Source organism: Mucilaginibacter gossypiicola (assembly GCF_900110105.1).
GTDB lineage: Bacteria > Bacteroidota > Bacteroidia > Sphingobacteriales > Sphingobacteriaceae > Mucilaginibacter > Mucilaginibacter gossypiicola.
In genome coordinates this window covers 1-57,671 of sequence record NZ_FOCL01000015.1, presented here as the reverse complement: position 1 = coordinate 57,671, position 57,671 = coordinate 1, and the positions used below count along the sequence as shown (strand labels likewise).

Annotated in this window: 49 protein-coding genes and 1 rRNA gene (1 of these 50 running past the window's edge); 12 read left to right on the top strand and 38 right to left on the bottom strand. The window is 42.7% G+C overall.

From position 1 onward, the window contains the following. The 6 genes from BMX50_RS30055 to BMX50_RS30030 form a co-directional block, all read right to left on the bottom strand. Positions 1 to 1,592 carry the 5' portion of an Ig-like domain-containing protein gene (locus BMX50_RS30055; RefSeq protein ID WP_091220032.1) on the bottom strand. Its footprint begins 445 nt before the window's first position, so 1,592 of the gene's 2,037 nt are visible here — the first part of the coding sequence; its start codon is at positions 1,590 to 1,592; the stop codon falls past the left edge of the window. 314 nt (positions 1,593 to 1,906) lie between these two features. Beyond that, complete coding sequence (locus BMX50_RS30050; RefSeq protein WP_091220029.1) at positions 1,907 to 3,391, bottom strand: oligosaccharide flippase family protein; 1,485 nt, start codon at positions 3,389 to 3,391, stop codon at positions 1,907 to 1,909. Beyond that, a complete protein-coding gene (locus BMX50_RS30045) occupies positions 3,392 to 4,519 on the bottom strand; it encodes a glycosyltransferase (protein ID WP_091220026.1) in 1,128 nt (375 codons plus the stop codon). It abuts the gene before it with no gap. Beyond that, positions 4,519 to 5,124, bottom strand: a complete 606-nt coding sequence (locus BMX50_RS30040; RefSeq protein WP_167668146.1) for a class I SAM-dependent methyltransferase — start codon at positions 5,122 to 5,124, stop codon at positions 4,519 to 4,521. The genes BMX50_RS30045 and BMX50_RS30040 overlap by 1 nt, the downstream gene beginning before the upstream one ends. Before the next feature lie 209 nt (positions 5,125 to 5,333). Beyond that, positions 5,334 to 7,337 carry a M56 family metallopeptidase gene (locus BMX50_RS30035; RefSeq protein ID WP_091220020.1) on the bottom strand — a complete coding sequence of 668 codons (2,004 nt, stop codon included), beginning with the start codon at positions 7,335 to 7,337 and terminating at the stop codon, positions 5,334 to 5,336. Between the two features lie 2 nt (positions 7,338 to 7,339). After that, a complete protein-coding gene (locus tag BMX50_RS30030; RefSeq protein WP_090534685.1) occupies positions 7,340 to 7,711 on the bottom strand; it encodes a BlaI/MecI/CopY family transcriptional regulator in 372 nt (123 codons plus the stop codon). A 155-nt stretch (positions 7,712 to 7,866) separates the two neighbouring features. On the opposite strand from BMX50_RS30030, the gene BMX50_RS30025 reads away from it, so the two are divergent. Further along, positions 7,867 to 9,270: an MBL fold metallo-hydrolase RNA specificity domain-containing protein gene (locus BMX50_RS30025; RefSeq protein ID WP_091220016.1), complete on the top strand. Its 1,404-nt coding sequence runs from the start codon at positions 7,867 to 7,869 to the stop codon at positions 9,268 to 9,270. Between the two features lie 219 nt (positions 9,271 to 9,489). Here the strand turns inward: BMX50_RS30025 and BMX50_RS30020 are convergent, their stop codons facing one another. The 13 genes from BMX50_RS30020 to BMX50_RS29960 form a co-directional block, all read right to left on the bottom strand. Beyond that, positions 9,490 to 10,347, bottom strand: a complete 858-nt coding sequence (locus tag BMX50_RS30020; protein ID WP_091220012.1) for an NAD(P)-dependent oxidoreductase — start codon at positions 10,345 to 10,347, stop codon at positions 9,490 to 9,492. An 81-nt stretch (positions 10,348 to 10,428) separates the two neighbouring features. Then, positions 10,429 to 11,001 carry a Crp/Fnr family transcriptional regulator gene (locus tag BMX50_RS30015; RefSeq protein WP_091220008.1) on the bottom strand — a complete coding sequence of 191 codons (573 nt, stop codon included), beginning with the start codon at positions 10,999 to 11,001 and terminating at the stop codon, positions 10,429 to 10,431. Between the two features lie 428 nt (positions 11,002 to 11,429). After that, entirely contained in the window at positions 11,430 to 11,858 is a 429-nt protein-coding gene (locus BMX50_RS30010) for a hypothetical protein (protein ID WP_244281142.1), read from the bottom strand. A gap of 109 nt (positions 11,859 to 11,967) precedes the next feature. Next, positions 11,968 to 12,720 (bottom strand): SDR family oxidoreductase, encoded by a 753-nt coding sequence (locus BMX50_RS30005; protein ID WP_091220004.1) that lies wholly within the window; start codon positions 12,718 to 12,720, stop codon positions 11,968 to 11,970. Positions 12,721 to 12,817: 97 nt separating this feature from the next. Continuing rightward, the gene (locus BMX50_RS30000; protein WP_091220000.1) at positions 12,818 to 13,558 is read right to left on the bottom strand and encodes an SDR family oxidoreductase; all 741 of its coding nucleotides are present in this window, start codon (positions 13,556 to 13,558) and stop codon (positions 12,818 to 12,820) included. Positions 13,559 to 14,405: 847 nt separating this feature from the next. Further along, positions 14,406 to 15,338, bottom strand: a complete 933-nt coding sequence (locus tag BMX50_RS29995) for a helix-turn-helix domain-containing protein (RefSeq protein WP_091219997.1) — start codon at positions 15,336 to 15,338, stop codon at positions 14,406 to 14,408. A gap of 109 nt (positions 15,339 to 15,447) precedes the next feature. Further along, complete coding sequence (locus BMX50_RS29990; protein ID WP_091219993.1) at positions 15,448 to 15,876, bottom strand: TolB-like translocation protein; 429 nt, start codon at positions 15,874 to 15,876, stop codon at positions 15,448 to 15,450. A 198-nt stretch (positions 15,877 to 16,074) separates the two neighbouring features. Continuing rightward, positions 16,075 to 17,535, bottom strand: coding sequence for a DUF4097 family beta strand repeat-containing protein (locus tag BMX50_RS29985; RefSeq protein ID WP_091219989.1), 1,461 nt, complete (start codon positions 17,533 to 17,535; stop codon positions 16,075 to 16,077). Then, the gene (locus BMX50_RS29980) at positions 17,516 to 18,091 is read right to left on the bottom strand and encodes a hypothetical protein (RefSeq protein ID WP_091219984.1); all 576 of its coding nucleotides are present in this window, start codon (positions 18,089 to 18,091) and stop codon (positions 17,516 to 17,518) included. Before BMX50_RS29980 ends, BMX50_RS29985 begins: the two co-directional genes overlap by 20 nt. Further along, on the bottom strand, positions 18,088 to 18,648 hold the full coding sequence (locus tag BMX50_RS29975) for an RNA polymerase sigma factor (RefSeq protein ID WP_091219979.1): 561 nt from the start codon (positions 18,646 to 18,648) through the stop codon (positions 18,088 to 18,090). The genes BMX50_RS29980 and BMX50_RS29975 overlap by 4 nt, the downstream gene beginning before the upstream one ends. Before the next feature lie 258 nt (positions 18,649 to 18,906). Beyond that, positions 18,907 to 19,443 (bottom strand): AAA family ATPase, encoded by a 537-nt coding sequence (locus BMX50_RS29970; RefSeq protein WP_091219975.1) that lies wholly within the window; start codon positions 19,441 to 19,443, stop codon positions 18,907 to 18,909. 115 nt (positions 19,444 to 19,558) lie between these two features. Then, entirely contained in the window at positions 19,559 to 20,866 is a 1,308-nt protein-coding gene (locus tag BMX50_RS29965; RefSeq protein WP_091219972.1) for a M28 family metallopeptidase, read from the bottom strand. A gap of 2 nt (positions 20,867 to 20,868) precedes the next feature. Further along, positions 20,869 to 22,743, bottom strand: coding sequence for a M61 family metallopeptidase (locus BMX50_RS29960; protein WP_167668145.1), 1,875 nt, complete (start codon positions 22,741 to 22,743; stop codon positions 20,869 to 20,871). A gap of 151 nt (positions 22,744 to 22,894) precedes the next feature. On the opposite strand from BMX50_RS29960, the gene BMX50_RS29955 reads away from it, so the two are divergent. After that, a complete protein-coding gene (locus tag BMX50_RS29955) occupies positions 22,895 to 23,176 on the top strand; it encodes a hypothetical protein (RefSeq protein WP_091219969.1) in 282 nt (93 codons plus the stop codon). A gap of 107 nt (positions 23,177 to 23,283) precedes the next feature. Here BMX50_RS29955 and radA read toward each other — a convergent pair whose 3' ends face one another. From radA to BMX50_RS29935, 4 genes are all read right to left on the bottom strand, one after another. Further along, positions 23,284 to 24,696 carry a DNA repair protein RadA gene (gene radA, locus BMX50_RS29950; protein WP_091219965.1) on the bottom strand — a complete coding sequence of 471 codons (1,413 nt, stop codon included), beginning with the start codon at positions 24,694 to 24,696 and terminating at the stop codon, positions 23,284 to 23,286. An 86-nt stretch (positions 24,697 to 24,782) separates the two neighbouring features. Continuing rightward, positions 24,783 to 25,085 carry a colicin immunity domain-containing protein gene (locus BMX50_RS29945; protein WP_091219961.1) on the bottom strand — a complete coding sequence of 101 codons (303 nt, stop codon included), beginning with the start codon at positions 25,083 to 25,085 and terminating at the stop codon, positions 24,783 to 24,785. An 85-nt stretch (positions 25,086 to 25,170) separates the two neighbouring features. Next, a complete protein-coding gene (locus BMX50_RS29940; RefSeq protein ID WP_143065297.1) occupies positions 25,171 to 27,456 on the bottom strand; it encodes a hypothetical protein in 2,286 nt (761 codons plus the stop codon). Continuing rightward, positions 27,386 to 28,411, bottom strand: a complete 1,026-nt coding sequence (locus BMX50_RS29935; protein WP_091219953.1) for a hypothetical protein — start codon at positions 28,409 to 28,411, stop codon at positions 27,386 to 27,388. The genes BMX50_RS29940 and BMX50_RS29935 overlap by 71 nt, the downstream gene beginning before the upstream one ends. A 176-nt stretch (positions 28,412 to 28,587) precedes the next feature. Between BMX50_RS29935 and BMX50_RS29930 the strand changes: the two genes are divergently transcribed. After that, positions 28,588 to 28,935 carry a hypothetical protein gene (locus tag BMX50_RS29930; RefSeq protein ID WP_091219949.1) on the top strand — a complete coding sequence of 116 codons (348 nt, stop codon included), beginning with the start codon at positions 28,588 to 28,590 and terminating at the stop codon, positions 28,933 to 28,935. A gap of 197 nt (positions 28,936 to 29,132) precedes the next feature. On the opposite strand, the gene BMX50_RS29925 is transcribed toward BMX50_RS29930, so the two are convergent. The 5 genes from BMX50_RS29925 to BMX50_RS29905 form a co-directional block, all read right to left on the bottom strand. Then, a complete protein-coding gene (locus tag BMX50_RS29925) occupies positions 29,133 to 29,372 on the bottom strand; it encodes a hypothetical protein (RefSeq protein ID WP_091219946.1) in 240 nt (79 codons plus the stop codon). Between the two features lie 66 nt (positions 29,373 to 29,438). Next, a complete protein-coding gene (locus tag BMX50_RS29920; RefSeq protein ID WP_091219942.1) occupies positions 29,439 to 30,122 on the bottom strand; it encodes an SAM-dependent methyltransferase in 684 nt (227 codons plus the stop codon). 356 nt (positions 30,123 to 30,478) lie between these two features. Continuing rightward, the gene (locus BMX50_RS29915; protein ID WP_091219937.1) at positions 30,479 to 32,029 is read right to left on the bottom strand and encodes an Rne/Rng family ribonuclease; all 1,551 of its coding nucleotides are present in this window, start codon (positions 32,027 to 32,029) and stop codon (positions 30,479 to 30,481) included. A gap of 234 nt (positions 32,030 to 32,263) precedes the next feature. Next, positions 32,264 to 33,118, bottom strand: a complete 855-nt coding sequence (locus BMX50_RS29910; RefSeq protein WP_091219932.1) for a tetratricopeptide repeat protein — start codon at positions 33,116 to 33,118, stop codon at positions 32,264 to 32,266. A 12-nt stretch (positions 33,119 to 33,130) separates the two neighbouring features. Next, positions 33,131 to 33,427, bottom strand: a complete 297-nt coding sequence (locus BMX50_RS29905; protein WP_090534644.1) for an HU family DNA-binding protein — start codon at positions 33,425 to 33,427, stop codon at positions 33,131 to 33,133. A gap of 424 nt (positions 33,428 to 33,851) precedes the next feature. Here BMX50_RS29905 and mutY point away from each other — a divergent pair, with 424 nt between their 5' ends. Both mutY and BMX50_RS29895 read left to right on the top strand, forming a co-directional pair. Next, positions 33,852 to 34,898 carry an A/G-specific adenine glycosylase gene (gene mutY / locus BMX50_RS29900; protein ID WP_091219929.1) on the top strand — a complete coding sequence of 349 codons (1,047 nt, stop codon included), beginning with the start codon at positions 33,852 to 33,854 and terminating at the stop codon, positions 34,896 to 34,898. Between the two features lie 24 nt (positions 34,899 to 34,922). Next, complete coding sequence (locus BMX50_RS29895; protein WP_091219924.1) at positions 34,923 to 35,333, top strand: single-stranded DNA-binding protein; 411 nt, start codon at positions 34,923 to 34,925, stop codon at positions 35,331 to 35,333. Between the two features lie 83 nt (positions 35,334 to 35,416). Here the strand turns inward: BMX50_RS29895 and BMX50_RS29890 are convergent, their stop codons facing one another. Continuing rightward, positions 35,417 to 35,911: a hypothetical protein gene (locus tag BMX50_RS29890; protein ID WP_091219920.1), complete on the bottom strand. Its 495-nt coding sequence runs from the start codon at positions 35,909 to 35,911 to the stop codon at positions 35,417 to 35,419. 113 nt (positions 35,912 to 36,024) lie between these two features. Further along, positions 36,025 to 38,214, bottom strand: coding sequence for a S9 family peptidase (locus BMX50_RS29885; protein WP_091219918.1), 2,190 nt, complete (start codon positions 38,212 to 38,214; stop codon positions 36,025 to 36,027). Positions 38,215 to 38,316: 102 nt separating this feature from the next. On the opposite strand from BMX50_RS29885, the gene BMX50_RS29880 reads away from it, so the two are divergent. Further along, positions 38,317 to 39,849: a serine hydrolase gene (locus tag BMX50_RS29880; protein WP_091219914.1), complete on the top strand. Its 1,533-nt coding sequence runs from the start codon at positions 38,317 to 38,319 to the stop codon at positions 39,847 to 39,849. Between the two features lie 325 nt (positions 39,850 to 40,174). Here the strand turns inward: BMX50_RS29880 and BMX50_RS29875 are convergent, their stop codons facing one another. Further along, entirely contained in the window at positions 40,175 to 41,542 is a 1,368-nt protein-coding gene (locus BMX50_RS29875) for an NHL domain-containing protein (protein WP_091219910.1), read from the bottom strand. Positions 41,543 to 41,760: 218 nt separating this feature from the next. On the opposite strand from BMX50_RS29875, the gene BMX50_RS29870 reads away from it, so the two are divergent. Next, entirely contained in the window at positions 41,761 to 42,225 is a 465-nt protein-coding gene (locus BMX50_RS29870; protein WP_091219907.1) for a DUF4920 domain-containing protein, read from the top strand. A 2-nt stretch (positions 42,226 to 42,227) separates the two neighbouring features. Here BMX50_RS29870 and BMX50_RS29865 read toward each other — a convergent pair whose 3' ends face one another. The 3 genes from BMX50_RS29865 to carB all read right to left on the bottom strand — a co-directional run bounded on the left by BMX50_RS29865 (position 42,228) and on the right by carB (position 46,312). Further along, positions 42,228 to 42,689 (bottom strand): hypothetical protein, encoded by a 462-nt coding sequence (locus BMX50_RS29865; RefSeq protein WP_091219903.1) that lies wholly within the window; start codon positions 42,687 to 42,689, stop codon positions 42,228 to 42,230. Between the two features lie 59 nt (positions 42,690 to 42,748). Then, complete coding sequence (locus BMX50_RS29860) at positions 42,749 to 43,396, bottom strand: hypothetical protein (RefSeq protein ID WP_091219901.1); 648 nt, start codon at positions 43,394 to 43,396, stop codon at positions 42,749 to 42,751. 99 nt (positions 43,397 to 43,495) lie between these two features. Continuing rightward, the gene (gene carB, locus BMX50_RS29855; RefSeq protein WP_091219898.1) at positions 43,496 to 46,312 is read right to left on the bottom strand and encodes a carbamoyl-phosphate synthase large subunit; all 2,817 of its coding nucleotides are present in this window, start codon (positions 46,310 to 46,312) and stop codon (positions 43,496 to 43,498) included. A 335-nt stretch (positions 46,313 to 46,647) separates the two neighbouring features. On the opposite strand from carB, the gene BMX50_RS29850 reads away from it, so the two are divergent. Beyond that, positions 46,648 to 47,175 carry a hypothetical protein gene (locus BMX50_RS29850; RefSeq protein WP_091219896.1) on the top strand — a complete coding sequence of 176 codons (528 nt, stop codon included), beginning with the start codon at positions 46,648 to 46,650 and terminating at the stop codon, positions 47,173 to 47,175. 25 nt (positions 47,176 to 47,200) lie between these two features. Here the strand turns inward: BMX50_RS29850 and panD are convergent, their stop codons facing one another. Together panD and panC are read right to left on the bottom strand one after the other, a co-directional pair. Further along, positions 47,201 to 47,551 carry an aspartate 1-decarboxylase gene (gene panD / locus BMX50_RS29845; RefSeq protein WP_091219893.1) on the bottom strand — a complete coding sequence of 117 codons (351 nt, stop codon included), beginning with the start codon at positions 47,549 to 47,551 and terminating at the stop codon, positions 47,201 to 47,203. A 161-nt stretch (positions 47,552 to 47,712) separates the two neighbouring features. Continuing rightward, positions 47,713 to 48,543 carry a pantoate--beta-alanine ligase gene (gene panC / locus BMX50_RS29840; RefSeq protein WP_091220283.1) on the bottom strand — a complete coding sequence of 277 codons (831 nt, stop codon included), beginning with the start codon at positions 48,541 to 48,543 and terminating at the stop codon, positions 47,713 to 47,715. A 153-nt stretch (positions 48,544 to 48,696) separates the two neighbouring features. On the opposite strand from panC, the gene BMX50_RS29835 reads away from it, so the two are divergent. The 4 genes from BMX50_RS29835 (at position 48,697) to BMX50_RS29820 (ending at position 53,824) form a co-directional block, all read left to right on the top strand. Beyond that, a complete protein-coding gene (locus BMX50_RS29835; protein ID WP_091219890.1) occupies positions 48,697 to 49,521 on the top strand; it encodes a glycogen/starch synthase in 825 nt (274 codons plus the stop codon). Between the two features lie 15 nt (positions 49,522 to 49,536). Beyond that, the gene (locus BMX50_RS29830) at positions 49,537 to 50,940 is read left to right on the top strand and encodes a DUF4270 family protein (protein WP_091219883.1); all 1,404 of its coding nucleotides are present in this window, start codon (positions 49,537 to 49,539) and stop codon (positions 50,938 to 50,940) included. A gap of 189 nt (positions 50,941 to 51,129) precedes the next feature. Beyond that, positions 51,130 to 52,965 (top strand): glutamine--fructose-6-phosphate transaminase (isomerizing), encoded by a 1,836-nt coding sequence (gene glmS, locus BMX50_RS29825; RefSeq protein ID WP_091219880.1) that lies wholly within the window; start codon positions 51,130 to 51,132, stop codon positions 52,963 to 52,965. An 88-nt stretch (positions 52,966 to 53,053) separates the two neighbouring features. Continuing rightward, complete coding sequence (locus BMX50_RS29820; RefSeq protein ID WP_091219876.1) at positions 53,054 to 53,824, top strand: TerC family protein; 771 nt, start codon at positions 53,054 to 53,056, stop codon at positions 53,822 to 53,824. A gap of 399 nt (positions 53,825 to 54,223) precedes the next feature. On the opposite strand, the gene BMX50_RS29815 is transcribed toward BMX50_RS29820, so the two are convergent. Next, complete coding sequence (locus tag BMX50_RS29815) at positions 54,224 to 56,554, bottom strand: glycoside hydrolase family 31 protein (protein ID WP_167668143.1); 2,331 nt, start codon at positions 56,552 to 56,554, stop codon at positions 54,224 to 54,226. Positions 56,555 to 57,332: 778 nt separating this feature from the next. Beyond that, positions 57,333 to 57,444, bottom strand: a 5S ribosomal RNA gene (gene rrf / locus BMX50_RS29810). Positions 57,445 to 57,671 lie beyond the last annotated feature (227 nt).

The window sequence follows — 57,671 nt, the reverse complement described above, 5'->3', positions numbered from 1 at the left end:
TCGGTGCTTACCAGGTAGCTTGTTGCACCGCTTACCGCGCTCCACTCAAAAGTTATACTTGATGATGTAACTTCCCCAACAGTTACTACAGGAGGATCAAGCGGTTTAGTCATTTGCACCTGTACCGTAACCCTTCCGTTACTGTTACATCCGGTGGCGTTTGTGGCTTCTACATAATAATTTTTGGCCGAGGTTAAATTACCTGTAGTGTACGTATTGCCTTTAGCAAGCAGGTTTCCGCCTGTAGGTGCGTCATACCATGATATGACTGCAGCTGCATCTGACGATGAGGCGGATAAGGTAGTACTTGTACCCGGACAAATAGAAGTACCCGAACTGCTTACGGTAACCACCGGCAAGGTAACCACAGATAAACTCACCGTACCCCGCGCAGAAGAACTACAACCGGTAGTACTTACCGCCTGCACATAATAAGACACCGCACCTGTTACATTGCTGATTGTATAACTGGTTCCGGTGTGTAAAATATTGGCGTCGGTTGCGCTGCTGTACCAGTTGTAAACAACGCCGCTTTGTGCATTTTGTATAGTAATTGTTGTTGTGGAACCGGAACAAACGCTAACCGTGCTTTGTGCAAATTGCGGTACCGCGGGTAATGGCACAACTGTTACTGCTATTGTTGTTGGTGTACTGCCGCAGGTGCCATTTGATGCCTCAACATAATAACTCCGGCTTGCGTTTAAAACAGGAGTAGTGAAAGACGTCCCTGTGGCAAGTACCGTAGTTTTAGCCGGCGAGTCATACCAGTTATATATTAATCCGGCCGTTGGTGAGCTCACGGTTAGCACAGCCGATGTTCCCTGGCAAATTGCTACGTTAGATGTAACTGGTGATGGAGGAGGGGGTGGAGGTGAAACCTGGAAAGTAATCTCATTACTGACAGAGGCTGTTGTACATGCGCCCGATGTTACCACCCGGCGGTAATAAGTATACTTATTTAAAACAGGTGGATCATAATCTTTTGATGTAGCTCCTGCAATATCAGTAAAGGTTACATCATCTGTTGATGATTGCCATTGATATGAAAAAGTACCATCTCCGCCGGTAGCTGTGCTGCCCGTAATATTAGTAGGATTACCTGCACTGCAAAATTGAGTAACAGCAGGTGTATTAATAAAATTATTGCTAACTGCCCTGATTGGCCTAACTGTAACATCATAAAATGAATCATAGGCAATAACACCGCCGGTAGTGGTTTGTCTGCGCAAACTGTATACTACGCTTCCTGTGGCATTGTTTACCAACGATGATGTTATATAATCTTTCATCGTATTTGCAGATGGTGCGCTTACCCAGTTACCGTTACTGTTTATCTGCCAGAGGTAACTATTAGGAGTTGGCGTTTTTACATCGCCGTTAAGTACTGCTGCTGCTGCCGAGCAAATAGTAATTGCCTGCAGGGGCGCAGCAGTTAAAGCATGTGGGGTAAATGATGTTTCAACAAATCTTGAGTTGGTACCAATGGACAATGGGGTTTCAAACGCCCGGCTAAAGCCAGCGCATGGGAAGAAAAACAGGCAAAATATCGCCCATAAAAACGTTTTATGCAAACGTGCAGGTTCAGGGTGCATAGCTTAAATTAACGGATAATGATAATAATTATCTTTCATATTATTAAATTTTCAGAATATTTTAACCGGGAACAAAAAACATTTTAAAGCAAATCAAAATTAATTTAACTCAATCGGAGGCTGATAAAATATTTTATTGTTAATCCAGGTTTAAGGATAACGTTACATTGCAACGGTATCCTGCCCTCTTGTACGATGCAAGCAATTATAATGTTCTCATTATCAAAAAACTTTTAAACCGTACAAATGTACTCTGCGGATTTAAGGCATGATAGATGACTGGATGGGATATTTAGCACCTGACGTGCCCTGATTTATGCTTTTTTCAGGATACGATCGAATACAAGATTAATATCTTCTGAAATTTTTAAAACGTAGGCAAAAAACACGTACACAACGCCGATAATACCCGAACGGTAAACCATATCCAGGTATACATTTTTTAACGGCGGGAGGTAAAGCCCAATTAGCAGGCAAACCGTAAAAATCATTAAAATATAAAGGTGGGCCTTTGCAAAGGGTTGCAGGTTAAACTTAATTTTAATGAATAACCAGTATGCAAAGTTCAGCGCAAACATGGTGATGAGATATGACAAGGCAGCCCCCATCATGCCCATCTGCGGTATCAGGATCAAATTTGATAATACACACAGCGCTACTGCCGATACAATAAAAACAGTGGTAAGCCTGTAGTATTTAGATGCATTCATGATATAACCATTCAAACCGCCGGTCATATCAACTAAAAATGCCACACCTACTACTATAAACACATTAAAATAGCTTGCATAGTCGTGTTTATGCAGCAACATGATAATAAATTGCTTATTGATAGCCAAACCTATAAAAAACAGACAACCTATAAGCATCTGTACTACTGATGTTTTGTAATAGATTTTACCAATTTTTGCAAGGTCATTAGTAACCCACGACTGGGATATGATCTGCAACGAAGTACGGCTCAATGCTTTGGCCGGCAAACTAATAACTACCGCAATAGCGAAAAACGTACCGTAAATACCCACATAACTGAACGATTGCTTAGTAAGCAGGCTCAGCATCAGGGTATCAAGATTTTGTATCATTACAAAGGAACTGCCGCTCAATACAGTAAAAATGCCATAACTAAGAAATGTTTTTCTTTCGCTCAACAATTGCGTGCCGACTGCCGAAAACTTAAAATGTTTGCCTTTGCCAATATAGGCAAGCAACACCAGCACAGCTACCAGGTTTGCCGTTATATATATCAGCAAAAAACCACGATAGTCAATTAGCTTAATGGCTATCAATAAAACACTGGCAGTTGTAAACAAACGCAACCCTACTTCACGCAAAAAGGAAGATAAAACATTTTTAAAAACAGTAAGCGCCATATTTTCCAGCACGGAAAACACCAGGGTAAAAAACGATAATGGAATGAGATAATAGAAATACTTGATTAGCAGCGAAGCACCATTTTTATTCTTATAATATTCAATGATATTATCTTTAAAAACAACAAAAAGTATCGTAAATATCACAAAACCAATCAAGCTCCAAACAGTCACAAAAGATACAAATCCGCCATGCCTTTTATCTTCACTGCGATAGTAAGGGAAATATTTGAGGATGATATTGCCAATACCTAAGCCCGCAAACTGCGCGTAAAGCAGGGATATAGTACCCATTAAAATAAAAAAACCTATTTCCTCAGTAGTAAGTACCCGCTGAAAAAGAATGATGAGGTTAAAGAAACCCAACGCTACCCCGGCATACAATATGAGGCTATTAAAAAATCCTTGTTTTTGTAATAGGTTCATTTAATTTTTATTGGTGATGCTGCTTTGGATAATACTATCAAGTAAAGCAATACGCATGTGAATATCATAATTAGCAATCATATGGCTGCGTGCCGCTTTACCCATTTGCACCGCTAACTCAACAGAACCGGCCAGGGAGGTCATCCGTTCGGCCATTCCTTCTATATCGTACTCATCAACTAAAAAGCCCGTTTGTTTGTCAATAACAGCCTCTTTAATTCCTGAATGCCGGGTTGAAACTACCGGCAGACCCGACGATGATGCTTCGAGCACAGTTACGGGAGTTCCTTCTTTATCGCCATTGGCAGCAGTAACTGAATGCTGTACAAACGCCCGCATGCGCTTCATTAATTCCCTGATTTCTTCCGGCTTTAATACACCGGTAAGTGTAATTTGTTCATTAAGCCCAAGTTCAGCAATCAGTTCCTGGGTTTCGTCAAACAAAGGGCCTCCACCAGCCATCCAAAGCCGGGCATCAGTATGTTGCTCAAACATCATCTTGAATGCCTTAACTAATGATTGAGGGGATTTTTTTTCGACAAAACGCCCCACAAATAAAAAATCTTTAGCCGAGGATGATATATCAAGCAAAGGAAAAGCCGCAGTATCTACACCGCAGGAGGCTGTAAATACCTTATTGGCCGGTGCCCCCATTTCTTTTAGCGTCGCGGCCATATCAACTGATACGGCAATAAAAGCACTGGCGTATTTAAATGCATCCTGGTAAAGGCCTGCATATGCAGCCACAGTATCACGATGATAAACGTCGGCCCCATGAAAGTGTATAATCAACGGAACGGCAGCCATTTTGCAGGCTTCAGTAACCGATGCGCCAACCATGCCGTATTCGGCAAATACAACATCTATTTTATGCTCTTTGAAATATTTATACAAGGCACGGGTACGCACCTTGATATTTTTCTTCTTGAAAATTCGTTTTTGGATAAGATAACTAAGCAACCCCAGCTTCGAGCGGATCAGCGTTTTGCCCTCATGATCATAAACAGGAAAAGCGCCGCCATATAGTACTTTCTTGTTACCGGCCAGGCCATCAATGTGCGCTTGTATAAAAGTTTCGGAAAAAGCGTCTTTATTAGGCTTTATGATGCAAAGGTTATATTGCTCCATTACACAGATTCGACATTTTTTTGCGCGATGACCACATATAGCGAAGCATCGCGGTCACGTTGCTGCTGTGAGTGGATCTTATCAAACAAGCGGATAAAGCTTTGCATCACAAACGCAAACGGAGGAGCCAGAAATTTAGGTAGCTTTAGCAATATGGCATCCTGAAAAAGCTGGATCCCGCTTGCGGCAAGCCCCATAATACCGTGAAATGAGGTAACTTTAAACCCCTCGGCTTCGATAGTTTTTCGTAAACCGGCACTTGTCCATCTCCAGTAATCGTAAGGGGTTGGATGATAATACCAATAACCATGTGTTGTACATATAATACTGCCTCCCGGTTTTAAAATGCGCAAAGCCTCCGAAAGATAACTATGAGGCGAGTCAACATGTTCCAATACCTGGTTAGAAAGAATGATGTCGCAAAAATTATCGGGCAATGTTGTTTTACTATCGTAATCAATGTGATAGTCTGCCAGGGGGTTAATATCCAGGTCTACCCCCAGGTATTTACCAACCATGGGTTCAATAACCGATTTATATGGCATATCACCGCAGCCAAAATCAACAAGGATAAGGCCTTTATCAACAGCTGTTAAATCCTGCATTACTTTTAAAGTTGCATTACGCAGCTTTGTTAAATGTACATATCGCGTTGAAAAAAGAGTTGGGTTTAGCCGGCTGTTGCGAGTCATATCCAACAAAAATACATGTTTTTTGCCGATTGTTAAAAATACTTGCCTGCTTTGCTTCTATACGCTCATCATAATAAAAGCCGTGGTTAAACGGCTTTACATTTAAATAAATAGATGTTAATTTAATTGACAGTTTTCATCTGACTACCCAAAGCAGCTTTTTTCTTCGCCGCTGTTTTTGTAGTAACCAGCACAACACCATTTACGGCCCTATCGCCATAAATAGCAACAGCAGTATTATCTTTTAACACACTTATGCGTTCGATATCGTTCGGGTTAATTTTATTTAACGATGTCCCCTGGGCCAGGGCGACTCCATCAATAATAATTAAGGGCGCTGATTTACCACTATACTTATCACTAACTATTACATGCTGCTTCGCAGTATCAACAACCAATCCGCCATATATTGGCCTGTCTTCGCCTGACGGGTTTACAACATCCCCGGTTTTATTTTCGCCGGGTTTTGCCGATTTATCATCGGCCAGAGTGAAGCTTATCGGCACAGAATACTGTACTTTCACCGGCTTTCCATTCTGAATTCCCGGTTTCCAGGCAGGTGACATACTTAGCACCCTTACGGCTTCTTCGTCGCAACCTGAACCTATCCCTCTTATAACCTTCATGTTTGATAGAGACCCGTCTTTTTCAACAATGAAAGTGATAATCACCCTTCCCTGAACATTATTATCACGGGCAGCCTTCGGATACCTAAGGTTAGTCATCAAAAACTTACTAAAGGCTTCCAAACCTCCGCTAAACTCCGGCACCTGCTCAACAGATGTGAATACAGCGTCTGAACCTGGCTGGACCGATGCTATTGAAAATCTTGCCGGAGCAGTTGTCTTTGTAGTATCATCGCTGGGAGCAAGTGTAAAACTGATAGGCACTGAATATTGTGTCCTTACCGGACGATTTCCCTGCATACCAGGCTTCCAGTTAGGCGATAGTTTTATCACCCTTAACGCTTCGTTGTTCAGATCATCTGTAATACCTCTTACAATCCTTTCACTTGAAAGCGAGCCGTCCTTTTCAACAATAAAGGTTATGATCACCCTACCCTGGATCCTCTGTTCACGGGCCGCTGCAGGGTATTTTATATTAGTAGACAAAAATTTACCAAAGGCCTCCAGCCCGCCCGGAAACTCGGGCAAACGGGCAACCGCTGTATAAACAGGCGAGGTATCAAGCGCGGCAACCGGCCTCTCAGGTTTAGGAGGCTCATCAATAGTAATCTCTGTTACTTTACTGGCCGGGGTCGAGAAAACTTTATCTGCTTTAGTGTTGATAACCGTAATGGTATCACTGTTATTGATTGTAGCTGATGACAGCACCATCATCAAAATAAACAATGGAGCCGACAGTCCGTACTTAACGAGCGCCGTGCGGTGCGATTTATTTTTTTGCAACATGATGATACGTTCTTTCAACAGGCTTTTGTTAAAAAATGAATTAACCAAGCCATGTGTTGGCGTATTAAATGTCTGGCTTAAAAGCAGCATGGCATAATCGGCCTTATCGGTTCCTGCTTCAACTGCGTGCCTGTCGGCAATAAATTCATGGATGTGTTTTATAGCCCTGCGATAGAAATATACTATCGGATTAAACCAGTTAATGATCATCACCAGTTCAACCAACAGCACATCGGCCGAATGCCATTGTTTGGCGTGTACATCCTCGTGCGTGGCTATTGCTTTATTAGCCTCGCCATCGGCATTTAACTTCACGGTTTTGAAAAAAGAATAAGATACCGGTGAATCTGGCTGACTGATTACTTTTTTCAGCTTAAACAGCTGCCAAATTAACCTGCCCGATAAAAAAACAATACCTGCAAAATATATAATGAACAATACCTCCCCTATACTAATGGGCGATTCTTCTACAGGTTTAAAGTGATAAACCAATACAGGACTACTGTAAAGCGTGTACTTTACTTGCTGGGTAATAAACAGGTTTTGGACCCAATCGGCCTGGATAACGGGTATCATAAATGATAACAAAGCGGCACTTACCAGGTAAAGCCTGTTAAGCTGAAAAAAGGTTTCTTTACGAAGCAAAAGCACATAAAACCCGTAAAACAGCAACAGGTATATGTTTACCAGTAATAAATATTGCCACCAGTTCATAACTATTTTTCTTTTAATTTTTCAATCAGTTTCATGATCTCGTCGGCCTCCTTCAGGTCGATCTTTTCTTTCTTTACAAAAAATGAAAGCATGCGGTTAACGGAGTTGTCAAAATAACCGCTCAGTAATTTATCGGCAGCAAAATTCTGGTATTGCTCCTTGCTGATCACCGGGTGATACTCATGGCTTTTGCCAAACGCTTCATGCCCAACAAAACCTTTTGTTTCCAGGATCCGGATAATTGTCGATACGGTATTGTAAGCGGGCTTAGGCTCAGGTAACTGCTCGATAACGTCTTTAACATACCCTTTTTTTAACTGCCAGAGCACTTGCATGATCTGCTCTTCGGCGCGGGTTAACTCTTTAATTTCCATGTGCGTACTTTTAAATTAATACCTCGTGTATTAATATATTCAATTGGTTTAACTAAGGTAAGAGATGTAACTTTAATTTGCAACTAAATTTTTAGTTATTAATTTCTTAAACTTTAAATCATCATATTCGTTGCGTTGTTCACACTCAATTATAAATGAATATAACCTTCCATGGTGCTGCCCGTAACGTAACCGGCAGCAAGCATTTACTCCGTTTAAACAACGGTACCAGCATATTATTAGACTGCGGCATGTTTCAGGGCCTGGGCGAACAAACCGAGGAAATGAACGAACATTTCGGCTTTAACCCCAAAGGTGTAACGCACATGATCTTGTCGCACGCCCATATTGACCATTGCGGTTTGATCCCGCGATTGGTTGCCGAAGGTTTCGACGGGAATATTTACTGCACTTCGGCCACGATGGACCTAACCCGCATCCTGCTGCTCGATTCGGCAAAAATCCAGGCACAGGACACTGAATATGATAATAAGCACCGTGCCCGTAAAGGCCTGCCCCTGCTTACTCCTTTATATACCGAAGACGATGTAATGGAAGCACTCCGCTTATTCAAAATTGTTGAATACGGCGAGGAATTTGCAATTACTCCTGAAGTAAAATTCAACTTTACCGATGCCGGGCACATTTTAGGCAGCGCCGCGGTACACCTTACCGTTACCGAAAATGGCAAGGATACGCACATCACTTTTAGCGGCGATGTTGGGCGTTACGGCGATCTGCTGCTGAAAAGTCCGCAAACTTTTGAGCAGGCCGATTATATCCTGCTCGAATCAACTTATGGCGATTCGTTGCATAAAGAGCTTGGACCAATTGAAGAGTCATTATTAGAGATCATCAAACAAACCTGCGAAGTAAAAAAAGGCAAGGTGATTATCCCGGCATTCAGCGTTGGCCGCACACAGGAATTGTTGTATGCTTTAAACAGCCTGGAATTAAAAGGTACACTGCCGGATGTTCCTTACTATGTAGATAGCCCCCTATCCGAAAAGGCAACACAGGTGCTGATGAACCATCCTGAAGTTTACAATAAAAATGTGCAGGAAGTTTTAAAAACCGATGCCAACCCTTTTGGCTTTAAAGGTTTGCGTTTTATTGAAAGCGTGGAGGAATCAAAGGCCCTGAATGATGACCCGCGACCATGCGTTATCATATCCTCATCGGGCATGGCCGAAGCCGGAAGAGTGAAACACCACATAAAAAACAATATCAACAGCCAAAAGAATACCATTTTAATGGTTGGCTACGCAGAGCCCAATTCATTAGGCGGCCGGCTGTTAAGAGGCGATCATGAAGTACATATTTTTGGCGAAATGTATGAGGTTAAGGCCGAGGTACGCTCCATCAAATCAATGAGTGCCCATGGCGATTATGATGACCTGCTCCATTTTCTGGCCTGTCAGGATCCCGCACTGGTAAGAACCATATTTCTGGTTCACGGCGAGTACGATGTACAACAACATTTTGCCGGGAAACTAAAGGAACATGGTTTCAAACATATTGAAATTCCGTATCAGCATCAGAAGATAGTTTTGGAGTAAGGACAATCATCCCTCCCGAGGTACATATAAACGAACAACTAAACCATGTCATTGCGAGGAGGAACGACGAAGCAATCTCGTAGCAATGCAAATCGAACATGCATTAGCTACGAGATTGCCACGCTGCGCTCGCAATGACATGGTTTTTATTTGTTTTTTCAGGCAACTTTCATCTTACCAACACCTGAGTTCTCAAGGGAAGGAGTGAAAATTATACACTTACACTTTCCCTACCTGCTTAATCACCGCTATAATATCCTCTTCTCCAAAAGCGGCTTCGGCATCCTGATAAGTTTGATAGGCGGTTTCACCCAGTGGGGTAGCGAGGCCAAGATCTTTGGCCAGACGCAGATCTTTGGCGATATGCTTTAATGCGAAAGCTGCATTATAGTTATTGTTAACAATTGCGTCACCTTTAATTTTGATGAACGGACTTCCTAATGCACTATTGCTTATCAATGTTGTAAGTGCTTCTGCATTAATACCATTTTGCTGTGCAAGCGTTACCGTTTCGGCAAATCCCTGTGCAACAATACCAAGCAGGGTGTTAATGGCCAGCTTGGCCACATTGCCCGAACCTGTATTTCCCACAAGCATCACCAGTTTACCCATTTTTTCGAGGATTGGTTTTGCCTGTTCAAACGCACCGGCCTCACCTCCAACCATGATCACCAGCATGGCATCTTCAGCCTGCTTTACACTGCCGGATACCGGGGCATCCAGGTAATAGTTACCCTGAGCCTTACATGCAGCTGCCATCTCTTTACTAATGGAGGGCGATACGGTGCTCATATTGATAATTATCTTACCACTCGCTTTTGCAGTCAGCAAACCCTCATCTCCATTAAAAATATCGTTGATGGCCTTGTCATCTGATACCATCACAAAAACAACGTCGGCGTTATTTAATAGTAAAGCCGGAGATGCAGCAGTACCGATTCCCTGTGATTTAAATCCTTCTTCTTTATCCTTACTGCGGTTATAAACATTTAGCGGATATCCGGCTTTGATCAACTGCTGCGACATCGGCACGCCCATTTTGCCTAAGCCAATCCATCCTATTTTCACTGTATTCATAGTAGCTATTTTATTTTTGTTTTATATAGATTTTATTGATGTCGATTTTCCGGGTCGTCTAACAGATGACGAGAAACATAATTAACGGATATTTTTGCGGATCCTGCTCAAGGACTGGGGCGTTACACCCAAATAAGATGCAATATCTGCAAGTGGTACCCTCCCGGCCACTTCGGGCTGCCGCTCCAAAAATAAGCGGTACCTTTCTGATGAGTTGTAACCAAGATAGGTATTCCGGGTTTTTATTTTTTCTAAAAGAGTGTTCTGCGAGATCTGATCTATTATTTCCTTTAGGTAGGGTAGCTTATCATATAAAGCCAGCAAATTATTTTTGCTGATGGCCAGCAATTCCGTATCGCAAGCAGCCTGAACACTTTCATCAGCAATGAGGTTGTTATTAAAGCTGTACAGGATGGTGCAAAATTGGTTCTCTTTTAAAAAGAAATAGGTCACTTCATTTCCCTTATCACTTTGAGCCATAATGCGCAGTACGCCATTGGTGATGAAAAACAATTGCCTTGCCACCTGCCCGAGCGGTAAAAGCACATCCCCTTCCTTAAACTTCATGGGCACAAAGGCGCTTGCTATAAGCTCCTGATCGTTAACCGGGATAGGTTTTAACTGCTGTAAGCGGGCAATGAGTTGCTGTTGCATAGTACAAATATCAGGTAAAGAGAATTCAAAATTGCCATAAAAGCGTCATTGCGAGCCACTCCAGGGAAGCCCTGGAAAAAGCCGTGATGAAGTACAAATTATGTTTTAGAGATGCTGTGCGGGGGCCGCGTTAGGGATTGCAGTGAAAAGCCCACAGTGCGGGTTGGCCTTGTGGGCAGGCAAGGTGAGGACTTGTAACGGAAAGCCCGGGCCGCAGGCAACGCCCAAATTACCCAAAAAACAACCCCTAAAATACACCTAATAATCAACAACTTACAACCACGCCATTATAAGACACGAAGCAATTCCCAATAGACAGAGCGGCTATGCAAGTTCATCTGTACAGTTCGCGATTGCTTCGTACCTCGCAATGACGTGATGTAGAAAAAGTCGGTTTATTTCAATGCCCCATCACAGTTTGGGAGAGCTTAATAATTCGCCTGCCCTATTTCCAGTTTGCTGATCTTACCATCGGCATTAACCGTAAACTTAAAGTAGGTTTTAAAATCGCCCCACTGGTCGCTGTGAAATTTACCGTAAATATGCAAGCCGTTTTGTTCCACTTTGTCGATACTGGTAAAACGTTCATGACCCAAAGCTTTTTCGAAAAAGCTTTTGAAGTTCATTTTGTTACCGTCATCAAAAAGCAGGGCATCGCTGTCGACCAAAGCAAACCAGGCTTTTTTATCCCCACTTTGCAGGGCATCAATAGCTTGTTTTACTACCGGGTTAGTTAGCTTTTCGGTATTCATGGTATTGATATTTTGTATAGTTAAGGCAGGTGTTTTTGCTGCCTGAGCATTTACTGATGAAGTAATTAATGTACCGTATATGATATAATGATTAAGCGTTTTCATGGCATGGTAGATGTATAAACCAAATAGTACTATTTTAAAACCTGTTAAATACAAGCAACAGGTTATAGCTAAGACTACAACCTGTTACCCTATGTTACTAAACTGATAATTAATTTGTTGCGCCGCCGTTTACCAGCAGATGCTGACCGTTTACGAATGATGAAAGATCGCTGGCGAAAAACTCGGCCACATTGGCCACATCTTCAACTTCGGCCAGGCGGCCCATCGGACAACTGTCAAGCAATTGTTTCCTTAATGCGGGGTAGCTATCAGCTTCGGCAAAGATACCTGAATGATCAACAGCAAATGGTATAATGGAGTTAACTGTTACACCACGGTGACCAATCTCCTTTGAAAGGATATCAACCAGGTACCTTGGGGTGGTTTTGCTGCCGCCATACACAGCCATTCCGGGTACAGGGAACGAAGTGGTACTTGAGGCGATGTATATGATCCGGCCATTATCTTCTACATGCTTAGCAGCTTGCTGCATGGTGAAGTAAGTACCTTTAGTATTGATACCGAACACGCGGTCAAACTGTTCTTCAGTAAAATCAGTTACCGGGGTTTCAACCAGTTCGATCCCTGCATTGGCTACTACAATATCAATTTTACCAAAGGCATCTTTTGCTTCTTTAAACAGCCTTTCAATATCGGCCACTTTACTTACATCGGCCTGTACAGCTATTACGTTTGCACCCATTGCTTTAATGTTGCTTACCACTTCATCGGCAGATGCTTTATCGCGTGAATAGTTGATTACGATGTTTGCGCCTAATGCTGCATAACGTTCTGCAATTGCTTTACCTAAACCACGGGCCGAGCCGGTTATTACTGCTACTTTATTATTTAATGAGTTCATGATTTTGTTTTTTTGATTGTGATGATTTTATTGATTACACTGATTTTCCCTTATTTCTTGGCTCTTGCTTCCTGATTCTTGCTGTCTTGACTCTCAATTACGCCATTGCACCATTTGCCCCGATATTTTGTGCCGAGATCCATTTGGCATCGTCGCTTGCCAGGAAGGTTACTATTTTGGCGATATCTTCGGGTTCGCCGATGCGGTTAAAGGCTGATAATGATGCCAGGCGATCAATGAGCTCCTGTGGTTTGCCTTTGGTAAACAGTTCGGTATTTGTTGGGCCGGGAGATACTGTATTTACGTTGATGCCCCTTGCGCCAACTTCTTTGGCAAATACGCGGGTTAATTGTTCAACCGCACCTTTGGTTGCTACATAGGTAGCGTAAGTTGGCATCATAACGCGGGTAGTAGTTGATGAAAAGTTGATGATGCTACCACCATTGGCCAGCTTAGTTGCGGCTTCACGCATGGTGTTAAATGTTCCGCGAACGTTGATATCAAACTGGCGGGTAAAATCCTCGTCGGTAGTATCTTTTATTAATTTGGTGATCATGATGCCGGCGTTGTTCACCAGTACATCTATTTTGCCGTAATGGGCAATGGCTGCATCAAACATGGCTGCCACTTCACCGGCCTTGCTTACGTCGGCCTGCAGGGCAATGGCATCGCCGCCTTGTTGTTTGATGGAATTTACGGTTTGGTCGGCAGCTTCTTTACCGCCTGCGTAGTTGATAATTACTTTAGCGCCTTCGGCTGCTAATTTGTGGGCTACTGCTGCACCGATACCTCTTGAAGCGCCGGTTACTAATACTACTTTTGATGCTAATGTGTTCATGGTTTCCTTTGTTATATTGTTTATGTTTTGTTGTCGTTGATTGACAATACAAAGGTGGCAAGAGGAAGGCCCCTGAATGATACACATATCAAAGCATTACTTACGAATATCTAAGATTGGGGATTTTGCAATTGGGCGAAGGCGTGTTTATGGATTAATTTAGACTCGCAGAGGGTTTTTCAATTCACCGAATACATGGCGTAGACATCAGGGCCCTCTGCGAGTTTAAGTTAACCCACGAAATTCACTAACTTGAAATTTCAATAGGAGGCACCTACGGAGCCAAAAAACATCCTCTTTTAATGCTATAAACACGTGGCCCCGCTGGGGCCGGCAAGGTTTTACAACATAATCAGGTATTAATTGAGATGCTTAAGGACAGATACACCAGAGGTGCAAAAGGTTTGTAGCATAAAAAGTATAGAAATACCCTTTGCCCCAGAGGGGCAAAACAAAACGCCTGGTTGATTAAACGGCAAAGCAATTTTGTGGGTTAACTTAAATCTATGAGAGACCCTGATGGGATACAAAATAAAAACCGCGTCATTGCGAGGTACGAAGCAATCCCCTACTTACAGAGCGGCTAAGCAAATCCCCCTATACAGTTCGCGATTGCTTCGTACCTCGCAATGACGCGGTGGTTAGGGGGCGCAAAAGCAATAAATTAAAATTTACAGTATCTTGAAACAGCAGAATATATGAATCAACGTGAGCATTAAGGCAATTGAAGAACTTAGTTTAACGCCTGGCTTAATGTCGGTTTCCTCATTGTGGTCGGTTAAAACCGACGGAATACTAAGGTACAAATGTGGCTTTAGCCCAAAATCCAACTTGACTGAAACGTTGACTACACTACCCTCGCATGTTCTTTCCTGAACAATACAGGCGAAGTATCAGTATGCTTTTTAAAATAATTACTGAAATGGGTTGCTTCGGTAAAGCCCAAACGATACGCGATCTCTTTGATTGATAGTTTTGAATTTTGTAAAAGTGCCTTGGCCTCGGATATGGTTTTTTCGGCAATCCAGGTACTGATGGTTTTGCCTGTTTTTATTTTGATAACGTTACTCAGGTAATTGGGATGAAGACTTTGCGCATCGGCATAATCCTGCACACGGAAAGCCTGTTCGGCCATGCCGCTACTCAGGTCGCGGTAATGTTTTTCGAGCAGGCGTTTAAAGTTCTTTACAATTTCGGAGCTCCGGTTACCTTCATATATTGGGTTATAATCTTTCCAGAAATATTCTTTGAATTTTAACAGCACCACCACAAACAGGTTGCCAATAATCCGGTAACGGTATGGACTATCTGAATTGTACTCTTTCAGGATCTGGTGATATAAAATATCAAACTCCTCAAAAACTTCGGGAGTAAGTACACGGGCCGGAAATGTTTCGGCCAGCAAAAAGGGAAATTCATCAAAAATATTGGCATGCACGTTTTCTTTCAAAAACGATTCGCTGAGCGTAAACAGGTATACATCGCCAATGCGCTCCCAGTTAAACGAACGAAAATGCCCCGGATTGGTGAAGTAAATGGCACGGGGCTGCAGCTTATGATTTTGTTCATCAATGGTATAATCGCCGCTCCCATCTTTAATAAAGGCAAAAACAAAAAAATTAAGCCTGCTCAATGGCGACCTAAACGGCATTGGCTGGTTAATATCCTTCAGGTTAAAAACAGTAAAATCGGTATGCTTTATGAGTTCAAGCGGCAAGCCCAGGTGCTTATATTGATCATAAAGCGTATTAAAAATCTGCTTTTCATTATCCTGGTGCATGGCTAAAATTGATTTTCAAAGCTAATTACACAAGTCGGTATTTACAACGAAGTAAAAACAAAAAGGAGCAGTTTAATGCTCCTTTTTGTTGCCATAAATATATTATGAATTAATAGGCTACATTCGCTTCAAAACTCTCGTTCTGCGTTCCTGATACTATTTCATGAGGATTGCTTCCATCGATATTACATGCATAAAGGGCTGATTTTGTAATAACTCCTGATTTAAAAGTATAAGCACCAAAAAACAGTGTTTTATGATCAGGGGAAAGCTTAGCATCACCAGAAATAGAAACACCGGCAGGTAAGGTTATTGAAATCTTTTGCTGGTTTGTTCCATCGTAATTAGCCGACCATAATTCAAAGTATGAATTACCAGTTGCCGGGGCAATAAGTTTTGAATAAATCAATTTTCCGACTTGTGTAGTTGTCGTTTGATCAGAGGCAGCTACGGCGACTTTTTTACAGCTTAATTGAAAGAGAATTAAAGAGCATGAAAATGCTGTCAGAATGATTGTACTAAGTAGTACTTTTTTCATAATTGAGTGATTTTGGGGTTTAAGTTCTATTATTTAAAATCCGGGCAATTATAAAAATATTATTTGATTAGAGGATAAATATTGACGGGGAACTACGCTTATATTTTTAATTGTCACCTACCGAAAATCTAACAAACCAAAACGGCGTATTGTTGATCTATAACAATACGCCGTTTCATTTTTTTTATCTATAAGCTTTTAATCAAAGCTTACACTACCATAACTGGTGCTGATGGTAATGGTTTTATCGCTGCCACCTTTACCTAAATGTCCCTTGTAGGTTTTTGTCGGACTATAGCCACGTTCACCGTCGGCAGGGGTTTTACTGGTGATGTTAACGTCGTGACCGCCATAATTAAAGCTGCCATAATGTACTGTGATGTCGAAATCGGCATTCTGACCATCGCTTACGCCTAACTTTACACTTGAGTATGATGAATTAACCGAAAGGCTTTTTACATTTTTATCAACTTCGCCAATATTCAGCGCACCGCTAAACTTCACGTTGATATTGCCAGACGTGGTGATACGGCCAATTTTTGCCGAGCCATAGCTTACATCTGCGTTAAGCTTGTCGCAATCGCCAAGGTTAAGGCTGCCGTAGGCTACATCCAGGTCGCTGCCTGTAAGGGTGCCGATAGTTGCGCTGCCATACCTAACCCTGATTTGGCAGGCCGGGTTGCTCAACACTTTTGCATTTAAACTTCCGTATGAATTGTTGATATTGAGCTTACCACTCAGATCAGGCAATTCGGTACTGCCATATTTGTTGGTGATGGTAAGCGGGTTTTTAGCCGGCATGTAAACAGTGTAGTTGATCTCCATTTTGCGAACAGAGTTTTTTTTGCCGAACAAGTTGCCCCAGCTACCGTTATCATCATCATTTTGGCTGATAGAAGTTTTGAACGATACGCCCGAACCATCCTTACTGTCTCTAATAGTTACGTTATCCAGGAGTTTTTGAGCTTTATCTTCATCGTTGGCCCCTACCTTGATCTGCACGTCGACCTTAACCTCGCTTTTAGCCCAGGTAATTACCGTGATCTTGCCAAACTTGTTGTCGATATTAATTACATCGTTACCATCAACATTATAGCTTTTACTGTAGCTTTTGGTTTTCTCAACAATATCTCCGTTTTGTACCTGTTTTTCATAGCTCTCATCACCATCATAGCTGTAGCTGAAGTTTTGGTCGAAGTTTTTAAAGCCGAAGTTGATATTGGGACTTAGTTTCTCAAACTTGTCTGCAAACTTCATGCTGTCAAAATCCTTAAACTTCATTTTAAATTTTAACGAGTCGAAGCTTTTGAACTTCATGCTGTCTTTAAATTTGAAAGCAAGCTGTTTGTTCAGCTTCAGCATATTTTGCAGCTTAAGGTGTATTTGCTTTTGCTGCTGTACGCGCAAATTGCTCATTTCCTTTTGCAGCTCGCGCATTTTAGCGTTCAGCTCCTTCATTTTTTGCTGATACTCCTTGCTATTGGTAGCCGAAGTCCAATCATCGCCGTTCAATTCTGCAGCGGGTGGCGGTGTAGGAGGCAGTTTGGGCAGGGCCGGCGTTGGTGGTACTGCTGGGCTCACCTGTGCAAAGTTTGCTGTACTTATGGTTAACAAGCCGATAAGCGTAAGCAGGGCCGGACTAAATATTTTTAGTTTCATTGTTTTGTTCCTTTTTCATCTGGTTAAACTGTTCAATTACATTTAATTGCTGGTTTAGCACCTCGGTTTGTATTTGCAGGTTCCGGATCATTGCACGTAAAACACGTTCCTGGTTAGGGCTGGTCGCTAAATCATTGTTTAGTTTTTTATAGGTGGAATCCATCTTGGCTATCTCGGCGCTGAACTCCTTGAATAGCTGTGGATCGTTTTTAGATGCTGATTTAAGTTCGGTAAGCTTGGTTTCAACAAGCGACGCATAATGTACCCGCTGTTGTGCATACTCGGGATTAATGGCAGCAAAGTCAACGCTTTTTGCGCCTTTTTGACTTTGTATATATATGCCGAAGCCTATGCCCATGACAATGATCACTGAAGCGGCTACCTTTAGCACGAAGCCCAGCGAAAAAGTCCTTGCTTCGCGCTTTTGGGGCTGCTGATCTTCCTCGTCCAAAAAATTGAGCTGCGCCTCAATTTTACCCCACAGATCTGCAGATGGTTCTATCTCGTTAAATTCTTCGTTGTTGTCGTGCATGAAATCTTCAAATCGCTTGCTCATGATACTTGTCCTTTCCTGTTTAAAATTTCAATTAACTTTCTTTTAGCTCTCAAAAACTGGGTTCTTGATGTGTTTTCTGATATATTCAATATTTGTCCTATTTCCTCGTGGTCATACCCTTCAAGCAGGTATAATGAAATTACAACGCGGTAACCGTCGGGCAGCAGGTTCATGCCTTCTTTTACCCTGGCAACCTGGTATTGTATGTCCTCGTCGTCCCAATTTTCTTCGTCGGCAATATTTTCCAGGTGACCGTCTTCCAGTTCAACCAATTCCAGCTTGCGTTTACGCAGCAGGTTAATTGAGCGGTTCACAACAATTTGCTTAAGCCAGAGGCCAAATGTGGTATCCTGCCTAAAATCCTTCAGCTTGGCAAAAGCATCCACAAAAGCTTCCTGCAGCACATCTTCCGCTTCGGCAATATCGCCCACGATCCTAAAGGCCACGTTCAGCATAGCTTTCGAATACAGACGGTAAAGCTCATAGCAGGCTTTTTTGCTTCCCTGCTTGCACTCAACTACCAGGTTGTAATGTTTATCAATATATATTGCTTCCAAATTCGTGACCGGCTTCAGAATAATAGACGCAACGCATTTTGCAACGTTGCACGTATGTGAAAAATATTTTTTTAATTACTGATAATTTTTTTGATGATACGGAGTTATGGGGAATTTTAGATGTGCGGATTTCAAATGTGCAGATGTTTTTGTCTGAACCTGAATTTATCGAATTAAGGAATTTTCAGAATAATGAAATCAATCTGCACATCTGAAATTTGCACATTCGCACATCAAAACCATCATCCCGGGTATCCTTTAATCCTGAAAATCAGGGTTCAGATACTTATCAATCGCCTTCACGGCATTATCATATCTATCCTGCCCCAGGCCGGATATCACTATATAATTAGCATTGAGCGCCTGAAGCTCACGGTGCCAAACATTCATAAAATATTCGCGTTTGGTGGGGAAGTTGCGCAAGGGGTCATCCTGCCAGGGCAGATCAATATCCAGGAGTAAATAAAAATCGTAAGGATGTTGCGGCAACTCGTCAATTACCTCTTGCGGAGCACTGCCAAACATTTCTTCGCTCCAGATCTTTACTGTTAAAAAAGTGGTATCGCAGATCAGGATACCATTGGCCTGCGGCAGCAGTTTTTTTTCGAGCGCCAACTGACCGTGAAACATGTTTACCTCATCCTGAAAAGTACAATCGCCTGTGAGGTTTGCACAATACTCGCGCGAATACTCAGGTACCGCTATTGTATTATAATGTGCCGCCAAATATTCTGACATGGTTGATTTACCTGTCGATTCGGGGCCTACAACTGCTATTTTGAGTATTTTGTTCATAGGGCAAAAATACATTAAATAAAAATCCCCTCTTGAGAGGGGATTTGTGTAAAAGCTTTTTTTAGATAGCAGCATTACCGGGAAAACTAATCTCCAATCACTAACCTCTAATCACTTATTCAGTTTTCTTCGGAACCCTTGTTGGTGTATCCTTGCCCGAAACTATAGTGCGCGAACTAAGTGCTATAGCGCGAATTGTTGAAGTGATGTTATTTACATCAAGCGTGCCAAATTCATCGCCAACGGTGTGGTATAGTTTGTCGATATCAATTTGATCGGTTGAAATGGTGTGAGCAGGTACGCCAACTTCGGCCAGGGATGCATTGTCACTTCTGTAAAACAGGTCTTGATCAGGATATGGGTCCGGGTAAAATTTAAAGGCTGTACCTTCCAGGTTCTTCTGTAATATCTTGCCAAAATCTGATCTTTCAAAACCGGTAATAAACGCCGAGTTGGTGCCGAATTTTGAAGCCTTGCCTATCATCTCAATATTGAACATGGCAACTACTTTATCAGCATCTACCTGCCTGGCAAAATATTGCGAACCATATTCACCAATTTCTTCGGCAGTAAATGCCACAAAAATGAGCGTACGGGCATTGTTGTTCAATTTTTTATAGTATTTGGCCAGACTTAATACAGCAGTTGTGCCCGAGGCATCGTCATCCGCGCCATTGGCAATGCTATCAGTTACGCCGGGTTTATCAGGTTTGATAATCCCCAGGTGATCATAGTGCCCCGAAAATATAACGTATTCATCGGGCTTGGTTTTACCCGGAATAATACCGGCAACGTTAAACAATGGCAATTCCTCGTTTTTTATGTCGCAGTTAACATCAAACGAAGCAGCATTATCAAACTTGCCTAATACAAACACCAATGGCTCTTTTACTTTACCTTTAAAATTTGTACTGCCGGCTCCTAAGTACGACTTAATCCTGCTAAACAAATCTTTAAACTTAGGATCGATAAGCAAAAGCGTTTTCTTACCGCTCTGCAAAGCTGCCCGGTACTCGGTCCTGAAGTTTTTATCGGGCCCAACAGTAACTACCTGTACATCTTTATCACTCGCCCATTTAAACGAATCTGTACTGCTGGCAAACGCACTATCGGCAGCAATGGCTTTACCGTTAATATTCGCGGTAAGGCTAACAGGAGTTGAGCGCACCATCGTAAAATTTTGACGATACCCGGTATTACCTGCCATTGGCTTAAGACCAGCTTTTTTATATTCACGTTCAATAAACGTTGCTGCTTTTTCAATGCCGGGTGTAAAGGTTGCCCTGCCCTGCATATCATCGGCCGACAAGGTTTTGATGATCCGGGTTACATCGTTCTTACTGATGAGTTTATTTACATTTTGCGCAAAACTATAAGCAGAAACGCTTAATAATGCCGCTGTTATTATCGATACCTTTTTCATGATTATTTGACTTTTGACTGCAGCCAGTTGTTACGGAAGGTTTCCTGTTCTTTGCTTAATTGCTTGCCTGCCTTTTCAAATGTCACCACCTCAAAGTTGGGGTTTTCCTCAAGCGTGATAGTGGTTTCATGGGCGCCGGTACGGTTTTTATAGTTTACGACAACTTTATCACCCGGCTTTTTATCAGCAATAATATCACTGAAGCCTTTTTGATCCTTCACATCTTTTCCATCAACCTTCAAAATAACATCACCGGCATCAAGGCCAGCTTTATAAACCGGGGTACCAATGGTTGTGCTCGAAAGTATTGGCAAGCCTTCTGCATCAGCAGCACGCACCTGCCCCGCGCGACCGCGACCCGGGGTTACAGCCAACGGACCAGCCCAGCCTTTGCCCGGCTGCACTTTGCGCAATACTAAACCAGCCTTGGCCAACAGCTCTTCATAGTTATTCTTATCGATTCCGGTAATGTAACGCTTAAAGAAATCGGCCGCGAATTTGGGATTATTGGTTACTTTGCCCAGGTCGCTTTGCAAATCAGGAATGGTATACGGTTTCATCACCTTACCACGGGTAAGCCAAACAGCACGCATATAGTCATCAAGCGTCATGTTAAAATCGCTGCGTAGGCGAAGATCAAGCGCTAATGCAATAGCACCGCCATAAGTATAATAGCTGGTAAAATCGTTAACGTTATTATTAGGATCGATAGATACACCAGCATCAGCAAAAACCGAGTAACGGCTCATTTGCGCGGCCGAATATTTGGCGGCAGCCGGGGTATTTAAAATCTGGTTAACCAAACCGGCAACGGTTTTGGTGTAATCGTCAAGGGTATTAAAGCCCGAGCGGGTAAGCAGCAATTCGCCGTAATATTGCGTAAAACCTTCGGCAAACCAAAGTTCGCTGCTCATGTTGGCATGTTCAAAATTAAATGGCTCCAATGATTTTGGGCGGATACGTTTCACATTCCAGCTATGGAAATACTCATGTGCATAAACGCCCATAAGGTTGTTTTCAAAACCTTCAACCTTTGGTGCCGGAATTGTTATGCAAGTTGAGTTACGATGCTCCATACCGTCGCCGGATACAGCAGTGTTTACGTCGCTCACAAAAGTGTATTCGCCAAAATCGTAGGTAGGCAGCTCGCCAAATACAGCTTTTTCTTCCAATACCAGCTTTTGGATCATCTTACCGAAATTATCAATTACGGCCTGGCTGTCGTCTGAGTGCATGGTAAGGTTTATTTTCTCTTTCTTGCCATCGGTATTTACTACTTCCCAGCTGCTAACATTGTAGTTAGATAACTCGGTCGGGCTATCCATCATGTATTGCAGATTGGGAGCGCTATATACAGCCGAGCCTTCGTGCTTAAGTTGCGAGGCTACCTTCCAGCCATATTTATCAAGGTCGTTAAACTCAAAGGTAAGTGGCCTTTTGTCCTGCCCTACCACCCACATAAAAGTGGCAGGCATATTGAGGTGGGCGTGACTTGGATCGATGGAGGTATAAGTACCATCTGTCCAGTTACCAAAAAGGGTATAGCTTATTTTTACCGTAACCGGGTGATCGCCTACCTCGTAAACATCCCCCTCAATTTGGGTTAACGGCAACTCTTTGCCATCAACATCGGTGGCTTTAATATTGTAAATATTTTTACCAAACTCATGCGTTGCATAGCGCCCTGCAGATGACCTGCTCATCCGCACCCTGAATTCACCAGCCGGTGCCTGCGGAATAGTCATGCTGATCTCGGCCTCGTGGTGGGCAGCGTTTGGAAATGAGATGGAATAATAAATGGCTTTTTGTGGCTCCTGCTGTGCCATAACATTGCACGCAAATACCGAAGCAACGGTAAAGAGTAGTAATTTTTTCATCAACTTAAATTATCTGCGCTGAAATTACTATTAAATCGGCAAAAAATTTGAATCAATATTATTACCTGTAAAACGTCAGTTCAATCCAGTTAAATCCACATTCGTGCCCTGTTCATTTAATTATCCGTACATTTAAAGAAATTCCCCGCTTATGATCCTTTTTTCAAGAAGAAACCTGCATTACACCGATTATAAATGGACTGCTTACATTCAGAATGATCCGCGTGTAAATGGCAGGCCCGATCATACTGTGTTTGACAAAACAGAGGGCAACGAAATGGTGTACCTTATTAACAAACTTATGATGATATGGGATTACCGTTTTGCCAATACCGGCAATAAGATGGAGAAACTGATCCATGATAAACTGCCCACCGAGATCACCAGTCAGGAAGATGTACAGGGATGGCTAAAAATAAATTTGAAGTTTTAGGAAAAAGCTAAAAGCCAATAGTTTTATGATCATTGCTATCTTAACAGCACTACAATAACAAAGATAACATGAAATCAATTAAACGCTTTAAGCCTTAACCTCCCCTCTTATCCAAACAACAATCCAAACACCTCTTCAATAGTACTTACAATTTTAATGTCTATATCATAGCGTGACAGGTCCATTCGCTTTTTATCCTGGCCGCTGGCCGGAAGGTTGTATTTTGAGATAAAAATCTGATTGAAGCCGAGCTTTTGTGCCTCGGCAATGCGCTGCTCAACACGGTTTACCGCCCTGATCTCGCCCGAAAGCCCAAGTTCGCCAGCAAAGCAGGTTTTGAATGGTATCGGCATATCCTCGTGCGATGATATAATGGCCGCCGCCAAACCCAGGTCAATAGCCGGATCTTCAACCCTGATACCGCCGGTAATGTTCAAAAACACATCCTTTGCACCAAGCCTGAAACCACAGCGCTTTTCCAATACGGCCAGCAGCATGCTCATACGTTTGGTATCAAAGCCCGTGGCAGTACGTTGCGGAGTGCCATAGGCCGACGCACTAACCAGCGCCTGGGTTTCAATCAACATTGGTCGCATCCCTTCTAACGTAGCAGAAATGGCGATGCCGCTCAAAGGTGCTTCCCGGTGCGAAAGCAAGATCTCTGACGGATTGGATACCTCCCTTAACCCCTCGCCCATCATTTCGTAAATACCCAGCTCCGATGCTGAGCCGAAACGGTTTTTGATTGTGCGCAATATCCGGTAAACATGGTGCCTGTCGCCCTCAAACTGTAACACGGTATCAACCATGTGCTCCAATATCTTCGGACCGGCAATCATGCCATCTTTGGTAATATGACCAATCAAAAATACCGGAGTTGAAGTCTCTTTGGCAAAACGAAGCAACTCGGCTGTACATTCCCTCACCTGCGATACACTTCCCGGTGTTGATTCGATATGCGCCGAATGCAGGGTTTGGATAGAGTCGATCACTACCATATCCGGTTCCAATGCCTCTATCTGCTTAAAAATGTTTTGGGTTGAAGTTTCTGTTAATATATACGCGCCCTCACCAATAACTCCTCCTTCGGGCGAAGCCAATCTTTCGGCCCGCATCTTGATCTGCCGTTCGCTTTCCTCGCCCGATACATACAGTACCTTTTGATTAGGCATATTCAGGGCCAGCTGCAGCATCAGGGTTGATTTGCCTATGCCCGGCTCACCGCCGATAAGCACCAATGAGCCAGGAACAATACCGCCGCCCAAAACGCGGTTAAACTCTTTGTCGGGAGTAGGTACGCGGTGTTCTTCGGTATATGTGATCTCCGTTACCGGAACAGGTTTATTGGCCCGCTGTTGACTGGTTGATGCCGGTTTCCAGGCGGGTACCGACGCATTGCCCTTTTCAATCACCTCCTCAACAAAAGTGTTCCATTGCTGGCATGACGGGCATTTACCCAGCCATTTGGGCGATTCAAAGCCACAGCTTTGACAAAAGTACGCGATCTTGGATTTGGCCATTGTTCAGATGTGCAGATTACAGATGTGCAAATATGCAGATTATTTTAATTATTGCTAATTAATTTAGTATTCAATCCATTTATGAGTCAAATGTATTTCTCCAATTTTGTAAATATAAAAGCTGTTCGACTTCGTAACTCTGCTTCATTTATCGCATACAGATCATTTTCAGCATACAATTCATCAGGAGTAAATTCATCGATATCAAGGAATAATGTATCCAAAATTTGTCCAACATCTTTATTGAATAAACCAGACATCCAATATTTATCTTCTCGCCTTTCGCTAAGAAACCGTGTTTCAAAATCTTTCGCGGATATCTGCTTATTTAAGAATTGAGTAATCAACTCAATATATTTTTCCAAATGTATTTTGTCTGTTAGTTTCATATCATACCCTCTTGCACCCAGAAATATGAATAGGATTCAAATAAAACAAAAGTGATGTTGACGCCTCTTAACTTATTTGCTGTCGCTATTTCCTACCCACATAATCACTCAAATAACCACATTCTTTAAGCGCCTCTTTATAATAAGCCGTTTTGTTGTATTTCTCTTTTAGCTCGGTGAAATAATTGTAATAGGCATCCATCACCGGCTGACTGGCCTTTATATCAGCAAACTTGTCGGCCCCTTTAAAATTAGGATCGTTGTAAATTTCATTGAGTGCACATTTACTCAGCATAAATGTGCAGCGGGCGCGCTGCTCATCGGTAGCAGCGTTTTTGCGGGCAAGCTGATAATACTTTATAGCAACTTGCATGGAGGTTAGTTTATCGTCCATGCGTGGCTCGCCTTCATAATAATAACGGCCGGTTGGTCCTGTAGCTACCACGTCCGATTCATAGAATAACCGGGCATTTCCATAATACGTGATATTATAATAGGCATTAGCTGCAGCATAAGCGTTACTGTACACATTTTTGCCCTGTTTAATTTCGGTGTCAAGGGTGTTAAGGGTTTGCAGAAAACTTAGCGGTGTAAATTTTTGCTTTTGCAGAGCGGCATGGTCACAGTCATGACAGTCAAGCATTCTGCCGGTGAAAGGGTTACCGGCAAGTACAAAATCTTCGGGTTTCATTTTCTTAAGCTGAGCAATGGCTTCCGGTAATTTTTGCTGATAGGCTAAAGATATAGCCTGATGATAGTATAAATTATTCAGTGTTACCGGATAATAACGCATCATAGCTTGCTCAAAAGCAGTTTTATCCGGTTTATTCAGCAGATCTATCATGTGCTGTACCCGGGCGCTATCGGCATAAAAATACTGCGCGCTGTTGTTAAAACATACCTCCCTGATAGTGTTACCCTGCTTTTTATACAACCGGGCAATAGCCAGGTTACAAACCGAAATAGCATTATCAAATCGCAGGTCTTTTATCCTGGTTTTATTGTCGCGCAAATTGGCAAGCCAGTTAAGCGGTTCTATTAATTTAGCCTCGGCGTTGGCATCCATTTTTTTCAGGCTTTTAATGTATAGCATCAGGTCCAGCAGCTTAGCCTGTGCCACAATCATCTTATCACCGGCCGGAAACTGCCCTTTTGCTGTAGCATAAAACCTGGATGCGGCAGTATAATTGCTATCTAAAAAATTAAGATAACCGGCGGCGAGGTTCCAATAGTAAGGCTTGGCTGTATTATTTTTTAGGGCAATACTTTCAACAAGGCGTTTACCATCGTTATCGGATTTTATTACCGAATCGGCAGGTTTACCACCTCCTGTTCCTGCTTCCCTGATATTAATGAGTCGGCTTAGCAACAGATCCAGCTTCTCAGATTTTGGGTTGATAGCTGCAATAGTTCTTATAGCCCTTGCAGCATCGTATTGCACACCCAGCATATGCCATAAAGTTATTTTCTCTTCCGGAGTTTTAGCAAGCCGAAGGGTAGCGTTCCAATCACTTTCATTCTGCGGGTGGAAGCTCCAGAAACTCGGGATCTTAAGTTTATAAGTATAATCATAACAGCTACTATACATATAATTTGATAAGGCGTAATTTTTTTGCCTGTAATAATATCCCGCTACATAGCCCATTGTGCGGTAATAAATGAGATTTTTAGGGAAATGATCTTTGAACTGATTGAACAGTTTGACAGCTGTTGCTGATGACGAATTATCCAAAAAGTAATAATAACGAACGGCCTGAAACCATAAACGTTCCTTGATAAAAGGATCTGTTTCGGCATCAAAAGCACTGATCAGCGTTGAGGCCTGATTAGCTGGCGAATGATTAGGCTTTACTTTATCCCATGAATAATACTGGTCGTTCACCGAATAATCTTCACTGTTTTTAGCCTGCTTAAGGTAGTTATAAAAAGCATTAAGCATTTTTGGCGATACCGAACCGGTAACAATAGCCGGATATTTGGCAGGCAGCGCTTTGAGTGTGCCCGTAAATTTACGATGGATAGAATCAACAGCCCCTTCACTGGCTTTAAGGAGCAGGTATTGAAGCGAAGCCTTATTAAATTGATGGTTAAAATGCTCATACCATTCGTCAACAATAACATCATTGTACCATGTATTGCTGCCGTCGGTATAGCCTAAGCCGTAGTAAACCTCATTGCCGGTGTAAAAGAAAGGTGAGTATTGTTTGTTAACAAAATATTCGGGCGTAAAAACCGAATACTCTTCCTCGTATGAATCGGCGCAGGCCCAGATCACACCTGCTATAGTTAGTGTGCATAAACTAAAAACGAGCAGAAATTTGCGTAAGGGTTTCCTGGTTAAATTTTGAAGGGTCGATGTTGGCCAGTTCATAATAGATGATGGTTGTATGTTGTTGTTTAGGCAGATGCTGTACTAATTGTTTGGCAGCGGCATTCAATATGTTGCTGTCCGTTTCTTCAAGCTTAAAAATATCATTTTGTTTTACATAAATTCCTTCCATAAAAAAGCTTGTTACAGCCCGATAGTTAGCCCGCCCTTCAATTTGCTCGAATTGGGCATGGTTTGCAAGTTCCTGCTTCCCTATTTTTCCATAAACCTGTATTACCCTTCCGCTGCGGATATGAATAGCCCATGAAAACAGCGGCAAGGCGATATCCAGCTTTAAGGGGTACAGGCTTAGATAATCGATGTACTTACCGGCATCATCTTCATTGTAAATTGAATTGGGTTGGCGCAAGTCGGCGTTGAGCTTGCCCATATTGTAAAACATCAATACGCCCCGGTCAACCGGCGGCACACCGGTACGGTCTTTAAATTTAACCTGGTGCAGGCGGATGGTTGCTTCCAATTGTTTTTGGTTTAGCTTCTTAAAAGCCTCAAGAAAGCCAAAGTATTTAAACCGTGTGCTTAACGACCAATCGCAGTCAACCTGAACTTTGGTGTAGTTGATCTTCTTTTCTGCGGCCAGATCATTAATTAACTTATTACAATGCGCCGCAAGGGTGGCCACAGCAGTATCGGCAGTATTTTCAAAAGTTTTGTTGGTGATGTAGATAACCGGTGTGATGTTTAAACCGGCTGGCACCTGGTTAAATTGCACAACGGCATTGGGGTATGAGCGTCGCTCTTTCTCGTTCCAGCTTACATCAAAAAAGCGGATGTAAACGTTATTGCCGGTTTGTTTTAGCAGCTCTGCTTGCTGGTTGTTGAGATTGAAGCTGGTTTTCCAGTAGTAAAATGCGGTTGAAGCATTGCCGGGTTTGCGGCAGGAAGCCGTTGAAAACAATGCGATAACTGTAATAAACCACCGGAAGTGTTTAAGCATAGGTAATGTGCCAGGTTATTTAACGATGGTAAAGTAAGGGAATTTTTGATATATTGTTTTAGAGAGATTGGCGTACCTTGACCAGGAAAGGAATGTATTGAATAATAAAACATTTCTTAGCTGGTTACTGATTATAAGGTTTTCAACAAGAATCGCATATCCTTTAAACATCAAAAATGACCGACAGAGAGTTACTGAACCGTGTATTAGAATTGTTTAAACTTTGCGACAGCAATTCGGCATTATTAAACAATCTGTTAAAAAATGAATTTTTACACCCGTCGTTCGAGCAAAGATCTATTTTAAACCAAGTTGACTTTGAATTTATTTTAACAGATAAGGCTAAAAAGAATGAAGGCTTGGTTGAGTATTATTTAGATTCACCTGATGGGTGTCCGTACAGAGCCGAAGTAATCTTTGATGGGAAATGGTATCTAAAATCCTTTCTTTTTCTATGTCAGGGTTGTTTTGGAAATTACGAAGAATGTAATGTATGTGGAGGTAGTGGCTGGGGCGTTTTATGATGATGGAGTTCAAGCAAAGCGTCCCTTACCTGGTCGAAGTTTAGCTGTCGCTAAACTTCAATTCCCAAGCTGCTTAAGCTTCCAGCTTAACCGAAACAGATGACCAACCTTTTTTAATATTTCAGGTCCGCAAGAAGGATGCTTGCCTTATTTTAGGACGAAGTTACGCTATCGCTAAACTTCGACCAGAGAATGGTCTACTCTTCCGACGTAAGCATCACAGCGCAAAGTGCTCTTATTGTTTCTGCTAACTTACCTTCTGCGTTTAATTGTACAAGTTCAGCCTCCCTAAAAACCCGTTTATGTGATTTTCCCTCATGCTTTGCATCTATCGTAATATAGGCTCCTGCATTTAAGCTATCCGGGCCTGATCTCGTTACCTTCAAAACTTCGAAAGTTGGCTCGAAAATTTCTTTTATTTTATCAACTATCTCCATATCTCAAAAATAAATGTATTGGTTTTAAAAAGTATCAGATTCTATTAGGCTATTTCTCAAATTTACTTATATCCCTCTTTTAATAATCAACATTTGATTACCTCCTTTTTGAAATTCGTAGTCTACCTTTTGTATGTCGATATTAAAATTGAGACCGAGCGCATCAAGCAGTTCACCAAAAAACGCGGGCGTTGCGGCATTAAGGTTTAATATTGGAAAAATACGTAATTCAGCGCATATGCGCATGATCTCCTGTATGGCCTCCGTATGAAATTTTAACCCCAGGTTATCGTACAGCAACAAAAAGTGGGAGCTTAGGCCCAGCTCAAATGCATTATCAGCGAAAGGCGTTTTAGCGGGCATGGCGTGATTAATGTATCTCTGTTGAGAGCAGCCATAGTTGAAATCCTGTAAGAAATGATTCATCGCAGTCATTCTTATTTCCTGTAGTTCTTCCACATCCCGAATGTTGTTCCAAACAAACTTATCGGCGTTGGCCCGCATCTGACCTATCACTTCTACGCAGGTTTCATCAATCCGTTTCCGGATATCATCAGCCGAAAATTGGTATAAAGGATCGATGGATGTAACCCGCTTACCCATCGCATACATCTCTGCATTAAAACTTGCCGGACCATCACCTATACTGACAATCTTTTTAGTTACATCACCAGCACTAAGGTTAAACATTTGCCTATACTCGGTAAAAGTGCGGCCCCAGGGCACAACACTATTTAGTTCAAAAGCCATTATTTTAATTTTGTTGTGAATAAAAAACACCCGGATAATCGTTCTGCCGGATGGGGTATTGAAAAGGGACTAATACTTAATAGTCGTTATGATCCCGGTTGCACAGTGTTGTGACGCCACCAATTGAGTTTGGTTATGTAGGGATTGATCATTGATAGGCAAGATATGATTAAAGGCTGGAAATAGCAAGGTTTATTATACAGCCGAAAAGCTAACCCATGTTGTTACAATTTGGCTTGTTCTGAGTGAATTTAGGATACTCCATAAACAAAAAAGAGCAAGTGCTCATCCAAACACCTGCTCTTTTAAAGATCTTTAATTTGTGCCATTTTCAAACAGTTGCACTTCTGAAAGTTTTACAGTTTAATTTCTTCGTCTTTTGATGAGAAGAAATGGAATTCCGTGATCTGGTACGATGGGTTACTTTTAACTTTTATCCATTGACCATATTTGATAAACCACTTCATTTGGCGGTTATAGATGCCTTTTTTAATGTAGGCTTCAATATATGGGTGTACGCACAGGGTAATCCCTTTTTCGTTTTGCTCGGTAAGGATGTAATTGAAATTGTTTTCAATATCGTCCATCAGCAAAATGGTTGGCCTTATAGTGCCGGTTCCGTTACAGGTTGGGCAAACCTCGCTGGTAACAATGTTCATTTCGGGCCTTACACGCTGACGGGTGATCTGCACCAATCCAAATTTGCTTGGAGGCAAAATGGTGTGCTTCGCACGGTCGTACTGCATTTCGGCACGCAGAAAATCAAAAAGCTCTTTACGGTTTTGAGGTTTGTGCATATCGATAAAATCGATCACCACAATACCGCCCATATCGCGCAGGCGTAACTGCCTTGCAATTTCTTTGGCAGCTTCCTTGTTTACCTGGTAAGCGTTCTCTTCCTGGTTTTCTTTACTGGCTGTACGGTTACCGCTGTTTACGTCAATAACGTGCAGGGCTTCAGTATGCTCAATAACCAGGTAAGCACCACCGGCAAGGTTAACGGTTTTTCCAAACGCTCCTTTGATTTGCTTTTCAATACCAAAATGGTCAAATATAGGTTCCTTGTGCTTATGTAGGCGAACTATATTTTCCATATCTGGCGATATTTCATGAACGTATGACCGAATTTCTTCGAACATACTGTTGTCGTTGGTATAGATGTGCTGAAAATCGGGGTTCAAAATATCCCTGAGGATAGTTGATGTACGCCCAATTTCGCCCAATACCTTTTTTGAAGGCTCAACAGACGGCAGCTTGGTAATAAACTGTTCCCATTTCGAGATCAGGTCAAGCAGGTCCTTCTGTAGCTCATCAACCCCTTTACCCTCGGAAACTGTACGGATGATAACGCCAAAATGCTTTGGCTTAATGCTTTCAACTACTTTACGAAGCCGTGTGCGCTCGGTGTTGCTTTTTATCTTTTTCGAAATAGAAATTGCTTCCGAAAAGGGTACTAAAACAACATACCGCCCTGCTATTGACAGGTCGGAACTTAAGCGCGGCCCCTTAGTTGATATGGGTTCTTTGGCTATCTGTACCGGTATAAGCTGGTTCTTGGTTAATATCTCGGAGATTTTTCCTCCCTTATTGATATCGGCCTCAAGCTTAAATCCATCCAGTAGCTTTGACTGATATCCCCCGCTACGTACTTGCTTGGTTAGTTTAAGCAGGCTTTGTACCTGCGGACCAAGATCAAGATAATGCAAAAAGGCATCCTTCTCATAGCCAACGTCAACAAAGGCAGCATTTAGGCTGGGCATGATCTTTTTGATACGGCCCAGGTAAATATCGCCAACTGTATAGTTGTTGCTTACCTGTTCTTTGTGAAGCTCTACGAGTTGTTTATCCTGTAATAATGCAATGGTAGCCCCGTTGGGGGATGAATCGATAATTAATTCTTTTATCAATTGCTACTCCATTTCTTATAACGGTAAAAACCGTGTGTTAATAAGTGGGTAAAAAAACACTAATAAATAAAAAGTACCCACCCCGGTTTGGGGCAGGTAAAATCTGCATTGGTTAAAGCAGCTTATTTCTTTTTATGTCTGTTTTTTCTTAAACGTTTTTTACGTTTGTGGGTAGCCATTTTGTGTCTTTTACGTTTTTTACCGCTCGGCATAATAATAATTTTTAAATGTGTGTTAGTTATTTAATTCCTTAATATATCCATCAATGCGCTGACTAAATACAGGGTCAGGCATCATTTCTTTGCATTTCTGGTAAGCATCAATAGCTTCCTTTTTCATACCTAATTGCTTATAGCTTTCGGCTAAATAGAAAGTAGGTTCCAGTTCCTGCTTTTGCGCAAGCAGTGTTTTAAACCTGCCTACTGCTTTTTCATACTGACCCGATTTCATGGCGAACATACCTAAGTTAAGGTTAGCATTCCAGTTTTTCGGGTCTTTTTTAACAACCTCAAGCAACAGCGCAATTCCCTGCATAGGGCCCGCTGCGCCATTAACGTAAGCTATGCCCAACCCGGTTTTGCCTTCAAGGCTTTCGGGTTGTAATTTCAAAGCATTTTGAAATGCTTCGGCAGCATTATTTACAAACGCAGGTTGAAATAAGGTATCCTGTGTAAGTTTATATGCATCATTGAAACGGTTACCGGCACTTATCCAGTCTTGCACCTTGTTGTTTTTACGGGCTAATGCCTGATAGTAAAACGCTGCAGGTGCAGGTTGGTTAACATCGTCCCAGTGCTTAGCCAGTTGCGTTTGCAAAGCCGGCACATCTGCGTCTGATGCTTTTTTTAGCTGGGCTTCAAGGTCGTTTATCTTAGCCGCCAATGCATCCCCAATAGCTGCTTTGGCAGGGGCCGATACCATATCAACAGTAACATTAGCAGCCGGCTTAGCGGTGCCTGCAGAGGCAGCCATAGCCGGTTTGCTGTTTTTATCGTCTTTAGGCTTTACTAAACCTTTTACGGGCAACCAATACAAATAGCCCATAATAACAACTACGGCTGCGCTAACGACTATTTGCTTTTTATTCATGATGGCTTATAATTATTTTTTGCTGGTTTTGTTACCTGACTTTACTTTCTCAACAAAAGTTTTGGCCGGTTTAAAGCTTGGCACGAAGTGCTCAGGGATAATGATGGCAGTATTTTTTGAAATGTTACGTGCTGTTTTTTTAGCTCTTTTTTTAACCACAAAACTACCGAATCCTCTTACGTATACGTTTTCGCCGCCAACCATTGAGCTTTTAACAACTTTGAAAAACGCCTCAACAGTTTCCTGCACGTCTACTTTCTCTATACCTGTCTTTGATGAGATTTCAGTTATAATTTCTGCCTTAGTCATATCTTATTTACTTAATTTTATTTTATAAATACTTAACTGTTTTGGGGTTGCAAAAGTATTGCTTTATCCGTTAACAGCGAAATATTTATCCGTTTTTTTTTGCCAATGGCGCAAAACCTACATTTTCGTTACAATTTTGAGTATGAGAGGCTTATAAATCACGACTTAAATCTCAATTTACAAATGTAAAGAAGTGTGAAAAAAAGTGTGAAAATCTATGATTCAAGCCAGTAGCGAAGGCTTACCATTTCACAGGTACGCAGCCCATGTTTATCCTTTTTTTCAAAATTTAATCCCTCGCAGTTTCTTACTTTCTGGCTCTCCCCCCGCCAACCTCCTACCTCTTGATTCTTTATTTCTTGGCTCTTGATTTCTTCTCTCCTGACTCTTCCTGCCTTCTTGTTTCTTAATTACTTTTACAGCAATGAATTTTACCGACGAACTGGTACAATGGTACTTAAACAATAAACGCGACCTCCCCTGGCGAAATACTACCGATCCCTATGTAATATGGCTGTCCGAAATCATCCTCCAGCAAACCAGGGTAGAGCAAGGCATGCCATATTTTTATCGCTTCCTTGAAAAATACCCCAATGTAAGCAGCTTTGCCGCCGCCCATGAAGACGAGATTCTGAAGCTGTGGCAGGGATTGGGTTATTACTCAAGGGGACGTAACATGCTCAAAACTGCTCAACTGGTACAGGAACTCCATAGCGGTCGCTTTCCGGATAGCTATGATGAATTGATAAAACTTAAAGGTATTGGCGAATATACCGCCGCCGCTATTGCGTCATTTGCTGCTAATGAAGCCAAAGCCGTGGTTGATGGCAATGTTTACCGGGTGTTGGCAAGGTATCTGGGTATTTACGAACCTATCAACTCAACCGGTGGTAAAAAAACATTCCAAAAGGTTGCCGATGATTTTCTTAATAAGAAATTTCCGGGACTGCATAATCAGGCGATGATGGAGTTTGGCGCGATGCTGTGCAAACCCAAAAATCCCAACTGCGGCATTTGCCCTATTCGCGCAGGTTGTGTGGCATTTAAAACCAATGCAGTAGCTACCCTGCCGGTTAAGTTAAAAACAGTAAAGGTGCGCGAACGGTTCTTCAATTATTTCCTGATAACCGAAGGTGACACCATTTTAATGAATAAAAGAGGCGATAAAGATATCTGGGCTAATATGTTTGATTTGCCTATGACTGAAACAGATACACTTTTAACTGTAGAAGAATTATTGAAACAACCTGAGATTTCGGCTGTTTTTGGAAATAGTATAAAAGTTATTGAAGTTTCGCCGGTTCATAAACATATCCTTACCCATCAGCGGCTTTTTGTAAGGCTGATCAAAATTGAAAAACAGCCTCTTAAAATGCATCAAAACTGGGTTAAAATCAGCGTTCAAAACCTGCACGAATTAGCGTTACCGAAAATCATTTTTATATTATTAAAAAATATTTTTAATTTGTAAAAGAATTTTGCGTTAATTTATAGCATGTCTGGAATAAACAAAGTAATACTCGTTGGCCACTTGGGGAAAGACCCTGAAGTAAGGAATTTAGAAGGCGGGGTGTCTGTAACGAGTTTCCCTTTAGCAACTTCAGAAACCTTTAATAAAGACGGTAAAAAGGTTGAACAAACTGAGTGGCACAATATTGTAATGTGGCGCGGACTCGCTGAAGTTGCAGCCAGATTTCTTTCAAAGGGGAAGCTGGTTTATATTGAAGGAAAGTTGCGTACCCGATCTTTTGAGGATAAGGAGGGTATTAAAAAGTATACCACCGAGATTGTGGCCGAAAACTTTACTATGCTTGGCCGCAAGAGTGATTTTGAAACTGAGCCGTCAAAATTACCCTCAAAAAACGGGGATTCGTTTATTGATCATTTAAATGCTGAGGATTATTAATATTTGCCGATACTTTACTACCCCCAATAAAAATGCCAGTAGCAAGCGCTACCGGCATTTTTACTTTACTATCCCCAAAACTGTTACTGTTTAAAATAGTTCACCCCCTGTGGCGCGCTACAATCTTCGGCCGGCCCGCATATATATGTTAGCGTAAGTACATTCCCGTCAGCATTCAGGATCATATTGTAATTGGCGGTTATTGCAATGATATTGTTGATAGCAACCAGTTCAGAAAGCGGCCCAAAATCGTTGTTTTTGTTTTGATAATCAGTTATATCATAAAAAGTCAGCACCGAATTCTGGATCTTATACTTTCCCACTCTTTTTGATATTGTTCCGATAAGCTTTTTGGAAACCGAATCAACACTGGTTACGGTGCCTTCAAATGTATGATCTGTCTTAAAATTATATTCATATTGTGTCCCCTGGTTTGAGAAGGCAGCAGGTACAATCCATCTTCCTGATATATTTAATTCGCTGTTTGTTACCGTCTCTTTATGACAGCCCCAAAACACCGTTACTAAAACAATGGCTAATAAGCCTAACACTTTTGCAGGATTCGTAAACTGTTTCATATCAAAGGTTACGCTTCAAAAAAGCATAATGATACAACAACATATTCTTTTTCCGGGTAAAAGCAAAAGCCCCCATATAATGATCTATATGAGGGCTTTGCCTGTTATTATGTCTATCTTCCTCCCGGAGGGCATTTAGCTTTCAGATACTGTGTAAACAACGTGCGCAAATGCTGTGTTGTACCTTCGCCTTCAGATATGGAATGCGTACGGTTAGGGTATGACATCAGTTGAAACTGCCTGTTATATTTTACCAACTCATCAATCAGCAACTCGGCATTTTTGTAATGCACATTATCATCGCCCGTGCCATGTATGTAAAGAAGGTTACCTTTCAGGTTTTTTGCATAAGTAACCGGCGAGCCTTTAATAAATGCTGCGCGACCAGCCTCATCAGTAGGTACGCCCATGTAACGCTCCTGGTAAATGTTATCATAAGTAAGCTGTGAGCCAACAGCTGCTACTGCGATACCGGTTTTGTAAATATCCCCATACTGAAACATCAGGTTAAGAGTTGATGAACCACCACCACTCCAGCCATGCACCGCTATTCGGGTTGAATCAACAAACGGCCATTTGATAATCTCTTTGGCAGCCATGGCCTGGTCGCGGATATTAATGATACCTATGTTTTTATAAATAGCCTTGCGCCATGCAGCGCCTTTGGGTGCAGGAGCGCCACGACCTTCAACCGACATGTAAATATACCCGTCATCGGCCATACTGCCTTCATACAGCCTGTTACGGCCTGTTCCCCAGGTATCAGTTACAGTTTGTGAGGCTGGTTCGCCGTAAACAGTAAACACAACAGGGTATTTTTTATTCGGGTCGAAATTGGTTGGTTTCATCATCCAGCCATCCATTTCAATGCCATCAACAGTTTTTATCTTAAAAAACTCCGGTTTGTTTTTTGCATCCTTATCAACGGTTATAACTGTGCCGCCTATATGCTTATGCCCGGGCAGACTAATTACCTCGCTTTGCGGACGGGTATAGCTATTGTTAAAATTGTGCAGCGCTACCTTACCATTGGGCGAAATATCATAGCTATGCGTTCCCGGCTCATCAGCAGGCGAAACGCGCTCTTCCTTACCACCGCTTAATTTAATTTTGTACAGATATTTTTGAGTTGCATTATCGGGCGATGCGATGAAATATACATAGCCCAAAGCCTCGTCAATCATATCAATACCAATTACATCATAGTTACCCTTGGTAATGAGGCTTTCTTTACCTTCGCGGGTTACTTTATATAAATGACGCCATCCGTCTTTTTCGCTCAGCCATAAAAAGCTTTTGCCTTTTTCAATCCAGCCCCAGCCTACAGGATCGCCGCCGGCTACACGGGCTTTAACATCAATCCATGAATCGTTGTGTTCCTCGCGGATAGCGCGGGTTGTTCCGTTTGATACATTGCCGATAAATACACGGCTTTCATTTTGTGCGCGGTTTAACTGCTCAAGAATAACTTCGTTTGAGTTATCGGCCCATTCCATATTAGGGATGTAATGCTGCACGGCATCGCCAGGCACATCAATCCAGGTGGTTTTACCAGTAGTTGTGTTAACCACACCAACTTTGCATGAACTTGGGTTTTCGCCCGCAACCGGGTATTCAACCGGCACAACAAATGGATAAACAGAATCAGTGTTGTTGATCATCAGGTACGTCTTGGTTTTGCTTGCATCTAACTGCCAGTAGGCAATTGATTTGCTGTCCGGCGACCAGCGGAAACCATCCCTGCAACCAAACTCTTCTTCATAAGCCCAGTCAAAAGTACCGTTGATGAGCTTTTGGGCACCATCGGTAGTTAACTGTTTAACAGAACCATCAGCTAAATCTTCCATGTAAATATTATGCCCGCTTACATAGGCAGCTTTGCTGCCATCCGGCGAAAACTTGGCAAACATCAATGACGATTCGGGCAGGTTTTTACCCAGCTGCCAAAGTTTTTTAGTGTTGGAGTCATAAACCCAATAATCGCCCCGGGTATCGTAACGCCATACCTTTTTGGTATTGGTGTTGATGAGTACTTTTTTATTATCATCGCTCACGGTAAACCTTTTAACGCTGATGGGCGCTTTGCCTGCAGGTGTCAATGCGTCCCGGGTAATAAAAACAGTTTTCTTAGAGGTATCACGAGCGTCGATCATGATGATCTGCCCGGCGGTGATGCGGTAATATTGGTTGCCGTCTTTTGTCCAGTTAACACCCGCACGCTGTGCATGGGCGGTATTTTGCTGGATAATTAACAGTAGTGCGGTAAGGAAAATTAATCCCGAACGGTAAAATTTCATATACATTTAGTTTGAATTAATAGAGCGCCGTTATTTTTATTTATTAAGTAACGTCACTGTAAATTTTGCGTTAATTTAGCACAATAAAGAAATCTAAAGCCCTCTGTAATGAAAAAAATACCTCTATTGCTCGCTGCCTGCATGTTATTTTTCACATCAGTTAACGCCCAGCGGGCCGACAGGAGCAAGTTCATTAAAGATAGTTTAGACCTCTATATCAGCAAGGCCCTGACCAATTGGCGCGTACCCGGCATAGCTGTTTGTATTGTGAAAGATAACAAGGTGGTGCTCATGAAAGGCTATGGCATTAAAGAGCTTGGGCTCATGAATAAGGTTGATGAAAATACACTGTTCATGATAGGCAGCAACACCAAGGCTTTCACAGCAACAGCGCTTGCCATGCTGGAGGCAAACAAAAAACTGTCGTTAGATGACAAGGTAACCAAATACATCCCGGAATTTAAACTGGAAGACAAAAACGCAAGCGACCAGGTAATAGTGCGCGACCTCCTTTGCCACCGCCTCGGCTTCCGAACCTTCCAGGGCGATTTTACTTTTTATAATACCAACCTTACCCGCCAGGAGGTAATTCAGCGTTTGGGCAAACTCAAAGCTACCTATCCGTTCCGCACACGCTGGGGTTATACCAACGCTGCATTTTTAACAGCCGGCGAGATCATTCCGAAAATAACCAATGGCCACTCATGGGAGGCTTACATAAAAGAGGCCATTTTTGCTCCACTTGGCATGGGTAATACCTTAGCTTTAAGCAAAGATCTGCCAACTTCCATAAACCGTACAGTGCCGCATACCATCGTTGATGGCAGGCTCACCCCTATCCCTTATTGCCAGATAGATGGGATCGCACCGGCAGGATCTATCAGCTCGTCGGTAAACGATATGAGCAAATGGGTACTTGCTTTGCTGAACGATGGTAAGGTAGGCCAGCGCCAGGTAATCCCCTCTGCAGCTATCCAGGCAACACGCCAGCCCCAGGATATTGTGGGCAGCGTTCACCATATGAATGGCGAAAACAATTTCGAGCTTTATGGTTTAGGCTGGTTTATACAGGATTACTCGGGCCACAGGCTGGTGATGCATGATGGTGGGGTAAACGGTTACCTTTCGTCTGTAACACTTTCTCCGCAGGATAACCTGGGCATCGTTATATTAACCAATACCGATCAAAACGAGTTATTTGAGGCTCTGCGCTGGGATATTTTAGATGCTTACTTTAAACAGCCATTCCGCAACTACAGCGAGGGTTATTTAAAACAATACAAGGCCAATACCGCTACCGAACAGGCCGAAGATAAAAAGCTGAAAGATTCTGTAGCCTTAAACCCTAAACCTTTGCTATTGCCCAACAAATACACCGGCAAATACAGCAACGATTTTTATGGACGCATGGAAGTTACCCAGGGCGAAGGCAACAACCTCGAAATGCGATTTGAACATCACCCCAAAATGTACGCTTTATTAAAACCACTTGGTGGCAACCGCTTTTATGTAACATTTTCTGATCCAACCCTTGGTAAAGCGGTATTCCCCTTTACTGTACAAAATGGAGAGGTTACAGGTGTACGCGTAAAAGTGGCTGATTTTGTGGAACGGGGAGCGTATGATTTTAAGAAGAATTAGGATTAGGGACTAAATTAGGTGGCAGGATTTCATAAAAACATATTGAATCTATTCCTGTATTCTATGCATGAAAGACAGACTGTCCAAAAGCGTGGGATTGTGCGAATCCCCTCTTGAGAGGGGCGGAGGGCTGTGTTCCGCTTCGACCTAAGCGCATAACACACCCCTGCCATCACACCGGTCCTTCGCACCCTCTCTCCAGAGGGGAGTTTTAAAAATCCCGGTGACCCTTCTCCAAATAAAACCCCTATAAAAAATCAGCGCCATAACATCTCCCAAAACTGGAAGCTGTTATGGCGCTGAAAATATCTAAGCAGTTAACCGCCTATTGCAACACAATCTTGCGGATGCGGTTATTGTAATAATCGCTCACATAAACATTATTGCCTGCATCAACAGTGATCCCCTGCGGCGAGTTAAATTTAGCGGCGGTACCAACGCCTTCCGCAAAACCATTTGTTCCGTTACCGGCAATTACTTTTAATACTTTATCCTTGGTGATCTCCAGGATCCTGCCATTCTGATCGGCTATGAAAAGATTTGCGCTTTTATCAAACGCAATAGCCGAAGGACCGCCAAGAAGAGCAGTTTGTTTATTGCTACCGGCAAAAGTAGTAACTACGCCCTCCGGGGTTATTTTACGGATTGTATGATTAAGCGCTTCAGCAACATATATGTTGTTACTGGCATCAATAGCTATACCGTTAGGCTTGTTAAACGTTGCGCTGGTTGCAGTAGCATTATCCAGGTAGCTTGCGCCCCTGCTGCCTGCAAACGTGGTAACCACACCAGCAGGGGTTATTTTACGGATGAGGTTATTACCAAGATCGGCAACAAAAATATTCCCCGAACCGTCAATTGCCAAAGCACGCGGACTGTTAAACGTTGCCTTGGTGCCGGTACCATCGGCATATCCGGCATCGCCACTACCTGCAAAAGTACTTACAACGCCATCCGCGCTTATTTTACGAATGTTGTTGTTGCCATAATCGGCTATATAGATATTGCCCGATGCATCGGTAACTAAACCTTGCAGGGCGTAAAACTGCGCGGTTGCTACCGGCCCGTCAACATAACCAATAGTGCCATTGCCCGAAAGCGTGGTAACATCTCCGGCCGTGGTAACTTTGCGTATGGCACTGTTAAATGAATCTGCCACATAAATATTGCCGTCGGCACCTACAGTTAACCCTTGCGGACTGTTAAAAAAAGCAGCACTGCCCAAACCGTCAATAAAGTCGGCCCCATCATTACCTGCAAGCGTACTAACTGTACCGCCTGTTGATGTTGTACCATCGCCGGTGGTAAACTGAACAACCTTGCCATAACCGGTACCTGCACTGTTTACGGCGTAAGCCCTGGCATAATAAGTTGTTTTTGGACTCAGGCCGGTAATTTTGGTAGTATAGGCGTACTGAATTACGGTATCCGTGGTTTTTTTGTCGGCCGTAGTAGGAGTTTGATTTGATGAGCTGTAACAAACGCCGTAACTGCTCAGGCTCACATCCTGTGTCCCGTTGAATAAACCACCTGTATAGGCTATTGTTCCGGTTTCGGCAGTCACCACATCCATTGTAGTTAAATCTGGCACACTTACAACTGTGGCGTCTTTTTTACTGCAGCTTGTGCCTGCTAAAGCAACGGCAAATAAAAATGCGGCAAATAAAATTGTTTTAGTAAAGCTCTTTTTCACGAGTTAGTTTAAAAGTTATTATGTAGTAAAGTAAGCAAAATTAACTCATCAATACGTAGCAAAGTACTTTAAAGTAACATTTTAACAAATATTAACATACTTATTACAGGCGATGGGCCTATTATAGCTCGTAAACCATAAAAACAAACAGGTAATATCTCCTTAAAGTAATCAAATACGCATCAACATTTTTACCGCAGCGTTGTTACTTAGGCACCATGAAACTAATAGTGCTGCTCATATCTATCTTAATTGCTAATGTAGCTATTGCACAAAAACATGTGCCATTACCACACGGTATGGTATTTGGCGAAAAGCCTGATACCATAACCTTGATGCAAGCCTCAAAGCTGGAAACCTTTATGGGTAAAAAAACAAGGATCACTACCGCCATCACCGGCAAAGTGATTAAAGTAATCAAAGAAAAGGGAGGCTGGTTTGAACTTGACGCAGGCAAAAACCGGGTTATTGGTGCTCATTTTACCAATGCAGGCATTAACCTGCCCAAGCAGCTTGCAGGCCGTACAGTGATCATATCAGGGATAGCCGCCAAACAATTTATTGCCGACGATCTTCAACATATGGCAGGAGATACCGTTAGCGGCAAAAAGCAGCATAAGGTAAACACCAATTCCGGCCGGAAGATTAGTTTTGAGGTAAAGGGATTAATGATAGATCAATAAAGCTATTCAAGCCGGGTAAACGAAAAGCTGTAAATAAGCCTTACCCCGGCCACAGGTGTTGGCTGGTTTCCTTTTTTCATATAGTCACCATGAAGGTTAAGGTCTAAGCTTTGATGGTGATCAGATACCAGCATAAAGCCCACGCCGGCCGTAGCGCCGAAGCCCGAATAATCGGGATCAAGATGGCCGAAAGCCCCTGCCGATGTATAAATCTCCTTGCTAAAATAATATCTGCCCGAAAGTCCGGCCAGTATGCTATAAGTAACTTCGCCGCCAATGTATGGGGTAATACTTACAGCATTTGCTACTTTAACTTCACCCTGTAAAAGGGCGCCGAAGCCATTACTGTTTTCGCGGGAGGTATTTAAGGCTAAACCCAAGCCGATGGCATTTTTGGCCTGGGCATGAACTTTTACTGCCCCACATACCAGCAGGGCAAAAAGCAGGATGGAAGTAGTTCTCAATGCAGGATAAAATTAATCGTCAAAGTTAACGTGTGATACACTAACCCTGACGACCAATATTAAGCATTTGTTACAATGAGCTGCCTTAATTTTTCTGAAACCTCGTTTTTGTTTATTGCAGATGCTTCACGTTTACATTTCATGTAATGCTCACGGGCAATTTTTTCGGCCAGGTCGCCGATGGTTTTTACATGCATCTCTTTGCCAAAACGGCCGGCCAGTTTTAAGCCTATACCGGCTACTACCATACCAGCAATACCTATAGCCAGATAATAGAAGGCAAGCACGAAGCTAACTACCAAAATCATAGAAAACAGGTTAACTATCCATTGCTTAGGCTGAAGTAAGCTGATCTGGAAACCCATCTCCTCTTCAATGGCTGCCACAGCCTCGATACGGCTATCGCGCGGAAAAATATCTGCCAGTTTTGTTTGGGGCTTTATGATATCCTTATCATGCCCTGCCGATGCATTGATGGCATTACGGAGTTTGTAAAATGCCTGCTGTGTGGTACAGCCATCGTTCGTTTTTTTTACTTTTTCAACTACAACGTCGCAAAGTTTACCAAAGTTTTGAACATCATTTACTGATGTATCGTTTAAACTGATGTTAAATGACTTTTCAATTTTCATTAAAACACCATCCATATCTTCAGGATCAACACTTTTAAGGTTGATTTCCTGACCATTAGCCGTATTAACTTTCAATCTATAGTAACTAAATACAACAATAGTGAACCTGCAATTAGGGTTGCAGGTTCACGTTATTAGCAATTAAACTACAAAGGCTGCAATTTAATGTTTTAATTATTTACTCAAGTACATCGATTTCTCTTTGTACAGGTGCCTGAAGTATGGATCTTGCAGGTTAGGGATGAAGCGGATAGCCTCACCGGTTGATTTCATTTCAGGGCCAAGCTCCTTGGTAACCTCAGGGAATTTATCGAATGAGAATACCGGTTCTTTGATGGCGTAGCCCCATAGCTTGCGCTCAATAGTAAAGTCGCTTAACTTATTGGTCTCCAACATAACTTTTGTTGCTATGTTGATGTATGGCACATCGTAAGCTTTGGCAATGAAAGGCACAGTACGTGAAGCACGTGGGTTGGCTTCAATTACATATACCTTATCATCCTTAACCGCAAACTGTATGTTCAACAAACCGCGTACGTTAAGTGCTTTAGCTATCTTTTTAGTATATTCTTCAATCTGGTGGATAACGTTATCCGAAAAATCGAACGGAGGCAGTACCGCGTATGAGTCGCCAGAGTGGATACCGGCAGGCTCAATGTGCTCCATCATACCAATGATGTGAACATCCTCACCATCGCTGATCGAGTCAGACTCGGCCTCAGCGGCACGGTCAAGGAAGTGGTCGATCAGTACACGGTTACCCGGCAGGTTGCGCAGCAGGCTCACTACCGCTTTTTCCAGGTCTTCATCGTTGATCACGATGCTCATGCCCTGGCCACCTAATACGTAGCTTGGCCTTACCAACACCGGGTAGCCAACCTTGTGGGCTACTTCAAGTGCTTCTTCAGCACTTTCGGCAACACCATATTTAGGGTATGGAATTTCAAGGTCTTTTAACAGGTCAGAGAAACGTCCGCGGTCTTCGGCAATGTCCATGTTATCGAATGACGTACCGATAATGCGGATACCGTGTTCGTGCATTTTCTCAGCCATTTTAAGGGCAGTTTGACCACCCAGCTGAACAATTACACCGTAAGGTTTTTCAAGCTCGATGATCTCGCGCACATGCTCCCAGTAAACCGGCTCAAAGTACAGTTTATCAGCCATGTTAAAATCGGTTGATACCGTTTCAGGGTTACAGTTAACCATGATGGCTTCGAAACCGGCTTCTTTAGCGGCAAGTAAGCCGTGAACACAGCTGTAATCAAACTCGATACCCTGACCAATACGGTTAGGGCCTGAGCCTAATACGATGATCTTTTTTCTGTCAGATGCTACCGACTCATTTTCGCCTTCGTAGCTTGAATAGTAATATGGAGTTTTAGCCGGGAATTCAGCAGCACAGGTATCAACCATTTTGTAAACGCGGTGCATGCCCAGGGCTTTGCGGCGCTGGTAAACATCTTCCTCGGTTACGTTACCCAAAATGTGGGCTATCTGCACGTCAGAGAAACCTTTTTGTTTCAGGGTGTACAGGAACTCTTCAGGCACGTTATTCAGTGAATAGCGGCGAAGCTCTGTTTCCAGGTTAACCAGCTCCTGGATCTGGTTAAGGAACCAGCGGTCGATCTTGGTTACTTTACGTACCGATTCAAGAGGCACACCCAGACTTAATGCATCGTAAATGTGGAACAACCTGTCCCAGCTTGGATGTTCAAGACTGGCCATGATCTCTTCCAGGTTGCGGCTCTGACGACCGTCGGCACCTAAACCGGCGCGACCGATCTCCAGGCTTTGGCAGGCTTTCTGTAAAGCCTCGGTAAAGCTGCGACCGATACCCATAACCTCACCTACCGATTTCATCTGCAGGCCAAGTTCTTTATTGGCGCCTTTGAACTTATCAAAGTTCCAGCGCGGTATTTTAACGATCACATAATCCAAAGTTGGCTCAAAGTAAGCCGAAGTGGTTTTGGTGATCTGATTTTCAATTTCATCAAGGTTGTAACCTATCGCCAGCTTAGCAGCGATTTTTGCAATTGGGTAACCGGTTGCTTTTGATGCAAGGGCTGAAGAGCGTGACACACGCGGGTTGATCTCGATAGCGATGATCGATTCATCGGCAGGATTTACCGAGAACTGAACGTTACAACCGCCGGCAAAGTTACCGATGGCGCGCATCATCTTGATAGCCTGGTTACGCATTTCCTGGTAGCAACGATCGCTCAGGGTCATGGCAGGGGCTACCGTGATTGAGTCGCCGGTGTGGATACCCATCGGGTCAAAGTTCTCGATAGAACAGATAATGATCACGTTATCATTGCTATCGCGCAGTAATTCCAATTCGTATTCTTTCCAGCCTAATACGGCCTGCTCAACCAATACCTCGTGGGTTGGCGAAGCTTGCAAACCACGGTTAAGGGCAGCATCAAAATCTTCTTTTCTGTGAACGAAACCTGCACCTTTACCACCCAGTGTGTAGCTTGGGCGAATAACCAGCGGGAAACCGATTTCCTGTGCACCTTCTTTACCTTCAAGGAATGAGTTTGCGATCTTTGATTTGGCAACACCTACACCGATGTCAACCATCAGCTGGCGGAAAGCCTCGCGATTTTCGGTTTTTTCGATGGCGGCAATATCCACACCGATAACTTTAACGCCATACTTTTCCCATATGCCGCGTTCAGACGCTTCGATACAAAGATTCAACGCAGTTTGACCGCCCATGGTAGGCAGTACCGCATCTATCTGTTGTTCGGTTAAAATTTTCTCAATGCTTTCGCAGGTGAGCGGCAGAAGATAAACGTGGTCGCTGATAACTTTATCCGTCATGATAGTTGCCGGATTGCTGTTAATAATAGAAACGGAGATGCCTTCTTCTTTTAGCGAGAGAGCAGCCTGCGAGCCGGAATAATCAAATTCGCAAGCCTGGCCGATGATGATTGGGCCGGAGCCGATGATCAGAACGGATTTAATGGAGGTGTCTTTGGGCATAGGGCTTTTTTTTAATTCAAAAGTTCTAAGTCAAAAGTTAAAGACGGTTAAGCCTTTAAACGGTTTTTCCTATGCGCTGAAAGCCAAGAAATCCCGACTTCAGCGTCGGGGTGCAAAGATAGAGTTTTAACAAACACGATTTATGTTTTTTTTCAGATTTAATATTGCGACAATAGCACCGCGCTTTTTTTGCCTGTCAAGCCACTTTTTTCATAAAACAATACGCTTACTATTTCCGTAAAATCTCACTATATTTACTTACAGACCGGCCCTGTAAAATCCCAATTAAACCTGTAGTTGCGTAAATCCGCAAATACTTTTTATATTTAAGAACTATGATAAAGAAGCCTGTTTTTCTATTGCTTGTGGCTATTTTATTTCTTGACAGCTGCGCCATGCTGCAATCAGTTGTTAAATCAACATTCCCGTATACTGCAACCATGATTATCCCGGCATCGGCCAAGGTTGATGAAGCGCAAAACGCTATCAGTACGGGCAATAGCTTTGATCAGGATTTTACAAAAGACGGCAATAATGCCAGCAGGATAAGCGAGGTGCGTATCATATCAGCCAAACTACAGTCAAGCGATCCATCTGACTATAACATAGGCAATATCGCATCATTAAGGGTATACATGGCTAAAAACGATGGCAGCGAAGAAGTAATGGTAGCTATCCGCAAAGATATCCAACCCAATGCAGGTAACAGCATTGTATTGGATATTGACAACTCACACTTTTTAGATGAGCTTGTACGGCAGCCAAGTGTGCGCATAAGGATAGCTTACCGACTCAGAAAAGCAGCAACTACCGATGTAAGCCTGAAGGTATCATTGGGGATAGGATCACATCCAACAAACTAAGCCTGCCGGATAATGCCATAAAAAACTATTTTATCAGTTTGTTATCTGAATCGGGGAATACCAAAATAGGCTGGTAATTACGGGCTTCTTCTCTCTCCATATATGCGTATGACATAATGATCACAATATCGCCTACCTGTGCCAGGCGGGCTGCAGATCCGTTAAGGCATATTGTACCTGTTCCGCGCTCGCCTTTGATAACATAGGTTTCAAAACGGGCACCATTGTTATTGTTCACTATCTGAACCTTTTCGTTGGGGATGATATCTGCCGCCTCAATCAGGTCTTCATCAATAGTGATACTGCCCACATAATTCAGCTCCGCTTGCGTTACCTTAACCCGGTGAATTTTGGACTTTAATATTTCAATTATCATGGCGCAAAGTTAGGAATAAATAGGTCATGCGAACAAGTTCATAGTTGATGGTTCATGGTTGATAGCATTAAGTTTACAGTTAAATGGAAATTAAGCAGTTACAGTTCCAAGCCGAACAAAAACCAGGCCCAAACCATGAACTATGCTCCATGAACTATCGGCTAACCAATCAACACATTATCAATCAATCTTGTTTTACCTACGCGGGCCGCAACAAGGGCAACAATAGTTTCAGATGCCCGTGTAGCAGGGTGTAAAGTTTTGCCATCGGCTATTTCAAAATACTCCAGTTCAACACCGGGTTCGCTGCTGATCATTTGAGCGGCCTGCTGTTGCAGGGTATCAATTTTATCAACATCGAAATTCTCTTTAACCCAGTTCAGTGTTTTTGAAAGAATAAGCGAATGCTCCCTGTCATACGGCGTAAGGTGAATGTTTCTTGAGCTCATGGCCAGGCCGTCGGGCTCACGCTCGATAGGGCACATCACCAGCTTAACAGGCATATTCAATGCCTCCACCATTTTGCTGATCACCATAACCTGCTGATAATCTTTCTGGCCAAAAAAAGCGATATCGGGCTTTACGATATTAAATAGTTTATTTACCACCTGTGTAACCCCCTGGTAATGCCCGGGCCTGAATTTGCCTTCCAACAGGTGCTCCAGATCGCCCATATCAAAATGCCATTTCTCATTATCATCATACATCTCGGTAACCTGCGGATTAAACAAAATATCGCAGTTAACTTCCTCAAGGCGGCGGATATCGTCGGTTATGGGGCGAGGGTATTTTTCAAGATCTTTCGGATCATTAAATTGAGTAGGGTTTACAAAAATACTGCAAACAACCTGGGTGCTTTGCTGCTTTGCCAGTTCAATTAAACCCAGGTGCCCTTTATGCAGCGCGCCCATAGTTGGTACAAAGCCAATTACTTTTACCGGCTTACGGTTAAAGTAATCTGATATTTCTTTTTTGGTGGTAAATATTTTCAATGTAATGGTTATTACAAAATTTGGCAAAGGTGTACAATTGCTTAAAAATAACCAAAAGTTACTTGCATAATTCGTTGGCAGTTTATATAATATTAGTTATATTTGCAAACTCAAATTTTTTGACTTCTTTACATTTTAAATACTGATTTAGTGATGGGTAAATCTAAGCTTTTGTTTATAACTCATGAAATGTCCCCTTTCCTTGAACTCACAAAAATTGCTGAAATAACACGCCAACTTCCGCAGGCCATGCAGGAGAAAGGTTACGAGATCCGTATCCTTATGCCGCGTTTCGGCAACATCAATGAGCGCAGGAACAGACTTCATGAAGTGATCAGGTTATCAGGCATGAATATCATCATCGATGATAATGATAACCCGCTGATCATCAAAGTAGCATCTATCCCGGCGGCGCGTATGCAGGTGTATTTTTTGGATAATGAAGAATATTTTCAGCGTAAACATGTGTTTGCAGACAAAGACGGCAAGTTTTACGCCGACAATGACGAGCGCATGATTTTCTTTTGCAAAGGCGCATTGGAAACTGTTAAAAAATTGGGCTGGGCACCGGATGTGATCCATTGCCATGGCTGGATGAGTGCGCTTGTGCCTGCTTATCTGAAAACAACCTACAAAGACGACCCTACATTTAAGCACTCAAAAATCATTTACTCTATTTACGAAAATGATTTTAAAGAGAAAATGCATGATGACTTTGCTACAAAAGCCATCATGAGCAACATGAACGAGAAACATGTGGAACCCTACAAAGGCGGCACTAATTCAGCGTTATACGCCGGTGCCATTCACTACTCAGATGGTATTGTTTTAGGCAGCCCTGATATTGATGCAGATGTGTTAAATAATGTTAAAAACAGCAATAAATCGGTTTTAGAATTTGATTCTACCGCAGATTTCGAAAATTATTACAATTTTTACGACGAAATTACCAACGACGAATTGGTGGATGTTGCATAAGACTTAATATTATATATGAAATTTTTCCGATTAGACTTATTGACCCTGTTAATAAGTCTTTTTATTTTGAACAGTTGTAAACGCCAGGATGGTATTGGTTTGGGCATCAATGATCAAAACGAGATCAACGGTAGCCTGATAGTTGATACTAATATTGTTATTAACACTGTTGCAGATGATACCGCGGCCACATCAGGCATGACCAGAACACCGCTTGCCAATTTTACAGATCCTGTATTTGGTACAACAAAAAGCGTTGTTGCACTGGGCGTTAACTTGCCAAATGGAGCAGCCTATACCGTTCCTGCAGGTACCCTTACAATTGACTCGGCTGTACTTGTGCTTAAGTATGCTGATGGCTTTTATGGCGATTCGCTGGCTTCACGCTATAAAATAAACGTGTACCAACTTCAAAAAAAGATAGAGAGCAAAACCTATTACACCAATAACCACTGGGATGCAGATTTGAGTACTTTGCTTGGCTCTAAAACTTTTACAGCCCGTACGCATGACAGTATCACCATAACCCGTATCCGTACCGATACATTGGATACCGTTCAGCGCGTAGCGCCGCAACTGCGCGTGCCGTTAAGTAAATCTTTTATCTATAACAACTTATTTAATGCAAGCGGTACAATACTTGCATCGCCAACAACTTTCCAAAGTACAGTAAAAGGTCTTTACCTTTCATTAGAAAAAGCACAGGCCAGTGATGCAGGCGGTATCATACAGCTCAATCTTGGCTCATCACAAATTGATGTATTTTATAAAGTTGTAACAGCTGCTACCAGTACTACAAGTAGCACCATTGATACGGCATCGGTAACTCTGCCGTTCTTTAACCGGGCTGCCGAAGTAACGCATACGTATAGCACTACTATCCAGGCTGCCCTGAACAACACAACAACGTCGCAAAATACGGTTTACCTTCAGGGGCTTGCGGGCTTAAGGGCCAAGCTCAGTTTTCCTGGCCTTGATAAACTTGTTGATTCGTCAGTAGTATTAAACCGTGCCGAAATTGTGATAACACCTCGTGCCGGCTCGGGTGTACCTTACGCACCTTTACCTAAGCTAACCATGTACAAGCTGGATATAGCGAAACAAAGGACATTGATACAGGACGCCACCTCAAGCGACCCGCGTTCGCAAACAAGTTTATTCGGCGGCAATTATAATCGCACCACAAAAGAATACCACTTCCTGGTTACCGCTTTTGTGCAGGACCTGATCCGCAAAAAAACAGTTGATTATGGTACTTATATTGCCCCTGTTGATACAACGCTGGTTAACACCACAACAGGTATCGACGTAGCTCCGTCAACACAAACGGCAGCCCGTACAATTATAGTTGGAAGTGATAAAAATACCCCGGGTTACAGCATCCGGATGAATATCATTTACACCAAGATCCGCAAGTAGATATCTCTTAATAAACAAAAGAATCCCCTCTTAGGGGATTTTTTTGTTTAAGACAATTCCACTTCTTAAAATACTTTTTTAAGTATTTTAAAACTTCGTCTTTTTCGCAAAAAATCAAAATAATTATTGCTGATATGTGTTATATAGCTGTTTATTTTGCGTCGTTTAACATTTATACTTGATTATTTTATGTGCGGAATTGTTGGTTATATAGGATTCAGGGATGCTTATCCCATCGTTATAAAAGGACTTCACAGGCTCGAGTACCGGGGCTATGACAGCGCCGGTGTCGCCCTGCTTGATCAGGATCTTAAAGTTTATAAAAAGGCCGGCAAAGTTGAAGACCTTGAAAATTTCGTAAAGGGCATTGACCTGAAAGGTTCAATTGGAATGGGGCATACCCGTTGGGCAACCCATGGCGAACCGAGCGACCGTAATTCGCACCCGCACTCATCCGGCGACAGGAAACTTACCATTATCCATAATGGTATTATCGAAAACTATGGGGTAATTAAAGAAACCCTCATAGCCAAAGGCCACGTTTTTAAAAGTGATACCGATACTGAAGTTTTAATACACCTGATTGAAGATATCCAAAATGCAACCGGCCTTGATTTAAAAGATGCCGTACGTGTGGCTTTAAACAAAGTGATAGGTGCATATGCTATTGTGATCATGAGCGCCGACGAGCCCGATCTGCTTATCGCAGCCCGAAAAGGCAGCCCAATGGTGATTGGCGTAGGCAAAGGCGAATATTTCATTGCTTCGGATGCTACGCCTATTGTTGAGTACACCAAAAATGTGATATACCTTAACGATAACGAAATTGCCTATATACATCGCGAAAACCTGTTGATAAAAAACATCGACAACTCGGTACAAACTCCTTACATCCAGGAACTCGACTTAAAGCTGGAAATGCTGGAGAAAGGCGGCTACGATCACTTCATGATGAAGGAGATCTATGAACAGCCCCGTTCCATCCGCGATTGCCTGCGCGGCCGTATTTACCCACAACAGGGCAAAGTTCAGCTTGGTGGTATCAAAGAATACACCGAGAAGCTTAAAAACGTCGACAGAATCATTATTGTGGCCTGCGGCACCTCATGGCATGCAGGTTTGGTAGGCGAATATTTAATTGAAGAATATGCCCGCGTACCGGTAGAAGTAGAATATGCCTCCGAGTTCAGGTACCGCAACCCTATCATCACCGAAAAAGACCTGGTGATAGCCATATCCCAATCGGGCGAAACTGCCGATACTATGGCAGCCATCGAACTTGCTAAAGAAAAAGGAGCAACTATTTTTGGTATATGCAATGTGGTAGGTGCATCTATTCCGCGTTTAACCCACGCAGGCGTTTATACCCATGCAGGTCCCGAAATTGGAGTGGCCTCAACCAAGGCCTTCACAGCGCAGGTAAGCGTATTAACGCTGATAGCATTTTACATAGCCCAGCAGCGGGGTAAAATTACCCAAAGTAAAATGGTTGAATATTTAACCGGCTTAAACGAGATCCCGAACCTGGTACAGGAGGCGCTGAAATCAAATGATCATATCCGCGAAATCGCCGCCCGTTTCAAAGATTCAACAAACTGCTTGTTCCTGGGCAGGGGCAGCTCGTTCCCGGTGGCACTGGAGGGCGCTTTAAAGCTTAAGGAGATCTCCTACATCCATGCCGAAGGTTATCCGGCTGCCGAAATGAAACACGGCCCTATCGCTTTAATTGATGACGAAATGCCGGTAGTGTTCATCGCCACTAAACATTCATCATACGAAAAGGTGATCAGCAACATTCAGGAGGTTAAAGCACGCAAAGGCCACGTGATAGCCATTGTTACCGAAGGCGATACCGAAGTTAAAGGCATGGCCGATTATGTGATAGAAATCCCGCAAACCAACGAAGCATTTGTACCGCTGGTGGCAACTATTCCGCTACAATTACTGGCGTATCATATAGCGGTAATGCGCGGCTGCAATGTAGATCAGCCCCGTAACCTTGCAAAATCCGTTACAGTTGAATAAAAACCTTTTATAAACCTATTTTTATGAACCCCTGCCAGTAACGGCAGGGGTTTTGTTATTTTTGGGAAGAAACAAATACCTGCAACCTATGAGTTTTGAAATTTTTGAACAGGCCGAATCATGGATCTCCCTAATCACACTTACCTTGCTGGAGATTGTTTTAGGCATCGATAACATCGTATTTATCTCCATCCTATCCGATAAACTTCCTGCCAGTCAGCAAAGCAAAGGCAGACGGGTTGGTTTGGGTATGGCCATGATTACGCGTATATTATTGTTGTTATCCATCAGTTGGGTAATGACTTTAACCGCCCCTCTTTTTAACTTAAGTTCCATTTTCAGTATCACGGATGCCGAATGGGTTGAAAAACTGGCCATTTCAGGCCGCGACCTTATTCTGATCATTGGCGGCCTGTTCCTGATCTACAAAAGCACTGCCGAAATCCATCATAAGATTGAAGGCGATGAAGAAAACGAAGGCTCGGTAAAAAAGCATTCGTTCTGGGGCACCATATTACAGATCATGCTACTGGATATTGTGTTCTCGCTCGATTCGGTGATCACTGCAGTAGGAATGGCGAGCCATGTAGAGATCATGATACTGGCTGTGGTCATTGCCGTAGGCATCATGATGTGGGCATCAAACGGAGTTGCATTATTTGTTAACAAGCACCCAACAGTAAAAATGCTGGCCTTATCATTTTTGCTTTTGATAGGTGTTTCGCTTTTAGCCGAAGCTTTTGAACAGCATATTCCTAAAGGATATATCTATTTTGCTATGTCCTTCTCTGTTTTAGTAGAGATGTTGAATTTGAAAATGAAAGCTAATAAGGGTAAGAAGGTGGTTAAGAAAGGGTAAGGTAAGAATCAAATGACACTTGCGTACGTTTGCAATTAACGTAAGCTATAAAAAACCGTCATTGCAAGTAACCATCAGGGAAACCCTGAAAAAATCGTAATGACGTAAAAAATATATTTCAGCGATCCTGTGTGTGGGCCGCGTTAGTGATAGTAGCGGATACCGGCCATGTGGCTAATGCCTGTGCAGTATGAGCGGATAGCACGGGCCGCAGGCAACGCCCATATTCACAAAACCTATCAAAAAAAGTACTTAATAATCAATAACTTACAATTACGTCATTATAAGGTACGAAGCAATCCCGAACTATGCAGAGCGGCTCTGCTTATAGGGGATTGCTTCGTACCTCGCAATGACGGTTTATAAATTGTTGGCCAATATATTAAGCCAATACCTTTTCTATAATATTACCGCCACCGCTTTCCCACTATACTTAACCACCTTATCAGCCTTAGCAGTTAAAGCCACATCCGAACCATGCGCGCCTTTAACCAATACCACATTAAACGTGCGGCTCTTTAATTGTCCTGGGAAATGTCCCTTAGTATCTGAAATACTTAACTTATGTGTTTTATCGTTCCAGTTTAGCGTAAACGTAGCCGATTGTCCTTTTTCGTAATTATAGTTATCGTTTTCATCTTCATAAAACTTAAACGATGCATCAGCGCCGGGATAAATCCGAAGCTCGATATTGCTGTTCGGCTTTTCGGTAGCATACTCAACATCAGGGCCCATAGGTATAATTGAACCTGCTTTTACGTATAATGGCATGATCTCGATAGGCGCAGCTGCGCTGATGGTTTGGCCGCCATCAAGCAGTTCGCCTGTCCAGAAGTTGTACCATTTGCTGGCTGCAGGCAGGTACACCTGGCGGGCTTTGGCTTTTTTATCGGCATCACTTGAGGTGTACAATTGTTCCGTTACGGGGTTAACCATAAATGCCGGGCCAAACATGTACTGATCGGGAATGCCATATACTTTGGCATCGCCACGATAATCAAAAGCCAGCGAACGCATAATGGTATAGTTATCGTTAGTTACACGGCCTGCCAGCGAATAAATATAGGGCATAAGGCGGTAACGGAGCTTATCGAAGTTAAGCAGGATCGACCTGGTGTTTTCATCCCAGTTTTTACTAAAGATAGCGCGCTCGCCTTTACCATGGATCCGGAAGATTGGGCAAAATGTACCAAACTGGAACCAACGGGTAAACAGCTCGCGTTTGTCAGGTTGCGACCAATCTGCAGGCTTCCAGTGATAGTGATAGCCGCCAATGTCCGATGTCCAGTAAGGGATGCCTGAGGTACAGGCGTTAATACCCTGTGGCACCTGGTCTTTAAAATCATGAAAAGTACACTCAATATCGCTCGACCATAATGTAGAGGCATTGCGCTGCTCACCCGCAAACGACTGTCTTACCAAAAAGAAGGCGCGTTTACCCGGAATATCCCTGCGCCAGCCCTCGTACACGCCTTTGGTATGCTGTAATGAATAGGTATTAAAATAATCTATGCCCTTGCCTATGCTGAAATTACTTTGACGGCGGGCGTCCAGCAATGCGCCATTATCGGGCTCACACTGATCAATCCACCAGGCATCCCAGCCGTAGCGCTTAATCAGGCTGTCGCGGGCCTGGTCCCAGTATAGCTCACGCGCTTTAGGGTTGTGGGCGTCGTAATAAGTATCAAACGTGTGGGTAACTACGTTATCCCAGGTGATATCGGTTAAACCGCCCATTTTATCCAGGGCATCGTAATTTGGCGTACCTTTTCCGAAAACCGGCCAGATAGAGATCATGGCGTGGATGTTTGCCTGGTGCAAAGCATCAACCAACTTTTGTGGATGCGGATAGCGCTCGGGCTTCATTACATGCGAGCCTATTGGCAATGGATCCCAGTAATACCAATCCTGCACAATCACATCCACTGGAATGTGGTTATTGCGATAGTTATCTTTTACAGTAAGGATTTCATCCTCGCTCAAGTACCTGTCTTGTGATTGAAACAAGCCGTAAGCCCATTTACCAAACATCGGCGCTTTACCGGTGGCAGTACGGTATAAATCAATGATATGATCAAAGCCGGGCCCGTAGAAAAAGAAATAATCAACCTGCTTACCACTTTCAGATACATATTTAAATTTGGTGTTATCGGCCTCGGCACCGTAAAAATTACTTGCCGAGTAGTTATCCCACATCAAACCATAGCCTTTGGTTGAAAGCATAACCGGGATGGCGCCGGTAAGATATTTAATAGCCAGATCCTGGTTACGGCCTTTGTAATTGATAGACATGGAATCCAGGGGATGACAGCCTAAACCAAACAAAGCCTCATCAGTTGGTGACGTGAACTGCGTGGTAACATTATAAGTACTGATACCGGCGATGGTAGCCGGAGTCATAGATTTATTGTCGCTATCTTCTCCAGTGATAACGTTACCTTTCAAATCGGTATAGGTGATTGCGTTAGTAGCTTTATTAACCCTTACTTTCAACTTTGCCGTAGTAATAACCACCTCAGCTTTACCATCTGCAACCTGATAAACCGGATGCTGAAGCCATTTGTTATTAACCACTAATGAGGATTTTGTTTCAAAAGCATCAAAGATGGTATATTTTACTTCGATGATATCATCCTTGCGGATAAGTACCTTCATCAACCCTTTGTCGAGCGTGAAGGTAACGCCATCTGCTGCTTTTTTGAAAGATTTAATTAATGCAAAAGCAGGCATAGTTGAGATGCCAGTTAACAGCAAAATAATTAACACAATCGATTGCGTAATCTTTGCGCCTTTATTAGATAATTGTTTAAACATCATGTGTGCACAAGTTGGTTTATGTTGAGTGTGAGATTGACACCTATTTAGACACTGTGAATATAGTGTACTTTTTTTAATTGGAATAATCTTTTTTGCTCAATTTATGGTAGAAATCGGCTGCGATTTAACGCTCTAGAAAGCTTTAAGAGTACATTATAAAGTTAGAAGGCATTACTGCTGCCGGGTGTGCTATGCGCTGCTACACCTGCAGAGTTTTGCTCGATTCTCATCGAGTTATTAGTCGCTGTGCCGATATCCGCTATTATCTAACGCGGAGGGTGAATGTAAGCGATGAATAGTCAGGTGTTATGATGCCTTAACAAGTGCTATATTAAATGACATTCCCCCGTTACCATTCTGAGTAAATAAAAGCCAAGGTATCTGAAGAAGGTATGACAAAGCGACTAAGACTTACGAAGTTTTAAAAACTTCGTAAGTCTGGTCTACAACTTCTCATGCTGAAGAACGAAGGAGCATCTTGGCCCTGCATAGCTGCATTGTACAGCGCAGAAGCTCCTTCAAACGTTCAGGATGACAAGAGGGGGATAGTAATGTTTTTAGTGAGTAGTGAATAGATGAATGGTGAGTGGTTTCCGGTTGATATGCAGGAAGGAGCAAAAGTGTTATCAACGCAAAAAGCCTTAGGTATTAGCTAAGGCTTTTGCATTGTTGCACCATTGAAGGTGATAAAGGGTGGCACCGACCTACTCTCCCACGTTTTACCGCAGTACCATCGGCTCTGGCGGGCTTGACTTCTCTGTTCGGAATGGGAAGAGGTAGACACCGCCGATATAGGCACCTGAATGTTTTTAAGTTATTGGTTGATTGGGTGAGTCGTGAGTGGTTCTTGTATGGTTGACTTTTGTTCGCAGCTTTTCAACTACCCACTTAATCAACTATTCACCATTCACTATTATTCACCACCATTAACATGACATATTATTGAAAGAAGTGATTGAATTTAAGAGAAAACAACAGCATTTGTTGTTTTTGTTTGTTTCAGGTGAGTGATCGTTCTTATTGTTTATTT

Bases quoted from the DNA above. Each gene is read 5' to 3' on its own strand.
- BMX50_RS30035 (WP_091220020.1), bottom strand. From the start codon at position 7,337: ATGAACTGGTGGCAATATTTATTACTGGTAAACATATACCTGTTGCTG.
- BMX50_RS29895 (WP_091219924.1), top strand. From the start codon at position 34,923: ATGTCTGGAATAAACAAAGTAATACTCGTTGGCCACTTGGGGAAAGAC.
- panD (WP_091219893.1), bottom strand. From the start codon at position 47,551: ATGATAATTGAAATATTAAAGTCCAAAATTCACCGGGTTAAGGTAACG.
- BMX50_RS29880 (WP_091219914.1), top strand. From the start codon at position 38,317: ATGAAAAAAATACCTCTATTGCTCGCTGCCTGCATGTTATTTTTCACA.
- glmS (WP_091219880.1), top strand. From the start codon at position 51,130: ATGTGCGGAATTGTTGGTTATATAGGATTCAGGGATGCTTATCCCATC.
- BMX50_RS29835 (WP_091219890.1), top strand. From the start codon at position 48,697: ATGGGTAAATCTAAGCTTTTGTTTATAACTCATGAAATGTCCCCTTTC.
- BMX50_RS30050 (WP_091220029.1), bottom strand. From the start codon at position 3,391: ATGAACCTATTACAAAAACAAGGATTTTTTAATAGCCTCATATTGTAT.
- BMX50_RS29955 (WP_091219969.1), top strand. From the start codon at position 22,895: ATGATCCTTTTTTCAAGAAGAAACCTGCATTACACCGATTATAAATGG.
- BMX50_RS30005 (WP_091220004.1), bottom strand. From the start codon at position 12,720: ATGAACTCATTAAATAATAAAGTAGCAGTAATAACCGGCTCGGCCCGT.
- BMX50_RS29890 (WP_091219920.1), bottom strand. From the start codon at position 35,911: ATGAAACAGTTTACGAATCCTGCAAAAGTGTTAGGCTTATTAGCCATT.
- BMX50_RS30010 (WP_244281142.1), bottom strand. From the start codon at position 11,858: ATGAAAACGCTTAATCATTATATCATATACGGTACATTAATTACTTCA.
- BMX50_RS29970 (WP_091219975.1), bottom strand. From the start codon at position 19,443: ATGAACAAAATACTCAAAATAGCAGTTGTAGGCCCCGAATCGACAGGT.
- BMX50_RS30000 (WP_091220000.1), bottom strand. From the start codon at position 13,558: ATGAACACATTAGCATCAAAAGTAGTATTAGTAACCGGCGCTTCAAGA.
- BMX50_RS29885 (WP_091219918.1), bottom strand. From the start codon at position 38,214: ATGTATATGAAATTTTACCGTTCGGGATTAATTTTCCTTACCGCACTA.
- BMX50_RS29815 (WP_167668143.1), bottom strand. From the start codon at position 56,554: ATGCCTGCTTTTGCATTAATTAAATCTTTCAAAAAAGCAGCAGATGGC.
- BMX50_RS29995 (WP_091219997.1), bottom strand. From the start codon at position 15,338: ATGCACCAGGATAATGAAAAGCAGATTTTTAATACGCTTTATGATCAA.
- BMX50_RS29920 (WP_091219942.1), bottom strand. From the start codon at position 30,122: ATGGCTTTTGAACTAAATAGTGTTGTGCCCTGGGGCCGCACTTTTACC.
- BMX50_RS29935 (WP_091219953.1), bottom strand. From the start codon at position 28,411: ATGCTTAAACACTTCCGGTGGTTTATTACAGTTATCGCATTGTTTTCA.
- BMX50_RS29870 (WP_091219907.1), top strand. From the start codon at position 41,761: ATGAAACTAATAGTGCTGCTCATATCTATCTTAATTGCTAATGTAGCT.
- BMX50_RS29925 (WP_091219946.1), bottom strand. From the start codon at position 29,372: ATGGAGATAGTTGATAAAATAAAAGAAATTTTCGAGCCAACTTTCGAA.
- BMX50_RS29960 (WP_167668145.1), bottom strand. From the start codon at position 22,743: ATGAAAAAATTACTACTCTTTACCGTTGCTTCGGTATTTGCGTGCAAT.
- BMX50_RS29910 (WP_091219932.1), bottom strand. From the start codon at position 33,118: ATGAATAAAAAGCAAATAGTCGTTAGCGCAGCCGTAGTTGTTATTATG.
- mutY (WP_091219929.1), top strand. From the start codon at position 33,852: ATGAATTTTACCGACGAACTGGTACAATGGTACTTAAACAATAAACGC.
- BMX50_RS29905 (WP_090534644.1), bottom strand. From the start codon at position 33,427: ATGACTAAGGCAGAAATTATAACTGAAATCTCATCAAAGACAGGTATA.
- BMX50_RS29830 (WP_091219883.1), top strand. From the start codon at position 49,537: ATGAAATTTTTCCGATTAGACTTATTGACCCTGTTAATAAGTCTTTTT.
- BMX50_RS29930 (WP_091219949.1), top strand. From the start codon at position 28,588: ATGACCGACAGAGAGTTACTGAACCGTGTATTAGAATTGTTTAAACTT.
- BMX50_RS29980 (WP_091219984.1), bottom strand. From the start codon at position 18,091: ATGAGCAAGCGATTTGAAGATTTCATGCACGACAACAACGAAGAATTT.
- BMX50_RS30045 (WP_091220026.1), bottom strand. From the start codon at position 4,519: ATGGAGCAATATAACCTTTGCATCATAAAGCCTAATAAAGACGCTTTT.
- BMX50_RS29820 (WP_091219876.1), top strand. From the start codon at position 53,054: ATGAGTTTTGAAATTTTTGAACAGGCCGAATCATGGATCTCCCTAATC.
- BMX50_RS30040 (WP_167668146.1), bottom strand. From the start codon at position 5,124: ATGCAGGATTTAACAGCTGTTGATAAAGGCCTTATCCTTGTTGATTTT.
- BMX50_RS29850 (WP_091219896.1), top strand. From the start codon at position 46,648: ATGATAAAGAAGCCTGTTTTTCTATTGCTTGTGGCTATTTTATTTCTT.
- radA (WP_091219965.1), bottom strand. From the start codon at position 24,696: ATGGCCAAATCCAAGATCGCGTACTTTTGTCAAAGCTGTGGCTTTGAA.
- BMX50_RS29965 (WP_091219972.1), bottom strand. From the start codon at position 20,866: ATGAAAAAGGTATCGATAATAACAGCGGCATTATTAAGCGTTTCTGCT.
- BMX50_RS29990 (WP_091219993.1), bottom strand. From the start codon at position 15,876: ATGAAAAAAGTACTACTTAGTACAATCATTCTGACAGCATTTTCATGC.
- BMX50_RS29940 (WP_143065297.1), bottom strand. From the start codon at position 27,456: ATGAACTGGCCAACATCGACCCTTCAAAATTTAACCAGGAAACCCTTA.
- BMX50_RS30025 (WP_091220016.1), top strand. From the start codon at position 7,867: ATGAATATAACCTTCCATGGTGCTGCCCGTAACGTAACCGGCAGCAAG.
- BMX50_RS30015 (WP_091220008.1), bottom strand. From the start codon at position 11,001: ATGCAACAGCAACTCATTGCCCGCTTACAGCAGTTAAAACCTATCCCG.
- BMX50_RS29985 (WP_091219989.1), bottom strand. From the start codon at position 17,535: ATGAAACTAAAAATATTTAGTCCGGCCCTGCTTACGCTTATCGGCTTG.
- BMX50_RS29945 (WP_091219961.1), bottom strand. From the start codon at position 25,085: ATGAAACTAACAGACAAAATACATTTGGAAAAATATATTGAGTTGATT.
- BMX50_RS30020 (WP_091220012.1), bottom strand. From the start codon at position 10,347: ATGAATACAGTGAAAATAGGATGGATTGGCTTAGGCAAAATGGGCGTG.
- BMX50_RS30030 (WP_090534685.1), bottom strand. From the start codon at position 7,711: ATGGAAATTAAAGAGTTAACCCGCGCCGAAGAGCAGATCATGCAAGTG.
- carB (WP_091219898.1), bottom strand. From the start codon at position 46,312: ATGCCCAAAGACACCTCCATTAAATCCGTTCTGATCATCGGCTCCGGC.